Origin of the sequence: Streptomyces tendae (assembly GCF_014650435.1) — a bacterium.
GTDB lineage: Bacteria > Actinomycetota > Actinomycetes > Streptomycetales > Streptomycetaceae > Streptomyces > Streptomyces tendae.
Genome location: NZ_BMUY01000023.1, coordinates 1 through 57113, shown reverse-complemented (window position 1 = coordinate 57113; position 57113 = coordinate 1). Strand labels below are relative to the sequence as shown.

At 71.4% G+C, this 57113-nt stretch carries 48 protein-coding genes (1 of these 48 running past the window's edge); 18 read left to right on the top strand and 30 right to left on the bottom strand.

All coding sequences use genetic code 11. From position 1 onward, the window contains the following. Positions 1-829: the 3' portion of an SAM-dependent methyltransferase gene (locus IE258_RS38125; RefSeq protein ID WP_189750377.1), read on the top strand. It extends 200 nt beyond the left edge of the window; 829 of the gene's 1029 nt are visible here — the last part of the coding sequence; the start codon falls outside the window, past its left edge; its stop codon occupies positions 827-829. A 3-nt stretch (positions 830-832) separates the two neighbouring features. On the opposite strand, the gene IE258_RS38120 is transcribed toward IE258_RS38125, so the two are convergent. After that, on the bottom strand, positions 833-1294 hold the full coding sequence (locus tag IE258_RS38120; protein ID WP_189750376.1) for a hypothetical protein: 462 nt from the start codon (positions 1292-1294) through the stop codon (positions 833-835). A 215-nt stretch (positions 1295-1509) separates the two neighbouring features. Here IE258_RS38120 and IE258_RS38115 point away from each other — a divergent pair, with 215 nt between their 5' ends. Further along, positions 1510-2679 (top strand): ricin-type beta-trefoil lectin domain protein, encoded by a 1170-nt coding sequence (locus IE258_RS38115; RefSeq protein ID WP_189750375.1) that lies wholly within the window; start codon positions 1510-1512, stop codon positions 2677-2679. A 34-nt stretch (positions 2680-2713) separates the two neighbouring features. Here the strand turns inward: IE258_RS38115 and IE258_RS38110 are convergent, their stop codons facing one another. The 5 genes from IE258_RS38110 to IE258_RS38090 all read right to left on the bottom strand — a co-directional run bounded on the left by IE258_RS38110 (position 2714) and on the right by IE258_RS38090 (position 8759). Then, positions 2714-3388, bottom strand: coding sequence for a TetR/AcrR family transcriptional regulator (locus IE258_RS38110; RefSeq protein ID WP_189750374.1), 675 nt, complete (start codon positions 3386-3388; stop codon positions 2714-2716). 115 nt (positions 3389-3503) lie between these two features. After that, positions 3504-4322 carry an oxidoreductase gene (locus IE258_RS38105; protein WP_189750373.1) on the bottom strand — a complete coding sequence of 273 codons (819 nt, stop codon included), beginning with the start codon at positions 4320-4322 and terminating at the stop codon, positions 3504-3506. A gap of 69 nt (positions 4323-4391) precedes the next feature. Continuing rightward, entirely contained in the window at positions 4392-5144 is a 753-nt protein-coding gene (locus tag IE258_RS38100; protein WP_189750372.1) for an SDR family NAD(P)-dependent oxidoreductase, read from the bottom strand. 62 nt (positions 5145-5206) lie between these two features. After that, complete coding sequence (locus IE258_RS38095) at positions 5207-6280, bottom strand: aldo/keto reductase (protein ID WP_189750371.1); 1074 nt, start codon at positions 6278-6280, stop codon at positions 5207-5209. Between the two features lie 88 nt (positions 6281-6368). Further along, positions 6369-8759, bottom strand: coding sequence for an FUSC family protein (locus tag IE258_RS38090; RefSeq protein ID WP_189750370.1), 2391 nt, complete (start codon positions 8757-8759; stop codon positions 6369-6371). Positions 8760-9139: 380 nt separating this feature from the next. Here IE258_RS38090 and IE258_RS38085 point away from each other — a divergent pair, with 380 nt between their 5' ends. Both IE258_RS38085 and IE258_RS38080 read left to right on the top strand, forming a co-directional pair. Continuing rightward, positions 9140-9979 carry an oxidoreductase gene (locus IE258_RS38085; RefSeq protein ID WP_189750369.1) on the top strand — a complete coding sequence of 280 codons (840 nt, stop codon included), beginning with the start codon at positions 9140-9142 and terminating at the stop codon, positions 9977-9979. Positions 9980-10089: 110 nt separating this feature from the next. Continuing rightward, positions 10090-10947, top strand: a complete 858-nt coding sequence (locus IE258_RS38080) for an SDR family NAD(P)-dependent oxidoreductase (RefSeq protein ID WP_189750368.1) — start codon at positions 10090-10092, stop codon at positions 10945-10947. Between the two features lie 62 nt (positions 10948-11009). On the opposite strand, the gene IE258_RS38075 is transcribed toward IE258_RS38080, so the two are convergent. The 4 genes from IE258_RS38075 to IE258_RS38060 all read right to left on the bottom strand — a co-directional run bounded on the left by IE258_RS38075 (position 11010) and on the right by IE258_RS38060 (position 14417). Next, positions 11010-11738: a DUF3152 domain-containing protein gene (locus IE258_RS38075; RefSeq protein ID WP_229892693.1), complete on the bottom strand. Its 729-nt coding sequence runs from the start codon at positions 11736-11738 to the stop codon at positions 11010-11012. A 282-nt stretch (positions 11739-12020) separates the two neighbouring features. Further along, a complete protein-coding gene (gene rpmF, locus IE258_RS38070; RefSeq protein WP_373309982.1) occupies positions 12021-12191 on the bottom strand; it encodes a 50S ribosomal protein L32 in 171 nt (56 codons plus the stop codon). Positions 12192-12614: 423 nt separating this feature from the next. Beyond that, positions 12615-13751 (bottom strand): methyltransferase, encoded by a 1137-nt coding sequence (locus IE258_RS38065; RefSeq protein ID WP_189750365.1) that lies wholly within the window; start codon positions 13749-13751, stop codon positions 12615-12617. A gap of 258 nt (positions 13752-14009) precedes the next feature. Continuing rightward, positions 14010-14417, bottom strand: a complete 408-nt coding sequence (locus IE258_RS38060; protein WP_189750364.1) for an SsgA family sporulation/cell division regulator — start codon at positions 14415-14417, stop codon at positions 14010-14012. Positions 14418-14622: 205 nt separating this feature from the next. Here IE258_RS38060 and IE258_RS38055 point away from each other — a divergent pair, with 205 nt between their 5' ends. After that, positions 14623-15282, top strand: coding sequence for a response regulator transcription factor (locus IE258_RS38055; protein WP_189750363.1), 660 nt, complete (start codon positions 14623-14625; stop codon positions 15280-15282). Positions 15283-15308: 26 nt separating this feature from the next. On the opposite strand, the gene IE258_RS38050 is transcribed toward IE258_RS38055, so the two are convergent. After that, positions 15309-15674 carry a response regulator gene (locus IE258_RS38050; protein WP_189750362.1) on the bottom strand — a complete coding sequence of 122 codons (366 nt, stop codon included), beginning with the start codon at positions 15672-15674 and terminating at the stop codon, positions 15309-15311. Between the two features lie 238 nt (positions 15675-15912). Here IE258_RS38050 and IE258_RS38045 point away from each other — a divergent pair, with 238 nt between their 5' ends. Next, positions 15913-16773, top strand: a complete 861-nt coding sequence (locus IE258_RS38045; RefSeq protein WP_229892692.1) for a Bax inhibitor-1/YccA family membrane protein — start codon at positions 15913-15915, stop codon at positions 16771-16773. A gap of 231 nt (positions 16774-17004) precedes the next feature. Here IE258_RS38045 and IE258_RS38040 read toward each other — a convergent pair whose 3' ends face one another. The 4 genes from IE258_RS38040 to IE258_RS38025 form a co-directional block, all read right to left on the bottom strand. Beyond that, positions 17005-17421, bottom strand: coding sequence for a PGPGW domain-containing protein (locus IE258_RS38040; RefSeq protein WP_189750360.1), 417 nt, complete (start codon positions 17419-17421; stop codon positions 17005-17007). Positions 17422-17570: 149 nt separating this feature from the next. Beyond that, the gene (locus IE258_RS38035; protein WP_189750359.1) at positions 17571-18329 is read right to left on the bottom strand and encodes a DUF4232 domain-containing protein; all 759 of its coding nucleotides are present in this window, start codon (positions 18327-18329) and stop codon (positions 17571-17573) included. A gap of 1563 nt (positions 18330-19892) precedes the next feature. After that, positions 19893-20369 (bottom strand): SsgA family sporulation/cell division regulator, encoded by a 477-nt coding sequence (locus IE258_RS38030; RefSeq protein WP_189750358.1) that lies wholly within the window; start codon positions 20367-20369, stop codon positions 19893-19895. A 191-nt stretch (positions 20370-20560) separates the two neighbouring features. Then, entirely contained in the window at positions 20561-21049 is a 489-nt protein-coding gene (locus IE258_RS38025; RefSeq protein WP_189750357.1) for an SRPBCC family protein, read from the bottom strand. A gap of 254 nt (positions 21050-21303) precedes the next feature. On the opposite strand from IE258_RS38025, the gene IE258_RS41825 reads away from it, so the two are divergent. After that, complete coding sequence (locus tag IE258_RS41825; protein ID WP_189750356.1) at positions 21304-22854, top strand: S53 family peptidase; 1551 nt, start codon at positions 21304-21306, stop codon at positions 22852-22854. A 42-nt stretch (positions 22855-22896) separates the two neighbouring features. Here the strand turns inward: IE258_RS41825 and IE258_RS38015 are convergent, their stop codons facing one another. The 3 genes from IE258_RS38015 to IE258_RS38005 all read right to left on the bottom strand — a co-directional run bounded on the left by IE258_RS38015 (position 22897) and on the right by IE258_RS38005 (position 24725). Continuing rightward, positions 22897-23655, bottom strand: a complete 759-nt coding sequence (locus IE258_RS38015; RefSeq protein ID WP_189750355.1) for a hypothetical protein — start codon at positions 23653-23655, stop codon at positions 22897-22899. Positions 23656-23700: 45 nt separating this feature from the next. Beyond that, positions 23701-23955 (bottom strand): hypothetical protein, encoded by a 255-nt coding sequence (locus IE258_RS38010; protein WP_189750354.1) that lies wholly within the window; start codon positions 23953-23955, stop codon positions 23701-23703. Positions 23956-24152: 197 nt separating this feature from the next. Continuing rightward, positions 24153-24725: a TetR/AcrR family transcriptional regulator gene (locus IE258_RS38005; protein WP_189750353.1), complete on the bottom strand. Its 573-nt coding sequence runs from the start codon at positions 24723-24725 to the stop codon at positions 24153-24155. Between the two features lie 184 nt (positions 24726-24909). Between IE258_RS38005 and IE258_RS38000 the strand changes: the two genes are divergently transcribed. Then, positions 24910-25959 carry an LLM class flavin-dependent oxidoreductase gene (locus tag IE258_RS38000; RefSeq protein ID WP_189750352.1) on the top strand — a complete coding sequence of 350 codons (1050 nt, stop codon included), beginning with the start codon at positions 24910-24912 and terminating at the stop codon, positions 25957-25959. A gap of 56 nt (positions 25960-26015) precedes the next feature. Then, positions 26016-27488, top strand: coding sequence for an MFS transporter (locus IE258_RS37995; RefSeq protein ID WP_189750351.1), 1473 nt, complete (start codon positions 26016-26018; stop codon positions 27486-27488). A gap of 22 nt (positions 27489-27510) precedes the next feature. On the opposite strand, the gene IE258_RS37990 is transcribed toward IE258_RS37995, so the two are convergent. Together IE258_RS37990 and IE258_RS37985 are read right to left on the bottom strand one after the other, a co-directional pair. Continuing rightward, on the bottom strand, positions 27511-29205 hold the full coding sequence (locus IE258_RS37990) for a thiamine pyrophosphate-binding protein (protein ID WP_229892691.1): 1695 nt from the start codon (positions 29203-29205) through the stop codon (positions 27511-27513). Between the two features lie 159 nt (positions 29206-29364). Beyond that, positions 29365-30747, bottom strand: a complete 1383-nt coding sequence (locus tag IE258_RS37985) for an MFS transporter (protein ID WP_229892690.1) — start codon at positions 30745-30747, stop codon at positions 29365-29367. 224 nt (positions 30748-30971) lie between these two features. On the opposite strand from IE258_RS37985, the gene IE258_RS37980 reads away from it, so the two are divergent. Beyond that, entirely contained in the window at positions 30972-31772 is an 801-nt protein-coding gene (locus tag IE258_RS37980) for a GNAT family N-acetyltransferase (protein WP_189750348.1), read from the top strand. A gap of 63 nt (positions 31773-31835) precedes the next feature. On the opposite strand, the gene IE258_RS41515 is transcribed toward IE258_RS37980, so the two are convergent. Beyond that, positions 31836-32330: a hypothetical protein gene (locus IE258_RS41515; RefSeq protein ID WP_229892689.1), complete on the bottom strand. Its 495-nt coding sequence runs from the start codon at positions 32328-32330 to the stop codon at positions 31836-31838. Positions 32331-32473: 143 nt separating this feature from the next. Next, entirely contained in the window at positions 32474-33313 is an 840-nt protein-coding gene (locus IE258_RS37970) for a helix-turn-helix transcriptional regulator (RefSeq protein ID WP_189750347.1), read from the bottom strand. 186 nt (positions 33314-33499) lie between these two features. Here IE258_RS37970 and IE258_RS37965 point away from each other — a divergent pair, with 186 nt between their 5' ends. Together IE258_RS37965 and IE258_RS37960 are read left to right on the top strand one after the other, a co-directional pair. Continuing rightward, positions 33500-34966 (top strand): aldehyde dehydrogenase family protein, encoded by a 1467-nt coding sequence (locus tag IE258_RS37965; protein WP_189750346.1) that lies wholly within the window; start codon positions 33500-33502, stop codon positions 34964-34966. Positions 34967-35061: 95 nt separating this feature from the next. Continuing rightward, positions 35062-35811 (top strand): GNAT family N-acetyltransferase, encoded by a 750-nt coding sequence (locus IE258_RS37960; protein WP_189750345.1) that lies wholly within the window; start codon positions 35062-35064, stop codon positions 35809-35811. 15 nt (positions 35812-35826) lie between these two features. Here IE258_RS37960 and IE258_RS37955 read toward each other — a convergent pair whose 3' ends face one another. Both IE258_RS37955 and IE258_RS37950 read right to left on the bottom strand, forming a co-directional pair. Continuing rightward, entirely contained in the window at positions 35827-36603 is a 777-nt protein-coding gene (locus IE258_RS37955) for a TetR/AcrR family transcriptional regulator (protein ID WP_189750344.1), read from the bottom strand. Between the two features lie 60 nt (positions 36604-36663). After that, positions 36664-39402, bottom strand: a complete 2739-nt coding sequence (locus IE258_RS37950; RefSeq protein ID WP_189750395.1) for a helix-turn-helix transcriptional regulator — start codon at positions 39400-39402, stop codon at positions 36664-36666. Positions 39403-39918: 516 nt separating this feature from the next. Between IE258_RS37950 and IE258_RS37945 the strand changes: the two genes are divergently transcribed. Next, the gene (locus IE258_RS37945) at positions 39919-40755 is read left to right on the top strand and encodes a maleylpyruvate isomerase N-terminal domain-containing protein (protein ID WP_189750343.1); all 837 of its coding nucleotides are present in this window, start codon (positions 39919-39921) and stop codon (positions 40753-40755) included. Positions 40756-40844: 89 nt separating this feature from the next. Then, the gene (locus tag IE258_RS37940; RefSeq protein WP_189750342.1) at positions 40845-42200 is read left to right on the top strand and encodes an epoxide hydrolase family protein; all 1356 of its coding nucleotides are present in this window, start codon (positions 40845-40847) and stop codon (positions 42198-42200) included. A 126-nt stretch (positions 42201-42326) separates the two neighbouring features. Here the strand turns inward: IE258_RS37940 and IE258_RS37935 are convergent, their stop codons facing one another. Next, positions 42327-45293: a S8 family serine peptidase gene (locus IE258_RS37935; RefSeq protein ID WP_229892687.1), complete on the bottom strand. Its 2967-nt coding sequence runs from the start codon at positions 45291-45293 to the stop codon at positions 42327-42329. Positions 45294-45546: 253 nt separating this feature from the next. Here IE258_RS37935 and IE258_RS37930 point away from each other — a divergent pair, with 253 nt between their 5' ends. Continuing rightward, entirely contained in the window at positions 45547-46533 is a 987-nt protein-coding gene (locus IE258_RS37930) for a helix-turn-helix domain-containing protein (protein ID WP_189750340.1), read from the top strand. Positions 46534-46570: 37 nt separating this feature from the next. On the opposite strand, the gene poxB is transcribed toward IE258_RS37930, so the two are convergent. The 5 genes from poxB to IE258_RS37905 all read right to left on the bottom strand — a co-directional run bounded on the left by poxB (position 46571) and on the right by IE258_RS37905 (position 52415). Next, entirely contained in the window at positions 46571-48304 is a 1734-nt protein-coding gene (poxB, locus tag IE258_RS37925) for a ubiquinone-dependent pyruvate dehydrogenase (RefSeq protein WP_189750339.1), read from the bottom strand. A gap of 196 nt (positions 48305-48500) precedes the next feature. Then, positions 48501-49091 (bottom strand): DUF308 domain-containing protein, encoded by a 591-nt coding sequence (locus tag IE258_RS37920; protein WP_189750338.1) that lies wholly within the window; start codon positions 49089-49091, stop codon positions 48501-48503. Positions 49092-49138: 47 nt separating this feature from the next. Beyond that, positions 49139-50722: a tannase/feruloyl esterase family alpha/beta hydrolase gene (locus tag IE258_RS37915; protein ID WP_189750337.1), complete on the bottom strand. Its 1584-nt coding sequence runs from the start codon at positions 50720-50722 to the stop codon at positions 49139-49141. A 321-nt stretch (positions 50723-51043) separates the two neighbouring features. Next, positions 51044-51706 (bottom strand): cytochrome b/b6 domain-containing protein, encoded by a 663-nt coding sequence (locus tag IE258_RS37910; RefSeq protein ID WP_373309981.1) that lies wholly within the window; start codon positions 51704-51706, stop codon positions 51044-51046. Further along, positions 51693-52415: a molybdopterin-dependent oxidoreductase gene (locus IE258_RS37905; RefSeq protein WP_189750393.1), complete on the bottom strand. Its 723-nt coding sequence runs from the start codon at positions 52413-52415 to the stop codon at positions 51693-51695. Before IE258_RS37905 ends, IE258_RS37910 begins: the two co-directional genes overlap by 14 nt. 481 nt (positions 52416-52896) lie before the next feature. Here IE258_RS37905 and abc-f point away from each other — a divergent pair, with 481 nt between their 5' ends. The 3 genes from abc-f (at position 52897) to IE258_RS37890 (ending at position 56979) form a co-directional block, all read left to right on the top strand. Next, entirely contained in the window at positions 52897-54531 is a 1635-nt protein-coding gene (gene abc-f, locus IE258_RS37900; RefSeq protein ID WP_189750336.1) for a ribosomal protection-like ABC-F family protein, read from the top strand. A 77-nt stretch (positions 54532-54608) separates the two neighbouring features. Further along, positions 54609-56321, top strand: a complete 1713-nt coding sequence (locus IE258_RS37895; protein ID WP_189750335.1) for an ABC-F family ATP-binding cassette domain-containing protein — start codon at positions 54609-54611, stop codon at positions 56319-56321. Positions 56322-56415: 94 nt separating this feature from the next. Further along, the gene (locus tag IE258_RS37890) at positions 56416-56979 is read left to right on the top strand and encodes a CGNR zinc finger domain-containing protein (RefSeq protein ID WP_189750334.1); all 564 of its coding nucleotides are present in this window, start codon (positions 56416-56418) and stop codon (positions 56977-56979) included. The last annotated feature ends 134 nt before the right edge of the window (positions 56980-57113 follow it).

The window sequence follows — 57113 nt, the reverse complement described above, 5'->3', positions numbered from 1 at the left end:
CTCGGCCAACGTGGTCCGGCCCGGCGACGGCAGCAGCAGCGGGGATTCCTTCCGGCTCAGCCCGGAGTTCGACGCTCTGGTGGCCGGGGCCGCCGGGGTCGAGATGACGGTCGTGCTCGACGCCGTGGAGCTGGCGCGGAGCCAGGTGGCGCGGGCGGTGCGGCCGACGGACCAGGAGCCGGGAGCTGGAATCGAGGGTGCTCAGGCGCTGGTGCTCGCCCGCGACTGGGGGCTGCGGCCGACGCCTGCCGCCCGGCAGTTGATCGGAATGCTGTACGAGGCGCTACCGGAGTTCCGGGCGCGGCTGGAGTCCGGCGGCCCACTGCTCGACGTGGGAACCGGCGTCGGTGGGGCCCTGATCACGGGACTCACTCTCTTCGAGGGGCTCCGGGCCGTCGGTGTCGAATCCGTCCCCGAGGTTGCCGCGGAGTGCCGTCGTCGCACCGAGGCCGCCGGTGTCGCCGACCGCGTGGACATCCGGACCACGGATGCCCGCGCGCTGAGCGACGAGTCGGCCTTCTCCGCCTGTTTCTGGGCTCAGCCGTTCTTCTCCGAGGACGTCCGGGCGGACACCCTCACCGTGATCTTCCGGGCATTGCGTCCGGACGGTCTGCTGCTCGTGCAGGAGCTCTTCCCGCCGGGGAGCACGCAGGACGAGCCCACCCTCCGGGCCGGGCTCGACCGGCTCTTCTTCACGCAGCGGCACATCCCCTTCGGCCTGTCCGCCGAAGAGCTCGCCGCCGAGGGGCACGCCGCGGGATTCCGGGACGCCCGGGTCACCGACAGCGCTCTGGGCAAGCTCGTCCTCATGCGCAAGCCCGACTGCTGAGCGTCACCCGACCCGGACCACCTCCAGGCGGCTGGGCCCGCCGTCCGTGCCACTCAGGGCGATGTCGAAGAGGAAACGTCCGCGCCCGGGGCTCAGGGTCGCCTCGCCTCCCGGCTCCAGCGCCCGACGTGGGTCCTCCTCGCGCACACCCTGGCGCGGGCCCGCCGTGCAGCCCACGTAAACCGTGGAGCGGCCGGTGTTGCGGACGGTCACCCATGAGGTACGGGCACACCGGTCCTCGTCGTCGACCCCGGCGGGGCAGAGGTACCTCAGATCACCGAAGCCGTAGATGCCGCAGGACAGTTCAATGCCGCGCGGCAGTTGCGACCGGCACTCGCGGCCTGCGCTGACGCGGTCGGGACCGGTCGCCGTCCCACTGTCCCGGGCGGCCCACCAGCATCCCGCGAAGGCGGCCAGGGCGGCCACCCCGCACCACAGGACTGTCGTACGGCGCGAAGACCTCATCGGCAGTGCCCTCCCTGTTCGTGCGGCTGAGAAACCTGCGTCGGGCCGCACACCCCTGTGTGCCTGCACATGTTCTCGGTAGGTACACATGCCGATGGTAAACTGCGCGCCGGCCGCACTTGTATGCCGCTGGCGTCTCCGCACACATACTTTACGAGTCATCGGCCTCTTGTCGTTCGTCCGCCCATGCCCGGCGCCCTGTTCGGAAGGAACGCATGTCCTCCCCACACACCCCCCGGCCGGACGGAGAGCTCCCCAAACGTGTGCGGGGCAGCGGAAAGCAGGTCGGTGCGAAGAAGGCCACCTCGGCCCTGGTGCCCGACCGGGACGAGACCACGGCGGACGAGACCCGCATATCTGCTCCGGCAGGCAGGGTACGGCCGACCGAGGAGGCCGGCCGGGACGCCTCGCTGCCCCGGCTCACTCAGTTCTCGTCACTCAGCCCACGTGCGGCCGCCGGGGAGTCCCGCGGGACGTCGACCCCGGCGGCCGGCAGGCAGAGGTCCGGCGCGCCGGGCGAGGTCAGGGGCGACGGTGCGGGCGAGGGCGGCCCGGCGGGCGGCTCCGCGAAGGGCGGGATCACGAGCTTCTTCAGGCGCCGCCGCGACAAGTCCGGGCGCGAGGGGCTTCGCGGGGCGCTGGGCGTGGTGGGTGTCGTGGGGCTGCTGGCCGCGGGTGCCGTGGTGCTGACCCTCGCCCTGAGCGGCCAGGACGACGCCGGCAAGCACGACGGAGGAGGGTCGGTGGTCGTTGGCTCCGGCGGCTACGGCCCCGGCGACGTCGAGGGACTCAGCCGGTCGGTGGAGCCGTCGGCGAGCGCTTCCGCCGGCATGCGGGACCAGGACGCCAAGAAAGCCAAGGGCTCGGCGAAGCCCTCCCCGCCCGCCTCGTCCAGCACCGGGGCGTCGGACCGGGCGTCCGCGGCACCCGGCGGGCAGGCCACCACCCCGGTCGCCGACGGGGAGGAGGCGCCGGCCGAGCCGGCCGAGCCGAAGTCGGTGCCAGGTGTGGGTGTGTTCAGCCACGCGTCACAGCGCTGCATCGACATCGTCGGCAGCAGTGCGACGCCGGGTGCGGCGCTGATGATCCAGGACTGCTCGGGCGCCGCCTCGCAGCACTGGACGTTCCCGTCGGACGGGACGATGCGCGCGCTGGGCCTGTGCGTGCAACTTGCGGGCGGCTCGACCGATGACGGGACGGACCTCCGTATGGGCACGTGCGACGGCAGCGCGGCGCAGCGGATCTCGCTCAACTTCCGTCATGACGTGGTCAGCAGCCTGGCCAACAAGTGCGCGGACGTGAGGGACGAGGGGACGTCCAACGGCACGAGAATCCAGCTGTGGTCCTGCAACGGCCATGACAACCAGAAGTGGTCGACGTCCTGACCCGACGGCGGGTCCGCCGGGTCAGGAGGGCCGGTCAGGGGAGCGGGTCGAGGTTCAGCAGTCCCGTGACGGCGACCCGCAGGGCGCGGCCGAGCCGTTCGGCGAAGTCGACCCGGGTGTGGGCGAGCCGCGGGTCCTCCAGGGCCTCGACCACCTGCGGGGAGGGGTTGGCGAAGGGCCAGAGCCCGGCCGCGACGATGATCGTCAAGCTGACGAGTTCCCGGGCCGCGGGCTCCGTGAGCGCGCTCGCGTACTGCCTCAGCAGGTCCGCGAGCCTGCTCTGAAGGCCGCTGTGGTCGAGCTTGAAGGCGCGCGCCGACTCGGCGGAGATGTTGCGTTCGAGTTCGGTGCCCAGGGAGCTGAGCAGCTCGCACAGCAGCGGCCGGCGGGCCAGGGAGCGGGCCAGTACGTCGGCCACCGCGTCGGGCGAGGCTGGTGCGGCGGCCGCCAGTTCGCCGGACAGTTCTTCGAGCCACTGCTCGAAGGTGCGGTTGAGCAGTTCGAAGAAGACCGCTTCCCTGGTCTCGAAGTAGCGCACGACGTTGGTCTTCGACAGCCCGACCCGCCGGCTCAGCTCCCGGAGGCTGATGTCACTCACCGGCATCTCGGTCAGGAGCCCCGCCGCGGCCTTGAGGATGGCGTCCTTGCGAGCCTGGCGCTGTTCGGCGCTGCGTGCCCGCTGGAACTCGATCGGCCGGTCTTCTGTCATCGCTGCTGTTCCAGTCGCTTTCCCGGGGCGCTCGTCCCGCCGCCCGTACCCGGGTCGGGTCCGGCCACAGTACCGGCCACCTCGCGGCGGACCGCGAGGTGGCCGGGCTGGAGGGTCACACGGACTCGCTGACGTGGCGCCACTTGGCGTCCGAGGCGGCGAGGGTCTCGGCGACGTACTGGCCGACGGCCACCGCGTCCTTGCCGAGCAGGAGGCGCAGCGGCGGCTCCTCGACCTCCGTGATGTCCAGGAGGATCTGCGACACCCGGGCCGGGTCGCCGCTCTGCTTGCCGTCGTTCTCACGCTGACGGGCGATGGCGGGCTCGATGACCTGCTTGTACGGCTCGCTGACCGGCGGCGTGCTCATGGAGGAGCCGGCCCAGTTGGTGCGCATCGCACCGGGCTCGGCCACGGTCACCTTGATCCCGAGGTGGGCCACTTCTTTGGCGAGGACCTCGGAGAAGCCGCCGACCGCCCACTTCGCGGTCTGGTAGGCGCCGAGGCCGGGGCCGCCCACGCGTCCGCCGACGGAGGACACCTGGATGATGTGCCCGGCGCCCTGCTCGCGCAGGACCGGCAGCGCGGCCCGGGTGACGTTGACGACACCGAAGAGGTTCGCCTCGACCTGGGCGCGGAAGTCGGCCTCGGTGGCATCCTCGATCGCGGCCATGTCGGCGTATCCGGCGTTGTTCACCAGGACGTCCAGGCTTCCGAACGTCTCGACGGCGGCGTCGACGGCCCGTCGTGCGGCGGCGGGGTCGGTGACGTCCAGGGAGACGAGACGGACGCGGTCGCCGTACTTGTCGGCGAGGTCGGTGAGGGACTCGGTGCGCCGGGCGGTGGCGACCAGGTTGTGGCCCGCTTCCAGAACGTGCTCGGCGAGGGTGCGGCCCAGACCGCGGGAGCTGCCGGTGATCAGCCAGGTCTTGCTCATGGTGGTGCCTCTGCTTCTATTCGGGGGTGGGGTGTTGCGTAGGGATAGGGGTGTGGAGAACGGGGCGGGTCAGATGAGGAATCCGCCGTCGACCGCGAGGTGGGCGCCGGTCACGTAGGAAGCCTCGTCGGAGAGCAGGAAGGCGACGGCCTTGGCGACCTCTGTGCCGGTGCCGAGGCGGCGGGCCGGGATGCGCTCGGCGATCTTCGCGACCTCCTCGGGGTTGCCCTGCTGGCGGGGGACCGGGATGACGCCGGGCTGGAGTTCGTTGATCCGGACGCCGTGCCGGGCCCACTCGGCGGCGGCCGAGCGGGTCAGTCCGCGCAGGCCGTGCTTGCTGGCGCTGTAGGCGGCGCGGGTGGGCATACCCCGGTCGGCGAAGACGCTGGAGACGTTGACGACGGCGCCGCCACCGGCCTCCAGGATCGCCGGAACCTGGTACTTCATGCCGTAGAAGACGCCGGAGAGGTTGATCCCGAGGGTCTTGTCCCACTCGTCCTCGGGGAGGCCGGGCACGTCGTGCACGACGCCGGAGGTACCGGCGTTGTTCACGGCCAGGTGCAGGGCGCCGAAGTGGCGGACGGTCTCGGTGACGGCGTACTCGACGGCGCGGGGGTCGCTGACGTCGGTGGGCAGGACGAGGGTCTTGCCGCCCGTTTCGCTTATCTCGGCGGCGAGTTGCCGCAGGGGTTCCTCCTGTCGGCTCACGAGCGCGACGTTCGCCCCGCGGGCAGCGAGCAGCCGGGCAATGTCGGAGCCGATGCCGCTGCCCGCGCCGGTGACGAAGGCGGTCTTGCCGGCGAACTGGTCGTCGTAGTTCATCTGTGGTGCTCCTTGTGGTGGGTGGTTTCGGGTGCCGGGGCGCCCGGTGGTGTCCGGCGTCGTCACTCCTCGGTGTCGCGCGGCAGGACGTTGAGGGCCCCGTACCGGCCGCCCTTGATGTGTGCGGTGTCGAACAGGGCGTCCAGGTGGGCCACGTCGTCGGCGCTGAGGCGGACCGAGGTGGCCGCGAGGTTGGCGCGGACGTAGGCCGGGCGGCGGGAGCCGGGGATCGGCACGATGTCGTGGTGCCGGGCCAGCAGCCAGGCGAGGGCGATCTGGCCGGCGGTGTGGCCGGCGGCTGCGGCGAACTCCTCGAGCGTGTCGACCAGGCGCCGGTTGTGCGCGAAGTTCTCGCCCTGGAACTTGGGCAGCGTGGACCGGAAGTCGTCGGGCCCGAACTCGCCGGTGCCGCGGAAAGCGCCGGTGAGCATGCCGCGACCCAGGGGGCTGTAGGGCACCAGGGTGACGCCCAGGCGGCGGCACGCCGGCAGCACCTCGGCCTCGACGCCCCGCTCCCAGAGTGAGTACTCGCTCTGGAGGGCGGCGATGGGGTGGACCGCGTGGGCGCGGCGCAGGATCTCCGGGGTGACCTCGCTCAGGCCGAGGGCCCTGACCTTGCCTTCGGCGACGAGTTCCGCCATGGCGCCGACGGTGTCCTCGACCGGGACGTCCGGGTCCAGCCGGTGGTAGTAGTACAGGTCGATCCGGTCGGTGCCCAGGCGCCGGAGGCTGGCCTCACAGGCCTCCTTCACGTACTCGGGGCGTCCGTCGAAGTAGCTGCGGCCCTCCGGGGTCGGGCGGGCGGAGAACTTGGTCGCCACCACAGCCCGGTCCCTGCGGCCCCGCAGGGCCCAGCCCAGCAGCTCCTCGTTGTGCCCGAAGCCCGCGACCGGGCGGCCCGGGGTGGCGCTGCTGGCCCCGTAGTAGTCCGAGGTGTCGAAGAGCTCCACGCCGAGGTCGATCGCGTCGCGGATCGTGGCGACCGAGGCGTCGGGGTCGGCCTCTCCGTAGAACTGCGACATCCCCATGAGGCCGAGACCGACCGGCCGCACCGACAGACCGGAGTCGCCCAGCGGCGTGCGGGCCGCTCGCGTCGGCTCCGTGCCTTCGTCCGTGCGCGTGGTGCCGTCGTTCATTTCTGCACACCTCTCGTCTCGTCGGTCTCGCGGCCGAATCGGCCGACCCACCGCCTCCCTTTAAGAGGCCAGTGGAATCTTATAAACTTCACCATAAAGGTCCACTGGCCTCTTGTCCAGACGGGCGGACCGGCGGACGTTTGGGCGCGAGTGCCGGGACCGGCGGTCCGAGACTCGCGAGCCGCCCCAGCAGGTACGCCGTACCGAGCAGCGCCCGGTGCACGGCATCGGGCGGTCCGTCGGACGGGCCGCCGTCCACCGGACCGCCCGGGGGCGTGGACCGCAACACGGCCTCCGCCTCGGTGAGCAGCCGGGCGACGCCGTCCGCAGGCCGGGCGGGGAGCGGTGGCGTCCCGCTCAGTGCCTCGGCCGCGTCGGCGAGGGCCGCGATCGCTCGTACGAGTCCGGACTCGGCGTCGGGCCCGGGGCCTGGGTCCTGGGCGCCGCCGAGGTCATGGACGGGGTACGGGTCGGATTCACGGCCAGGGCCGCCGTCCGGGGCGGACGGATGTGTGTCGCGTGTCAGGGCGGCGGCCGCGGTGCGGATCCGCAGAGTCAGGCTCGTGTGCAGTGCCATGCGGTGGCGGCCGCGCCGCGCGTCGTTGCCCATGACGACCGGGTGACCGAGGAGGCTCGTCAACGGAGCTGCGACCAAAGCCAGTTGGTGGGTGCGCAGGTCGAGGGTGCGGAGCAGCGCGTCGAGTACGGGGAGTTCGGGGGGCGCGGTCTCGGGCGGCGCGGTTTCGGGTGGGCCGGGAGGGGCCGGTTCCGGCTGCACGCCGTCCGGGCCGGGGACCGGCAGAGCCCGCAGTACGCCGGCCACCGCGTCGAAGTACCGGCCGCGGGCGGCCTCCACGATGTCGCGGGTGTCGGTCCGCAGGAGCAGCAGGGCCACGAGGACGCCGACCGCCGCGCCAAGGGCCGTCTCCTCCAGGCGCAGCAGCAGCAGGTCCCGGGACAGTTCGTGCAGCAGGGAGTAGAGCTGGACCACCGCCGTGGTGGTGAAGAAGGCCGTGAAGGCGTAGGAGAACACGGCCAGGTAGAGGCTGAGCACAAGGCTCCCGACGATGACGACGAGAACCACGGCCGTGTGTCCCGCAGCGGCTTCGGCCACCCCGACCCCGGCGCCCAGGCCGAGGAGGGTGCCGACGACGGCGCTGCCCGCCTTCGTGACGGACTCGGCGCTCGTGGCGGTCCCGGCGAAGGCGAGCAGCGAGGCGGCCACCGCCCAGTAGTAGTGGTCCGGGGACAGCAGGCGCCCGAAGACGACGGCCAGCCCTCCGGCCACGGCGACCTGGAGGGCCTGTCGGCTCGGCTGGGACAGTCCGCGCAGCCGGTTCCAGCGGCCCCGGGCCGCGACACCCCGCGCCACGGCGGACGAACCGGGCAGCGCTCCGAGCACCAGGGGCGCGGCGGGAGTGAAGTCCGGGCCGGACCCGACGTGCGGCGGGGTGCGGTCCCAGGCCGCGAAGGTGGTGAAGGCGAGGGCGGCCCGGATGAAGCGCGGCGGCAGGGGGGAGGTGGGCCCGTCCGCCGGTGCCGGGGCCTCGTCGCCCACCTGGGCGGCGCGTCGCCGGGCCGCCGCGTACTCGTTCTCGGCCAGGTGCCGCGCGATGTCCGCGGCCCGTCCCGCCCCGCCGTCGGCCGCCCTGCTCAGCGCCACCGCGGCGGCGGCGAGATCGTCGACGACGAGGTGAGCCTCCAGTGTTCTCCGGCGCAGGGCGGCGGCGCTCCAGCCGGCGGGCAGCGCACCGGCCGTCGCGGACCATCCGTCGATCACCAGAGCGGTCTCGGCCAGCCGCAGCTGCCGCGAACGCAGCCGGACCAGGGCGCTGTCCGCACCGGCCGGGGACGACTCCAGAAGCTCGGCGCAGGCTCGTGCCACTGCCCGTGCGCGCGCCCCGAACGCCTGCTGCACCCGCCTGAGCGTGCGCGCGGGCCTGACCCGCAACACCGTCAACGACAGCAGCAGCACCCAGGCGGAGCTGATCGTGACGCTGAGAAGGAGGGCGGGTGTCTGGGACACCGTGCGGTGCAGAAACGCGGCGAACACGAAGCCGATCCAGGCCATGGTGCCGTAGGAGGAGAAGGCCGGCCCGAAACGGCGGATGTGGACTGTCAGGAACAGCAGGACCACCAGGAGACCGAGCGTGGCTCCGCTGTGCCCGGTGACGGCGGCGCTCGGCAGCATCCCGGCCAGGGTCGCGGCCGGGAAGAAGACGGCGGTACGCACCTTCGGCCACGGACGGGGCTCCCCGAGAGCCGCCCACCCGGTGAGGGCGACGACGGCACCCAGCAGCATGGCGACGAGCGTGTCCCGGGCGCCGGAACCGAGGGCGCGCCCGAAGCCGTACTGGACACCGATGGTCGTAGAGATCGCCACGCCCGCCGACAGGGCTTGGTGCAGGCGGAGCAGTCCGGGGTCGGACGCCGCCAGGCGGTCCCACGCCCCGGCTCCGAGTCCGCGTGTCGACGCCATGCCTGCTCCTCCCGGGTATGGGTCGGTGTCGGTGCGGGGCGCCCGGCGGCACCAACCAGGACGGGAAGGCGCCGACCACCGCGGGCCGTACCGGCGTGTCCACCCTGTATCGGGCACAGACAAGGCACATCAGTCACATGACGGTGAGTATCGGCGTATTCCAGGCATATGACGACCATGTCGGCCGTGCCGACACCCCAGTCATGTGACAGATGCGGCGCCGAGGCGGCTGTAGCACTGTGGCATGGCAGGCGGCGCGCCGGACACATATGTGTCGCGAGACAGACGGCCCGGTCTTCACATGTGCGTGGACCCGGGTGACCCACGGGACACACCATCCGCCCTTCCTGGAACGCGAACAGAACGACGAAAGGCGCATCATGGCCAAGGTTTGGTTGATTACCGGAGCCTCGCGCGGCTTCGGACGCGGGCTGGCCGAGGCGGTGCTGGAATCGGGGGATCTGCTGGTGGCCACCGCACGGCGCCCGGAACAGCTCGGCGATCTCGTCTCCCGGTACGGGGACCAGGTCCGGGCGGTCGCCCTGGACGTCACCGACGCTGCCGCGGCCCGCAACTCGGTGAGCGCCTCCGTCGACGCATTCGGACGCCTGGACGTCGTCGTGAACAACGCCGGGTACGCCAACAGCGCGCCGATCGAGGAGATGGCGGAGGACGACTTCCGCGCCCAGTTCGAGGCCAACTTCTTCGGGGTTGTCAACGTCACCCGGGCCGCGCTGCCGGTCCTGCGCGCCCAGCGCTCGGGGACGTTCGTGCAGTTCTCCTCACTCGGTGGCCGGGTGGGCGGCACCCCGGGCATGGGTGCCTACCAGAGCGCGAAGTTCGCCGTCGAGGGCTTCTCCGAGGTCCTGGCCGGCGAGGTCGCACCCTTCGGTCTCAAGGTCGTCATCGTCGAACCCGGGGCCTTCCGCACGGACTGGCAGGGCTCCTCGATGCGGCTGCATCCCGTGGGAGCCGACTACGAGGAGACCGTGGGCGCGATCAACCGCTACCGCGAGGAGAACAACGGCGTCCAGCCCGGGGACCCGGTCCGCGCCGCGCAGGTCATCCTCGACGTCGTCGCCCACGACGACCCGCCGCGCCGGCTCCTGCTCGGCGCCCAGGCCGTGGAGATGGCCCTCGAAGCGGGCCGGGTGCGCGCCGCCGAGACGGAGAAGTGGGCCGCCGTGAGCAGTTCGGCGGACTTCCCTGCCGAGCCGTAGGCCTGACGTCCCGCGGCACACCCTGCCGCACCCCGGTCTCACCCCCGCAAGTCCCCGTCACCCGCTGTCGCACCCCCGCGACCTCTTCCCGTCACACGTAGGAGTACTTCATGAACCGCAAGACCTGGCTCATCACCGGCGCTTCCAGCGGCCTGGGCAAGGCCCTCGCCGAGTACGTGCTGGCACAGGGCGACCAGGTGGTCGCGACCGCCAGCTCGATCCGGGCCACATCCGAACTGGCCGCGCGGTACCCGGAGACGGCCCTGGCGGTCCCCCTCGACGTCACCGACCCCCAGCAGCGCAAGGAGGGCGTCCGCGCGGCGGAGGAACGCTTCGGCGGCATCGACGTCCTCGTCAACAACGCCGCCATCGACTTCATCGGGGCACTGGAGGAGCAGGAGGAGGCGGACTACCGCAGGCTGTTCGAGGTCAACTTCTTCGGCGCGGTCGCCCTCACCCGGGCGGTGCTTCCCGGCATGCGCCGGCGGGGCAGCGGCGTCGTCGTCAACGTGTCCTCGATGGACGGCCTGGCCAGTCTCCCCGCCAACGGCTACTACTCGTCCAGCAAGTTCGCGCTGGAGGGCTTCACCGAGGCGCTGTGGCAGGAGATCGAGCCCCTCGGTCTCCGCGCCATGATCATCCAGCCCGGTTCCTTCCGCACCGGCATCGAGAACCGGACCCGGGCCTCCGGACCTGCGATCGACGACTACGCGGCCACCGCGGGCGCGTTCCGCGGCATGATGGGCAGCCTCACCCCCGAGATGTTCCCCGGCGACCCGGACAAGGCCGCCCGGGCCATCCACGACGCCGTCACCTCGTCCCAGCCCCGCCACTGGGTCGTGCTGGGCAGCGACGCCCAGCGTCGTATCGGCGTCAAGCTCGACCAGCTGCGCGCCGAGTTCGACGCCGGCGAGGAGGTCGCCTACAGCACCGACTTCCCGGGCAGCGCGGAGAACGCCGTCCTCTGAGGCGCGCGGGACCGTGACCGCGTTGCCCTCACGCCGCGCGGTCACGGGCGACGGGGCCCGGATCACGGCACCTTGGGGCCGCCGAGATACGTCCCGTGCTCGTCGTACGGCCACGCGTTGGCCTCGCAGCCGTGCAGTCCGTCGATCTGCTGCATCATGGCCGGCGCCGGCCTGCCGGGTCCCGGGCATCCCTCGTGTCCGTGCCCGATGCGGTGTCCGACCTCGTGGTTGATGATCAACGCGCGGTAGTCCGCGAGCTTGCCGGGGAACTGGGGAGAACCGGAGTTCCAGCGCTTCAGGTTGACGATGACCCGGGAACCGACGTCGCAGTTCACCTCGCCCTTGGTGTGCAACCCCGCGGCCCCGCAGATCCTGTCCACGGTCGCGGGGGAGGCAATGACGACCACGAAGTCCCGGTCTCCCTCGGACACGAGCTGGAAGCCGTCGTGGCCGTTCGCCGTCCAGGATCTGCGGTCGGCGAGTATCTCGTACACCTGTCGTGCCGCGTCGTCCGCCGACAGCCCGATGCCGTCCTCCACCCGGACCTTGAAGCGCCGTATGTTGCCGTTGCCGACCGGCGGTGCGGACAGCTTTCCGGTAACGAACCCGTCGGTGTCCTCCGCCACGGGTGAGGGCGTGCTGTCCGGCGGCCCCTGCTTCGATGCGGGGGAGGATGCCGCCGTGCTCTCCTGCGCGCGGGGCGCGGCGTCGGCGCTGCCGGGCGTGGTGCCGAGGGAGCGCAGCAGGTGCGGGACGCTCAGCACCCCGACCCCCAGCAGGATGCCGACCACCGCCAGCCTCTTCGGCCACCTGCGGCCGCGCCGGGGACGGCTCCGGGACGCGGGAGCCGCGCCGGTCGTGGGCTTTCGCGTGCTCGCCGACGAAACTGCGTGACGTGCCATGTGTCCATAACCGATCCACGATGCGGGTAAACGGGAGGAAACAACACCTCCCCACCTCGGACGAGAACGATGGGGGGTTTTGTTCACCCCGCCGATTCGCGGGTCGTCGTCGGCGTGCCCCGGTCGGCCGGTCTTCCGGAGGGCCGGGAGACCGGCCCTCCGTGAGCATCATCAGGACGGCGGCAGCACCTGGCGTCCACGGTACGTTCCGCAGTTGCGGCAGGCGGCGTGTGCCGGGGTCGGCAGGCCGCACGTCGGGTTCGCGCACGTCACGAGCGGTGGCGGGGTCGCCTTCCAGTGGGCCCGGCGGTGCCGGGTACGGGCGCGGGACTTCCTGTTCATCATGGGAGCTGGATCCGATTCCGTGTGTTTCCTCTCTCCGGCCGACGCGTGGGGTGGATCCGGTGGATCACGTGTGCGCACACCTGACGGCAGGTACGGGCGACCGTCCATGGCTGGACGGTCGTCTGTCGTGCGGAGGCGACTGATCGGCGGAGCACCGGTGGGCGGTGGCCGGAGCTGCTGGCTGTGAGCGGGCGAGCGCGCCTCTCGTCCCGCCGGACTCCGTGGCGGGACTGCGGGAGCCCGAACCGGCGCCGGTGGGCGGCTCGCTCGGGCTAGGCTCTGTCGACTTCGATCAGCACGTCCGGGAGATTAACAATCGCCGGGCTGCGTCGCAACGCACCAGTGTGCCGTCGTCCCGTCCCGGCCCGCGCGTGGTCCGCTGTGCGCCACCTGTCCGCCGTGTGGCGCACAGCGTGCCGGTCAGATGGTGTGGGTCAGTCGCCACAGGGACGTGGTCTCGGCGCTGCGTGCGGCGTGCAGCGGATCGGTGGTGTCGCGGGAACGGGGATGCCTGGGACTGGTGTCGACCCGGTCCACGATCCGCAGACGCGCCGCGTCGACGGCGTCGAGCAGGTGGCGGCGGCTTCTCAGCCCGAGGAGTTCGGCGAGGTCCGACAGGACGAGCCAGCCTTCGCCGCCCGGCCGGAGGTGTGCGGCCAGTTCGGTGAGGAAGCCGCTCAGCATGGCGCCGTCCGGGTCGTAGACGCCCTGCTCGACAGGGCCGGTGGGGCGGGCGGGGAGCCACGGCGGGTTGCACACGACGAGGTCGGCTCGGCCCTCGGGGAACAGGCAGGGCCCCACGATGTCGATCCGGCCACTCAGCCCGAGCCGGTGGACGTTCTCCTCGGCGCAGTCCAGGGCGCGGGGGCTGCTGTCGGTGGCCACGACGCGACCGATGCCGCGATGGGCTAGCACGGCCGCCAGGACGCCGGTTCCGGTGCCGAGGTCGAACGCGGTAGCGGTGGTGGGGCGGTCCCGGATCGTGACCGGCAGTGGCGTGTGGGCGACCAGGTCGACGTACTCGCCCCTGACGGGTGCGAACACGCCGTAGTGGGGATGGACGCGGGCGCCGAGTGCGGGTACGTCGACGCCTCGCCGTCGCCACTGGTGGGCGCCCAGCACGCCCAGCAGTTCGCGCAGCGAGACCACTGTGCGCCCCTGCGGTGGGCCGTAGGCCTCCAGACACGCCTGGCGGACGTCGGGCGCCCTGCGCAGGGCCAGGCCGTGGTCATCCTCCAGCAGCACCAGGAGCCTGCCGAGGATGCCGGCGCGGCGGGCCTTGGCACGGCGCTGGAGTCCGAAAGACTCGCTCGGCGTTCGGCCCGGGGGTGTCGGCCTGCGGTCGACTCGGCGGCCCATCGCCCGCAGGAGTTGCCGTGCGTTGTGGAAATCGCCCCGCCACAGCAGGGCGGTTCCCTGCGTGGCGTGCCGGAAGGCCTGGTCGGCCCGGGTCCGGTCGTCGGCGAGGGCAACCTTCCGGGGAGGCGGGCTGTGATTCTCGGAATGCCAGCGGGCGGACCGCCGGTTGTGGTCTTCCGTCCAGTGGATGGTGGACACCACGTACTCCTCGTGGTCGAACGTGCGGGGATACGGAGTGCACTTCGACAAGAGGCAGGCGGGACCGCCGCCGGTCCTGGGACGGGCGGGTACGTGGAGTCAGCCGGTGGCTACCGCTCCCGCGTCGAAGCGCGGGTGCGGAGGTCCCACACGACCATGCCCAGCATCACGGACAGCCCTCCCTGGAGTGGGGCATCAGAGTCGCACAGGCGCCGTTCCGCCGCCAAGTGAACCGCCCAAAGGCCCCGGTGGTGTCGCTCAGTCCGCGAGCTGCGACAGCTCGTCCCAGTCCACACCGTCCATCTCGGACCCACGGGGCACCAGGGTGTAGGTGTGGGCGAGCCACTGCGCGACCGGTTCGGTAGGTATCTCGAAGACCGCCGCGACGGTGTTCACCAGCCGCAGACAGAAGGAGGGCGCCCCGCCGTCGGGCAGGTCGTACATCGGCCAGACCATCACGTCGCCCTCCCCCGTGCGGGCGCTAAGCCCGTCGGCCAGCAGGTCCCTGGACAGGACCCAGCGCACCGGCCGCTTGCCGTCGGCGTCCAGGACCACGGTGACGGCGAACGGATCCTGCTCGGCGTACGAGAACTCGCAGGACAGCGTCAGGGCGAGTTCGGGGGACAGCCAGCGAGCGACGTCCAGGGTGAGGTTGCACTTGTTCATCGTGGTCTCCTAGGTGCTCTGCCGGGCAGTCGGCCGCGGCCCGCACACCCAGTCTCCGAGCGGGTGGCGGCACAGTCTGTCGTGCGTTCCCTCGACGCCCCTCGGGCCGTCCTCACGGCTCTGTAGGGTGTGCCCCACGGTCGGGGGGTGTCTCTCACACGTATCTTCCGTCTGTGTCCGGCCAGGACCGGGCTAGGATGCGGCCATGAGCCAACCACTACGGGCGGTGCTCGGCGAGGACCAGGCGATCGTGCGCGAGGGCATCACAGCCATACTTCGCAGGGCCGGCATCGAGGTGGCCGCCGCCGTCGACAACGCGACGGACCTCCTCGGCGCAGCCCGGGAGCACCGGCCCGACGTGGTGATCACCGACATCCGGATGCCGCCGGGCCTGGAGACCGACGGGCTGCGTGCCGCACAGGAGATCCGCGCCACGCGGCCGGAGACGGCCGTCATCGTCCTCTCCCAGTTCCTGGACGCCTCCTACGCGCTGGACCTGGTGGGGGACGACCCGAGCGGGGTGGGCTATCTCCTCAAGGAGAAGGTGGCCAGTCCGCAGGTACTCACCGACGCCGTCGAGCGGGTCGTCGCGCGCGGCTCGGCCCTCGACCCGGACGTGATCTCGGCCTTGCTGGGGCGCAAGCGTCCCGAGGATCCGCTGGCCGCGCTCACCCCGAAGGAGCGAGAGGTGCTGGCGCTGATGGCCGAGGGACACTCCAACACGGGAATCTCAGAGCGGCTGTTCGTGAGCGTCGCCGCCGTGGAACGGCATGTGACCGGCATCTTCCTGAAACTGGGGCTCAGCCAGTCGTCGTCGGGGCAGCACCGGCGGGTGATGGCGGTGCTGCGCTACCTCGAGCAGTAGCCGCGCCCTGCCCCCGGGCGGGGCCGTCAGGAGCCAGCCGGGGCGAAGATGTGCCGCAGGTCGGCCTCGGACAGCCGGTCCTTGGCGATGAAGGACTCGATGCCGGCCTGTTCCAGCTCCTCCTGCGACCAGTACGACTGCTCGGTGGAGGTCAGCACGGTCCTCGGCGGGTGCTCCTCCTTCTTGAGCAGCCGTGCGACGGCCAGTCCGTCCAGGTCGGGCAGGTGCAGATCGAGCAGCAGCCCGTGAGGACGGTGCGCCCGCACCGCGGCCAGCGCCGAGGCGCCGTCCCCGGACTCCGCCACCACCCGCAGTCCACGTGCCGTCAGCAGCACAGTGGCGATACGGCGGAATCCGGGATCGTCGTCGACGACCACGATGTTGATGCACATGGTCCCAGCATGCCCATGCGCCGCGCGTCGGGACCATAGGGGGAGCCCTACGCTTTGCGCATGCCCGGGAGGGGTGGGGCAGGCGATTCCTTGGCGGCCTGCGGGACCCGGTCGCCTGTGGCCCCCGCTTCCCCGAATTTGATATGTATGTACGTATCTGATGACACGTATGGGGTGGGGGGCCCTCGTGGCTCGACTGCTGGAGGGGATTGGCGTGATACCGGTCGAGACACGTTCGTTGAAGAGCAGTAATCCGGTGCTGTCGCGGCGGGTGCTGGGGCGTCACGGCGGGTGGAAGACGACGGCCGGGGACCCGGACGAGGTACGACAACTGGTCCCGCCCGGCGTGGACGAACCGTCGGTGCAGTCGGCGCAATCGGGTCGGTCCGTGCTGCCCCATCAGGTCGGTGATCTGCTGTTGATGGGCCCGGTACTGGCCCGCGCGGCGCTCGCGTTCGTACTCACCGCGTTCACGGCCGTCCTGTCCTGGCTGGTGCCGCCGGTTGCCCCCACCGACACCGCCGCCTCTTACACGGTCGCCGCCGCGGCCGGCCTGACCGCCGCCGTCCCGGTCCTCATCCAGTGCCGCACCGGCCGGCCCTCTCCCCTGCTCACCCTGGCCTTCGCCCCCGCCCAGGGAGCCTTCCTCGGCGTCCTGTCCAACACCGTCTCCACCCACCTCTCCCCAGGCATCCTGGTCCAGTTCGTCCTGGGTACCCTGACCGCCCACGCCGGCGTCCTGACCGCCTACGCCCTGCACTGGGTCCGCGTCGGCAGCCGCACCCACGGCCTCGCCACCGCCGCCGCCCTCGGCGTCAACCTTCTCATCGCCGCCGACTTCACCCTGACCACCGCCACCACCCCGGCCGTCCTCGGCCTCCAGCACCTCCTGCCCGGCGCCGCCACCGGCCTCACCGGACTCCTCACCGCCATCTGCTTCCTCTCCCTCCACCTGCGCCGTGTCGAACACGAGATCACCCATGGCACCCCCCGCACCCAGGCCTGGCCGGCTGCCCTAGGGCTCACCCTCACCCTCACCTGGCTCTACGTCGAAACCCTCCGCCTCCTCACCCTCACCACACCCCACGACCTCCCCTGACTCGGCTCCCGTTCCCGCCGACACATTTCTCCCCCGCCGGTGAACCCCCACGGGGGTCCGTCTCGTGTATCAGATAACCGAAGGCGGGCGGCCTCCCACGCCGCTGAGTGTTCGAACCGGTACGCCGGTCTCGCGAGCGGGAAGCTGGACCTTCGGGACGAAAAGGAGGGGCGGTCGGGCTGTGGAGGGCCCGACCGCCCCTCCGTCGTACCCGTCGGAGTCCGGGGCCTCTCACGGACCTCGGAACTCGCCGCCGTCCGATCGGGCTTGATGGTGGCTCCACACCAGCAGCGCGAAGAGGACGAGGCCGGACACAATCAGGCCGGCTCCCGTGGCCCAGCCGCCGAACGGCAGCCGGGGCTCCAGCCCCCACACGAGCCCGGACGCGATCAGAGCCGCCCCGGTCAGCACGGAGGCGGCGATCCGCAGCGGCGACGAGACACTGTCCGCGGCCGCGCGCAGAGCTCGCTCCTGCACGGGATCGACGTAGCGGGTCAGGGAGGGGAACCGGCGCGAGAGGACCAGAAGACCGGCGAGCACCAGGAGCAGGCCGGGTCCGGGCAGCACGAGCAGTGCGACACCGGTCAGCAACAGGGCCCCGCCCGCCACGAGCGCGGCTCCCCGGCTCACCACACTGCCTCTGCTCATGACACTCTCCGTCCGATCGAGGAGAAACAGGAGATAAGAAACCTGTCGAACCAATGCGGGCAACTTTACTCAAAACGCGTCACCAGTCAAGCCGGTGACGCACGATGCGGCGTTCGGGATGAGTCGCCACCGGACAAGGGCGAACCCGCTCAGCCGCCTGCCGACGGCGCCGCGTCCGTCACCGGGCCCACCGTGAAGACCCCACCGCACACGCGCAGCCCGTCCGGGCCTCGTACCGCCACGGACTCCTTCGACCCCGGCGGGTAGACGATCACGGAGGCGGATGTCGCCCAGCAGGCGCCCCCGCTGATCTCCTCGCCCGCGGTCTTCACCACGGCGTGCGCGATCCGTCCCGGCCCGAGCGTCACCGCGCGGGCGCCACTGCCCCCGTCCGTGCCACGGATCGCCGGTTCCCCGATCCGTCGGCCATCCGTGTCCGCAAGCGAGACTCCGGGGTAGCCCTGCAGGACACAGGACGCGGAGCCCGTGTTTCGGAGCCGCAGGTCGAAGTACTCGCTGTTCATCTCCTGGCCGTTGGACACGAGCGCCGGTGCCAGGTCCGCCGCCACGCACCGCCGCTTACCGCCGTCGGTGCCGGGCGCCTCCCGACCGGCACCGTCGTCATGGTCGGCCGGTCCCGCCACGGCCCCCGAGGACGGTCGCGCCGACGCCGTGCCGGTGCCGTCCGAGCCGTCGGTACCGTCCGCATCGCCGGACCCCGCTGGAGCCTGGGCGGACGCCAAGAAAGAGCCCGCCGGGGCGCTCGCGGCGCTGTCGCCGTCGCCACCTCCGCCGGCACAGGCCGTCAGTCCCACCGCACAGGCACCCAGCACCGCGGCGCCCACCGCCAGCCGCCGCACACCTGGAACCCCGCTCCGTCGGTTCGCACCGTTCCGTGCTGTCGCCATGCGCTGCTGCTCCCTCTCCTGATCCTGAGGTCTCGGCCCGAAGTAACCCGCACACCCTCGGGTGCGGAGACAGGTATGCAACGGGATGGGACAAGTGTGCACCAAGCAGGACGAGAAGAGTCGCTGTCGAATGCCCGCCGACCGAGGCCCGGCAAGGCGCACGGTGGCACGGGCTACGCTCGTCGTCTGTGTTCCGCGGGTCATACGTGTCTCACGTCCGCCGATGCCAGGCGTGGAGGTCTGACTACAGTGAACGATTCCCCCGTTGGTCCGGGCGCTGACCAGACGTGTTTCCCTGTGGAACAGGATGTCGCGGCACGGTTCGGCGCGGGTCTGAGCCCGTCGGAGCTGCAGGAGGCCATCGAGCGGGCGCAATGCCTGCTCTCCGAGGCCTACGGGCAGATCCTCACTCGGGTGACGGAGGAACGCGAGGCGCGCCCGTCCGCGGCACTCGGACCCGACGGGGCGGCGCGGCCTGCTGCTTCCGCCGACGTCGTCTCACCCGGGATTCTCAGGAGGGTCCTTGACGCGCCGAAGGGGTCGGACCCGGGCGCCGGGAGCGGGGCGGAGGCCGGTCGCGGTTCCGACGTCACCCTCGTCACCAGGCCCCACCCCCACCGGTCCGGCCGCGTCGGCTACGAGTTCGGCCATGACTCGAACCGCCTTGCGGGCGGCCGGACCGTGCGCGCGCAGATGGCAGGCCTACGACCGGGACTTCGTCCACCTCGCCGCCGAGGCCTACTTCCACACGGACATCGAGTGGATCGAACCCATCGCCGACCTCGAGGAGATCCCGCACTCGACTCGCCCGGAACACCGGCGCCGCCGAGTACTACACCCTCTCCGCACACGGCGACACGCTCCGTTTCACCTCGGTCAGGTCCCGTCCCGAGACTGCTGCGGACGCGCATGAAGAGCGGCCTTCCACTCCTGCGGGCACGCAGCACAAGGGTCTCCCCGACAAGTTCCTGATCGAAGCACACACGATCATGTGGCACCGCAACGTCGAGCGGGTCCCCCTGCCGGGTGGCACGTCCCAGGCCGATCCCGACGTGCTGCGCAGTGTGGCATGGGACCCAGGCACGGTTGTTCTCCACGGGCGAAGTCACCCGGCATACCGAGAGGGAGCGTGCCCTCGCCGTCGCCGGGCTGCGGAACCTGGACGGGGCACTGACGGATCTCGCCGACCGGTTGCACCGCAGCGAATCCGGCAGGCACAGCTGGGAAACCGTCGGTGCGCAGTGGTCCCAAGCCATGCGTGCTGCCGCCACACTCCGCACCGAGCTGTTCGGAGAGGAGGCCGACTGGCCACCGCGGGAGGCGATCCGGGGTTGGCAGGAGCTTTCGACGCTTCCCGTCGCAGGGCGGTGTGCTCGGCGCCGTCGCGGCCATGATGCGTGTCAACTGGAACAACTACTCGGACGCCGAGGCCGCGAACCGGAAGACCTGGACCCAGTCCTGACGCGGCGCCCGGCCGGCGATCGACGCCGGGCACTCCGCCTTCCGTCCTCCGGGGGCCGCGGCCGGAGAGGCCGGCGCGGCCCCGCCCCCCTCGCGCGGCTCTCAATGGTGCAAGTCGGTCGGCCCGGGGGCGTCCAGCACCTCCGTGAGAAAGGCGTCCCAGTCCAGTGCGTCCATCTCCGCCTCGGGCGGCGTGACCCGGTAGGTCTCCTCCAGCCACGCATCGATCGGCGGGACCGGCAGCTCGAACAGGGCACTCATGTCACGGGCGTCGAGCAGCAGCCACGCCGTGACCCGGTCGCCGGAGCGGGCGGGCCACACCCGTACGTCGCCACTGCCGCTCACCGAGTGCAGGCCCTTGTGAAGGAGCTCGCGACTGATGCGCCAGGTCACGCTTCCCCCTTCCTCGGCCATGAGCTTCAGGGTCACGATCAAGGGGAAGCCCGGATCGAACCGGAATTCTGCGCTCATGGGGTGCCGGACGAACCCGTCCAGCACCCGGTGAATGCCCAGGGACAGCGTGGGCGGGTCCGAGGGCGTGTCCTGCCGGGACCGGGCATCGCTTCGGGGACCGTCCATGACGAGTACTTCCTTCCGTGGTGCGGACTCGACGCCTCTCACTCTTCTCCGTGAAACGACCGCAGGCATACGTCACTTGACGGGGGAGGAAAGAACCACGTCGCCGACGTGGGGCGGGCCGCAGCCCGGGAGGAGGCCGAAAAGCCCGGGCCCCGCAGGGCATCGGCCACGGCTGCCGCAGTGGTCGGGCATCAGGTCGTGGTGGCTTCCGGCGCGGTCTCGGCGAGCCTCTTGAGCTGCGCGAGCCACCGGGCGTTCAGGCGCTCCGCCCAGGCGGGGGACAGGGCGTCGATGCTCCTGGCGGCGGGGCCACGCACGACGGCCTCGGTCACGACGTGTGTCCGGTCCCCGGCCTCCGTGAGCAGCCACGCCTGATAGAGCTGCACTCCGGCGCCGATCCCCGACCAGCCGAGCCGACGGGGCGGCTCGTGCTCGCCGATGATGACCTCGAACCGGTGCCGGTGCAGCTCCACCTCGAACGCGCTCGCATGGGCACCGAGCCGGACCCCGGTGATGCCCGGAACCCATTCCGGCCAGCGGGCCATGTCCGTGAGCAACGCGAAGACCAGGTCCGGCGAGGAGTTGATCACGGCCCGCGCCTGACAGAAGCTGTGAGCGCTCTTGGGCGTGAACCCGGACGGCCAGTGCATGTCCGGGTGGCCGTGTGAGGCGTCGTGCATCCGGTGTCCCTCTCGAGCTGCTGGTCGGCGAGGGTACGGCCGCCGTGAGAAGGAAGCCCCGCAGGGCCATGCCCGCCTTCCTCCACTGTGCACGCCGGGCCGCGAGAGGGGATACGTCAAATGACTGAGCAGCGGGTGGCACGCGTGGGATGCGGACGGGGGGGCGAGCGAACCTTCTGCCGCCGCGGCACGTGGTCAGAGCAGCGGCGCCGCGCGTCTCCCAGCCGCCGGCCCACCCGACGAAAGGCACGAACATGACCCATTCGGTCCCCGCACCCGCGCAGGGAGAACTGGACACCTCGGCCCCCGTGGAGCTGACGTTGCTGGTGCGCCGGAGCCGACCACTGCCGGCCGGCCTGGTGGAAGGGCCGGACACGATCTCGCAGCGGGAACTCGTCATCGGCTACGGCGCCTCGCCCGAGGATCTCGCACACGTGTGTGACACGGTGCGGGAGTACGGGTTCGAGGTGGCCGACATCGACGCCGCGGCGCGGCGCGTGGCCGTGTCCGCGCCCGCGTCCCAGGTCGCGCGGGTCTTCGGCGGCCGGGCCGCCCACGCCTCGGTCGTCGATGCGTTCACCGAGCAGCCCGGCACGTACCGGGCGTGGGAGGGCGGGACGGTTCTCCCCCCGGAGCTGGAGGGCGTCGTGGTCTCGGTCATCGGCCTCGACACGCGTCCGCGGCTGCGCCCGGAGTTCCGGACCTTCCCGGGGCAGCAGCGGCTCCTGTACACGCCACCGGAGCTGGGCGCGCTGTACCGCTTCCCGGCCGGCACCGACGGATCCGGACAGACGCTGGCGATCGTCGTTACGGGCGGCGGATTCCGGGCGGAGGACATGGATGCCTACTTCACCGGTCTCGGCCTGCCCGTCCCGGCCATCCGCACGGTGAGCGTGGGAGGGGCGCAGAACGAGCCGGGAGGCCCCGGTGACCTGGAGGTGGTCCTGGACGTGCAGGTGGCCGGGGCGCTGGCTCCGGGCGCCGACCTGGTCGTGTACTTCGCGCCCAACTCCGACCAGGGCGCGATCGACGCGCTCCGCGCCGCGATCCACGCCACGCCGACGCCGACCGCGATCAGCCTGAGCTGGGGCGCTCCGGAGGCGCACTCCAGCGACCAGGTGCTCCGGGCGATGGACGACCTGTTCGCCGAGGCGGCGGCCCTGGGTGTCACCGTGTGCGCGGCCATCGGCAACGAGGGCAGCAGCGACGGCGTGTACGACGGCGGATCCCACGTGAACTTCCCGGCGTCAAGCCCGCACGTGCTCGCCTGTGGCGGCACCACCCTGGTCGGCTCCCCGGACACCGGCACGATCGAGTCCGAGACGGTGTGGAACACGGGGGCGGACGGGGCGACCGGCGGCGGGGTGAGCCGGTTCTTCGGTCTGCCGGAATGGCAGGCCTCGGTGGGGGTGCCCGCCCGGGTGGGCTCGGACACCCCGGGGCGGGGCGTGCCGGACGTCGCGGCCAACGCCGACCCGGCGACGGGCTACCAGATCCTCTTCAACGGGCAAACCGGCTTCATCGGCGGCACGAGCGCGGCCACGCCCCTGTGGGCCGCGCTCGTATGCAGGCTCGCACAGGGCCTCGGCCGCCCGCTCGGTCTGTTGGCTCCGCTGCTCTACGAGGGTCCGACCGGCCCCGACAGGGTGACCGAGGGGTTCCGCGACGTCGTCGCGGGCAACAACGGGGCGTACGCCTCGTCCCCCGGCTGGGACCCGAACACCGGTCTGGGCGCTCCGGACGGCACCGCGCTGCTGGAGAGTCTCCGCCGGCGCCTGGGCTCCTCTCCCGCCGGGCCCGCGTGAGCGCACCGCCTGCCGCACACACCCACCGGCGGCGTCGGCCGGTCACCGCGATCTGATCAGGACCGAGGCCACGATTCCGCCGGTGTAGGCGACGGCGTAGTAACGCAGCATCGGCTGGTGCGGCGCACGGGCCAGCAGGACCACGTCGAGTGCGGCTGTCGCCGCGACCACGAACGGATCGAACTGCGCTTTCTCGAAAGCCAGGTTGGCCGTGATGGCCGCGGCGACGAAGAGGGCGTTGACGACGATCAGGATGTTGTCCCACGGCCGCAGGGCACGGGTGGACGGGTGGCGGACCTGCGTCAGTATGACCGTGACGTTGAGGACGGTGAAGCCGGCCAGGAAGAGCAGGTCGGAGAAGACGTCGTCGTTGAAGGCGACGACCCGGCACAGCGAGGACGAGATGGCGGAACAGAAGCGCCCGTGGCGATAGTTGGTGATCTCGTGGTCGCCGAGACTCAGTGCGTACAGGTACGCGCCGGTCACCAGGAGGATGCCGGGCGCGGCACCGGCCCCACACCCCCGGTGGGGAGCGGCGTTCGTCAGGTGGGTGACGACCAGGTGGTAGAGGACCACGGTGCACAGCCCGAGCGCCATGTTTCCGGCCTCCACCCAGCGCAGGAACCCGTTGTCCGCGACGGGGGCGAGGGTGGCGCTGTGCTTCCTGTTGACCGAGACGAGCACGACGACCAGGGAGATGAGGGAGAGCAGCAGGTGGAGCCGGTCGTGGGTGGGACGGCCCGTAGAGGGCGACTGCGGTGGGGTGTCCCGCGCCGCGGCGGGAGAGCGTCGACTGAGCACACCCGGCAGACGAGCTGAGGCCCGAAAGAGTTCACACCTCGGCCGTCAGATCCGGCTCGGGGCGGACAGGTGCCGCACGCCCAGGAGGTCGGAGACCAGTTGGCGGGTGTCGGCATGGTCGCCGTCCACTCGCAGTCCGCCGCGGGCGGCGCGCTCGCCCGGTGCGTCGGCCCTCTCCAGCGCCATGTCGCGGGCGAGTTCGGGGTCGAAGGTTCCGGAGACGACGTAGAAGTGGTGCACGACCCGGCCGCTTGCCGTGCGGAAGTCGAACCCTACGAGCCAGGAGCTTTCGGTGACCATGAGAGTGCCTTTCCAGGTGGGTTGACGGCCTTGGTGGTCCTTCTTCTGTGGAGGCGGCCGTCGGCCGGTGGATACCAACTGTGCTTGTACGTCCAGTGTGCGTACGGCCCGGCGCCGCGGCATACGTCACATGACGACCGGATTGTCGGTGCGCTCGCCCTCCCGCTCGCTCTCCCCGCGGGCGGCGGGACCGCGGCTCAGGGGCGCAGTGCCTGAAGGGTCAGCCGGGCGTAGCGGCGCCACAGGGCGGAGTCCCGCTCGGCGAATGTCGCCAGCTGCAGGACCACGCCGCACAGCACCACGCGCAGATCCAGCACGGTGACGTCGGGACGGACGAGCGCGGCGGCCTTTGCCTCCTCCAGCAGCTCCGTGAGCCACTGCAGCAGCCCGACCGCGTCCGAGGACTCGGCCCCGGCCAGCGCCTCGGACAGCAACCGGTCCCGGGCGAGGCTCTCGAAGAGGCGCAGGGCGTACGTACCGAAGGCCTCCCGGGGTTCGACGCCGGTCACGGCGGACGCGAGGCGGCGGCGCAGTTCGGCCAGGCGATGCTGCACGGCTGCCTCCACGAGGTCCTCCTTGGAGGGGTAGCTGCGGTAGACCGTCGCCTTGCCGACTCCGGCCCGCGCGGCGATCTGGGGCACGGTGCCCTGCAGCCCGTGCTCCTGGAAGACCTCCAGCGCCGCCTCGAAGACCCTCTCGTGGTTGCGGCGTGCGTCCGCCCGGCGGGACGGTACCTCGGACCGGGCGGGCGGTGAGGGACGGACTGACACGAGAGGCGCCCCTTTCCTTGCTCGCTACCCAGGGCCGATTTAATCGGACTATACGGTCCGTTTACTTTCTCCGGCAAACGCCGGCCATGTCCCCGCATTTGACCGGACCCTGGGGTCCATTTATCCTTTCAGTTAAGTGGACCCTTAAGTCCGATTAATCTCCCGCAGTACCGAGGAGTGGAACATGTACCGCACGACACCGTCCGGCAGCAGCCCAGCCCCCCTGTCGGTGCTCGACCTGACCGTGGTCGGCGAGGGAACCGAGCCGGCGGTCGCGCTGCGCCAGACCACCGCACTGGCCCAAGCTGCGGAGCACTGGGGGTACCGGCGCTTCTGGGTCGCGGAACACCACAGCTTCCCCGCCTCGGGCAGCCCCGCCCCCGCCGTGCTCCTCGCCCACCTCGCCGGTGCCACCAGCACGATCCGGCTCGGTTCTGGCGGAGTGATGCTGACCAACCACGCACCGCTGGTCGTGGCCGAGCAGTTCGGCGTGCTGAACGCCCTCAATCCCGGGCGCATCGACCTCGGCGTCGGCCGCAACCCCGGTGGCCTGCCCGCCGTCGCCCAGGCGCTGCGCCGCGCCAGCGACGACACGCAGAGCGAGGACTTCCTGGCCCTGGTGGAGGAACTGCTGGGCTTCTGCCGCATGGGGTTCCCCGAGGACCACCCCTACCACCGCGACAACGTCCACGTGGTGCCGCAGGCCCCCGGGCTTCCCGTGTGGACGCTCGGATCCGGCACGACCGGTGCCGAGACGGCCGCGCGCCTGGGCCTGCCCTTCGCCGCCGCCTTCCACATCAACTCCTCCCAGGCCCTGCGGGCGATCGACCTGTACCGCAGCGCGTTCCGGCCCTCCGAGAACCTGTCGGAACCCCACGTCATGGTGTCCGTCAACGTCACCTGCGCCGCCACCGAGGCGGAGGCCCTGCGCCTGGCCCGGCCGGGCGCCCTGATGATGATGCACGCGCGGCAGGGCAGGCAGTCCGCCGTGCCGACCGCCGGCACCGCGGAGACGTACCCGTACACGACGGATCAGCGGCAGTTCGTCGACGGCTGGCTGGACGCCGTCGTCCACGGAACGCCGGACGCGGTCCGCACCGGCCTGACGGATCTGCAGAAGCGCACTGAAGCCGACGAGTTGATGCTGACCACGATGATCCACGACTTCGAGGCACGGGAGCGTTCGTACGCCCTCGTGGCCGAGGAGTTCGGTCTCGTCCCGCGCCGCGCCTGACACCTCCCGCACCACCAGCGACCCCGGGCCCGAGGCCCTCCGAAAGGAACATCACCATGACGAACGCCGCTCCCCGCGCGGCCGACGGCTCCGGCGACCGGGGGGACGCTCCCGCCACGGCTGTGGCAGCGGCACCGGCCGGGACGGGTTCCAGATGGCTGCTCGCCCTGATCCTGACCGGCCAGTTCATGGCCACCCTCGATGTCTCCATCGTGAACGTCGCCGCACGCACCATCCAGAGCGACCTGCATGCCTCGGGACCGGCCCTCCAGGTGATCGTCGCGGGCTACACCGTCGTCTACGCCGTGCTGCTGATCACCAGCGCCCGCCTGGGCAGCCGGTACGGCTACAGCCGACTCTTCATGCTCGGCACGGCCCTGTTCACCGTGGCCTCGCTCGCCTGCGGACTGGCCCCCGGCGCGGGATGGCTGACCGGTTTCCGGCTGCTCCAGGGGGCGGGAGCGGCGCTGTTGGTGCCGCAGGTCATGTCCCTCATCCAGCACTCGCTCACCGGCCCGTCCCGGGTCAGGGCGCTCGGGGTCTACACCGCGGTGCTCGCCGCGGGCGCCGTGGTGGGCCAGATCCTCGGCGGTGTGCTGGTGGGCGCCGATCTCTTCGGCAGCGGCTGGCGCGCGGTCTTCCTCGTCAACGTGCCGGTCGGCGCGGTCCTGCTGATCGCGGGCCGGAGCCTGCTGCCCACCGTCGAAGGGGTACGCGGCCGGAGGCCGGACATCCCCGGTCTGCTGCTGCTCGCCGCGGCGCTCGGCCTGTTCGTCATGCCGCTGGTGCTGGGCCACGAGACCGGCTGGCCCGCCTGGACCTGGGTCATGCTGGCCGCGTCGGTGGCCTCGTTCGCCGCGTTCGTGGTGTGCGAACGGCGGGTGACCGCCTCGGGCGGCGACCCGCTGATCGAGACACGTGTGCTGCGCTCCCCCGCGCTGGCACCGGCCGCCGTCTCCATCTGTCTTGTCCTGGTCGCCTTCTCGGGCAGCCTGTTCACCGCCGCGCTCCACCTCCAGGGCGCCCTGGGCTACAGCCCCGAGCACGCCGGAGTTCTCTTCCTGCCCCTGGTCGTCGGCTTCGGCCTGGGCGGCCTGTATTGGCGGCGGCTGCCGGCGCGCATACACGCCCTCCTGCCGGCGGCCGGGCTGCTGGTCTCCGCGGCAGGCTACGTCGCCCTCGGGCTGACGCAGAGCGACGGCGCGCAGGTCGGTTCGGCGGCGGAGACGGCCCTGGGCGTCGTCGGGCTCAGCTCCGGCGTCGCGTACGGGCCGCTGTTCGGCCTGGCCCTCAGCCGGGTCGCCCCCGCCGACGCCGCCGACGCCAGCGGCGTGATGAACACCGTCATCCAGCTCGGCCAGGTCCTGGGTGTCTCCGTAATCGGCACGCTCTTCCTCGGCCAGGTGCACCTCCCCGCCCCGGCGGCGGACTCCGGCCACGCGCTGAGCGTCACCGCCTACACCGTCGCCGCGGTGTCGGCTGCCGCGGCCCTCTTCGGGCACCTCGGCCGCAGGTCGGCGGCCCGGTAGGCCCGCGCCCCGCGCCGCCGCGCTATGGAGTCGACGGTTTCCGGCCGCTGATGACCGAGGTCAGACCGGCGAGGCAGTCGGCCACGACCTCGGGGACGACCTTGCAGTCGAGGACGAGGACCCCCTCGGCGCCCTCCGCCCGCCAGTCGCGGACCGCCGTGAGGTCGGCGACGGAGCGCACGGTGGCTGTGCGGGCGCCAAGAGCCCGGGCTGTGGCCGCGAAGTCGGTGTCGCCGAAGACCATGGTGTCGCGGTCGGCGCCCAGTTCGCCGTAGAGAACGACCTCCATGCCGTAGCCGCCGTCGTCGTAGATCACCACCAGCGCCGAGCGGCCGGCGCGCACGAGGGTCTCGAGCTCGGGCAGACCCATCAGCGCCCCGCCGTCGCCGAGCGCCACGACCGTGATGCGATCGCCCCGGCCCACGGCCGCGCCGACGGCGCCCGCGAAGCCGAGGCCGATGCTCTGGAAGGCGGCGCCGGTGAACACGTAGGCCGCCGGATCGGGGACCGTCCAGTACATGGCGGGCCAGCCGACGAAGTGGCCGCCGTCGGTGACCAGGGTGCGTTCCCGAGGCAGCAGTTCAGCCAGAGCGAGAGTGAGGGTACGGGGGTCGATCCGGTCGCCGGTGCCGACATCCTCGTAGGGCTCCCGGTCCCAGCCCAGGCAGGCGAGCCGGTCAGTGGCCTCGGTGCGCCAGCCGGAGCGGGGGAGGCCGCGTGCCTCGGCGCCGTCGAGGAGCGCCGCGGCCACCTCGGCGGCGTCGCCGCCGACCAGCAGGTCCACCCGGTCGGCGGTCGGAGTGGTCCTGGTGTCCACCTGCACCAGCGTGGCCTCGGGCCCGAGGAGTCGGCCGTCGGCCAGCGTCCACCGGTCCAGACTCGCTCCGAAGGCGAGGACCAGGTCGGCCCGCCCGATCAGTTCGGCGGCGCGCGGGGAGGCGAAACCGCCGCACACACCCAGCGACCAAGGGGAGCCGTTGAAGAGGCCAGCGGCCATGGCACTGGTCGTGTGGAGGGCCCCGAGCCGCTCGCCCAGGTCGGTGAGGGCCTTCGCCGCCCCCGCCCGCCAGGCGCCCAGCCCTCCGAGGATCAACGGCCTGCGGGCTGCGGCCAGGCGGTCCAGGACGGTCTCCACGACGGGCGGCGCCTGCCGTTCGGGCGGCCACCCGGAAAGCGGCGCGGTTGCCGGGCCGAGTGCCGCCCCGCCAACCGGTTCGGTGACGTGTGCGCTGATGAGGTCGGGCGGCAGGCACAGTGCCACCGGCCGCTGTTCGGTGCGCGCCCGCCGCAGGGCATCGAGGGTGTCGCTGCGCACGGTCGCGGGGTCGGTCAGCCGGATCGCGGGCACGCCGAGGGCGGACAGGAACGCGGCCTGGTCGATGTCGATCCGGCGCGGACCGGCCACGGGGGTGTCCCCGCACAGCAGCAGTATGCCGCTGCGGTGCTTGACGGCGTCGGTCAGGCCGGTGGCCGTGTTGGTCAGGCCAGGACCGCTGCCGGTGGTGCAGACCGCGACCTCGCCGGTGGTCCGGAAGTAGGCATCGGCCATGGTGACCGCTCCGCCCTCGTGGCGGGCGGACAGGTAGCGCACTCCGTGCGAGGTGAGCTGGGTGACGGCCAGGACGTTGCCGTTGGCCACCACCCCGAAGGCGTGCCCGACTCCATTGTCGGCGAGTGTCCGGCCGATGGCCTCCGCGAAGGTGGTCACCGGTGTCATCGGTGCCGCCCGGGCTGGGTATACGGCATGGGGTCGCAGGGGCGTTTCATGGGCACCTTCCCGTTGGCTGTGCCACGCGCACCGACGCGGTCGGGTGAGCGGACCGGTGAACCCCGACGGGTTACCTGCACAGGACACGTATCGGTGCGCGGGGAAGGTTCACGACGGAGAGGCAGCGACGCTCGTCTCGCGGGCGCGGACCTGCATGGCGAGGGCGGTGGCGGCGGCGACCACGGAGGCGATCGCGGCCGCGGTCCAGGCGTGATGAAAGGCCGTCAGCGCGCTGTCCCCGGTGTCGGGCGTGCCGAGCAGTGTCGCGGTGATGGCCACGCCGAGCACGGAACCGGTCTGGCGCGCCATCGTGGTGACGGCCGAGCCGGTGGCGAACCGAGCTGCCGGAAGGGCGGCCGCGGCGGCGCCGATCAGCGTGGGCAGGGCGAAGCCGACGCCCACACCAGTGATCAGCATGCCGGGGAAGAACCGGGCGAGGTAGTGCGGGTCGATGCCGAGCGCGGCGGTCCACCACCCGACGCCGACGGCGATCAGCAGGCAGCCGGTCATGGACGTCACGCCCGCGCCGAACCTGCGGATGACCGGCCCCGAGAGGACCGTGACGACCGGCACGACCAGCGGGCCGGGCGCGATCGCCAGGCCGGTGCGGATCGCCGAGTAGCCCCAGACCTGCTGGCACCACAGCACGGAGGTGAGGAGCACCGCGGCGAAGGCGACCGTGAAGAGCAGTGCGGACAGCGTGGCGACGCCGAAGGCACGTATGCGCAGCATGGGTATTTCGACGACCGGCACCGGATGGCGGGCCGAGCGCCACCAGAAGACGGCGCCCAGCAGGGCTGCCGCGGCCAGTGAACCGACGACGCCGGGTGAGGCCCAGCCCCAGTCGTCGGCCCGGACCAGGCCAAGCGCCAGCGTGCCGATCGTCAGAGTGAGCAGGGCGGCACCGGCCAGGTCCGGCAACGCGCCGTCGCGGTCCGGACTGTCGGCGGGCAGGAAGCGCGCCCCGGCGAGCAGCCCGATCGCGCCCACGGGAACGTTGACGAGGAAGGTCCAGCGCCAGTCGGCCTCCACCAGCACGCCGCCGACGACCGGGCCGAGGCCGGCCGCAATGCCGCCAACGGCCGCCCACCCGCGGATGGCGCGCGGGCGGCTTTGCGCCGGGGTGACGATCAGAAGCAGGGCGAGCGAGGTGGGCATGAGGGCCGCCGCTCCGGCGGCCTGGACGGCGCGGGCCGCGATCAGCCATCCAACCGAGGGCGAGGCGGCGCAGAGCACGGAGGCCGCGGTGAACAGGGCGAGCCCCAGCAGGAACGTGGGGCGGTGTCCGTAACGGTCGGCGAGGCGGCCGGCCACGACGAGCAGGGCGGCGAAGACGATCGCGTACGCGTTCAGCACCCAGGACAGCGAGGTGAGCGGGGCGTCGCCGAAGTCGGTGCCGATGGCGGGGACCGCCACATTGACGATAAACAGGTCCAGGTTCACGACGAAGACACCGGCCGCGACGATCCAGACGGTCGCACGGCCATTCATCGGTGAGTTTGATTTTCCAACTTCCATGTCGGGCGACGCTAGAGGTAACTCGTCCGGCCCCGCAACCAGCCCCCGGTGCCCCGTTGGTGAGGGTTCCCGCTGTCGCACCACGCACCAGCGGGAACCCTCATCAGCACAACGGGGGGCCCTATCCGAAAGGTTCACTGCCCGGTGCCCGGTGGTGGTAACTATGGTTCGCCCACTCACACGTTTCGGGAGCCCCGATGACAGTTCTCACGGATTCGGTCGAATCGATGCAGCAGCTCGCCGCGGTCTGGCGGGCCATGGTGCTGGACCGGGACGCCGACGCGGACGTGCGGGACCTGCCGGGCGTCGCCGTTCGCTGGGCGGACTGCCGGTTCGCCTTCTGGAACTGCGTCACCCTTACCGACGTCAGTGCGGGCGCGGAACTCGTCGGGCAACGTGTCCGCCGGGCGGCGGACATCATGCGCTCGAAGAAGCAGCCCGGTTTCCTCTGGGTTTTCGAGGGCCTCCTGGACGACGCGGCGCTCGCCGCGCTGACCGACGCGACGGAGCGGGCCGGCCTGGAACACGCCTTTCCCGGCACCGGCATGGCCGGCGACCTGCTCCCCGTCCCCGATCCGGCTCATCCCGACCTGACGTTCGTACGCGTGAGCACCGACGCACACCTGCGGGCGTACGCGGACCTCAACTCGCGTGCCTACGGCTTCGCCCTGGAGGACGGCCGCGACGGTCTCCTCGGCTCCTCGCTGTGGAAGGACCAGGTGCACGCCTACCTCGGCCTGCGGGACGGCGTCCCGGTGACGTGTGCGGCGACCGTGGAAGCAGAGGGCCGGCTGTTCGTGGTGCTCGTCGCCACCGATCCGCGGTGGGAGCGCCGCGGGTACGGCGAGGCGGTGACACGCAAGGCGCTGTACGAGGGGGCCCGCGCCACCGGCCTGACCCGTGCCACGCTGCACGCGACCGCCGCTGGGGCGCCCCTGTACCCCCGTATCGGTTTCAAGCCGAACTCACCGATGCGCTTCTACAGCCTGAAGGGCTGATCCCGGGCACTGATCCCCAGCGCCGATCTGATCCCCGGCGCCGATGCGCGGCGAGTGCGGCGTTCAGTCGGTGAGACGGTTGAGCACCACGGTGGCCAGTCTGAGGGCGGAGTGCAGTTCCATCACCTCGGCGACGGTGGGGCGCACGATGTCCGGCCAGTCTCCGCGCAGCCCCGGCCAGCGGGCCAGCAGGACCTCGGCGCCCGGCAGGCCCAAACGGGCCTCGACGTCCATAAGGCCCTCGCTGGCCGGTGCCCAGGAGAGCCGGATGCGGCCCGGCGGGATGCGGGCGGGCGCGGCGAAGGACGACCAGGCGACCTGGAACGTGCGCCCGGGGCCCTTGTCCACCGACGTCACGATGGCACCGCGCACACCTGCCGGCATGGGCGAGCGGGCGAAGCCGCTCAGGGCAACCGGGGTACGGGAGGGGGCGCGGCCCTGGACCAGGGTGAGCGCTGGCGTGCCGACCCGCGCTGTGCGGGGCCGGTGTCCGGGCAGGGACCGCACGGCCTGGAGCGGACGGTCGGCGTTCCCTCGCCCGTTGTTGTGAAGGGTCATCGTGCTCAACTCCGAACGGCACGGTACGGGCGGACGGCGTCACGTGACGCGGATACATCCTCCAGTGCGCGCGAAGTCCGACACATCCGTCATCTGACGGTACGGGACACCTCAGTGCGCCCTTGCGGGCGGGTGCGCCACCCTCACGCGGTGCCGCTGGTCCGCCACTCGGCCAGGAGCCGGGTGACCGCCTTCTCGGTGGGGGAGCCGCTACCCGCCGTGAAGACGAAGAGGGTCTGGTCCGGCTCGGACGGCAGCGACACCCCCACCACGTCGAACGTCAGCGCCCCCGCCGTGGGATGCCGGATCACCTTGCGCGCCGGCACGTCGACCGAGACCCGCTGCTTGCTCCAGAACTCCGCGAAGAGCGGACTTCGCACGGTCAGGTCCTCAACCAGCGCGCGCAGCCGCGCGTCGTCCGGATACCGGCCCACGTCGAGCCGAAGCATACCGATGACGTCACCGGCGACGGCCTCCCAGTCCTCGAACCGGTGCGAACTGCGGTCGAGGAAGAACCAGCGGACGACGTTGCGGTCCCCGGCCGGTTTCGCGTAGAAGTCCGTGATCACTGCGCGTGCGGCCTCGTTGAGGGCCAGGACGTCCGTGCCCCGACCATGCAGCACAGCGGGACTGTCGCCGACCGCCTCCATCAGCCTCAGCAGGCCGGGCCGCGCGGACCGGGCCGGCGCGGTGCCGCCGCTCCCCGGCGTGCGGTGGGCGAGGTTGAACAGATGGAGCCGCTCGGCCGCGTCCAGGTGGAGTGCCGTCGCGAGGGCTCTCAGGACGGCATCCGAGGGGGTAGCCTGACGGCCCTGCTCCAGACGGGCGTAGTAGTCAGCACTGACACCGGCGAGTTGGGCGATCTCCTCCCGCCGCAGGCCCGGTACTCTGCGCGCTCCCTTGGTCGGCAGGGGCGCCAGGCCCGGATCGCTGGCCAGTCGCCGGGATCGCAGGAACTCACCCAAGGGGGCATTCGATGCCATCCGGCCATTCCTCACTCATGCCTACATGCCATCGCAAGGGTAGCACTGACACACCTAGGAACAGCGGGGCGCGAGAAAGACACATGTGTGAGCATGTCAGGTGTTTCATGGGGTGGACGATCCCCAGGAAACGGCAGGCACCGGGACACCGGTGGTTCTCACTGCCCCGACGACTTGATGGGCACCATGGCTGCGTTCACTGTTGACCTCCCGGACGAACTCCTCCACTGCTTCTATACCGGTGGCCGCTGGATCCCCGGCACCTCCACCCGTCGCGTCACCCTCGTCTCCCCCGCCACGGAGGAGGAGATGTTGAGTCTGCCGCTGGCCAACGGCGTGGAAGTGGCCCGTGCCGTGGCAGCGGCCCGGGCCGCCTTCGACTCGGGGCCGTGGCCGCGTATGTCCGCCGCGGAGCGTGCCGGGTACCTGCAGCGCTTCGCCGACGAGATACGTGCGCGGCTCGGGCTGCTCGCCCGGCTGTGGACGGCTCAGGTGGGAGCTCCGCTCCGTTTTGCCGAGGGGCTCATCCACGCCGGTGAGAGCCGTTTCGACCACTTCGCGCAGCTCCTCGACGACTACGCGTTCAGTGAGCGGCGGTCCACCGCGCGCGGCCACGCCCGCATCGTGCGGGAGCCCGTGGGAGTGGCCGCCCTCATCGCGCCCTGGAACGCCACGTTCAACATCTTCGCTCACAAGATCCCCGCGGCGCTGGCAGCCGGCTGCACCGTGGTGCTCAAGTCGCCGGTGGAGAGCCCGCTGGATGCGCTGGTGATCGCGCAGGCCGCCGATGCGGCCGGTCTGCCGCCAGGCGTACTCAACGTGATCACGGCCGACACGCGGGAGTCCGCCCAGCTAGTGGAGTCGCAGGCGGTGGATAAGATCAGTTTCACCGGGAGTGTGCCCACGGGCCGGCGGATCGCCGAGGCCGCCGCCCGGCGGATGGCCCGTACGACGCTCGAACTTGGCGGCAAGTCGGCCGCGATCCTCCTGGACGACGTCGACCTGTCGACAGCACTGCCCGCGCTCACGCCGTTCACCATGCCGTTCTCCGGTCAGATCTGCTTCTCCCAGACGCGCATCCTCGCTCCCCTCGGCCGCCTGACGGAGGTGGCGGAGGCCTACACCTCCTCCGTACGGGCTCTCAGGGTGGGCGACCCCTGGGACCCGGCGACCGACCTGGGACCGGTGCTCAACGCCCGCCAGTACCAACGGGTGCTCGGGTACGTCGAGGCGGGCCGCCGGGAGGGGGCCCGGCTGCTCACCGGCGGAGGACGCAGCGCCGGATTCGACCGGGGGCACTACCTCGACCCCACCGTGTTCACCGACGTCACACCGGAGATGACTATCGCCCGCGAGGAGATCTTCGGCCCGGTGGTGACGGTGCAGGGCTACCAGGACGTCGACGAGGCGGTCCGACTCGCCAACGACACGGACTTCGGGCTCAGCGGCAGTGTCTTCGGCGCGGACGCCGAGCGCGCCTTCGAGGTGGCGCTGCGGGTGAACACCGGCCACCTCGCCGTCAACGGCTTCGAGATCTCGCCCAACGTCCCGTTCGGCGGGCGGAAGTTGTCGGGCCTCGGCCGCGAGGGAGGACCCGAGGGCCTGGAGAGCTTCCTCGAGACCAAGGCGGTCTTCATGCCGACGGCCCCCTAGCCGACGCGGTCGGCCCGCACGCCGTCCGTCTTCTGTTCACCGAAGCCGTCGACCCCGCCGAAAGCGGGAGCCACACGTACCGATGGATGCAGCTGATGCCTCACCCGCTCGACCTTCCCGTACGGGCCTCCCTCACCGCGGGACACGTCCGCTTCGCGCGTCAACGGGGCCGCGTCCTGCGTTACGCACCCGGTCTCGCCCCCTTCGCCGCGCTGCCGGACCGGCCGGAACCGGAGGACTGGGCGGACGCCGCGATGCTGGCCGGGCCGGGGGGTCTGCTGCACCTGGTGGGCCAGGATCCGGAGCTGCCGGCGGGCTGGCTGACGGTGTCCCACGTGCGCGGCGTCCAGCTCGTGCTGCGGCGCCCGGTCACGGCGTACGACAAGGAGGTCCGTGAACTGTCGCCCGTGGACATCCCGGAAATGGCCGCTCTGGTCCGGGCAACCCGTCCGGGCCCCTTCCAGCCCGGCAGCCACCGCTGCACCGCGTACTTCGGGATGCGCAGGTACGGGACGCTGATCGCCATGGGCGGTCTGCGGATGCGTCCGGCGGGTCACACCGAGATCAGCACCGTCTGTACACTGCCCGAGTACCGGCGGCGGGGCCTGGCCCGGCGTCTGGTCGGACACCTCTCCTCCGTGGCAGCGGACCAGGGGACCACACCCTTCCTGCACGCCGAAGCCGGCCGGGAGGTGGTCCCCCGGCTGTACGGGTCGTTGGGCTACGAACCGCGCCGCGACCTCTCCCTGCGGGAGATAGCGGCCCCGGTGGGCGGAGCACGGCTCCCCGCCGCCGGGAACGGGTACGTCCCGCCGGTGCCCAGGCAGCGCGGGCCGTCCGACTGAGCGGCGCCCGGGCCCTCAGCCCCCGTCCGGTGCGCTGGGCCGGGTGTCCGCCATGCGGTTGAGCCAGTCCAGCAGCAGGAGCCGCTCGGCGGGCCTGAGGGCGGGGGTCTCCTCCCGGCTCATGACCGCGCGCAACGCCATCGCCGCACCGGCCGTGTCCCGGCCCGCGCCGGGCGCCGGTCCGTCGGGCGGGGGTGTGGTGACGGCAGCGACGACCAGGTCGCGGGTCACGTCCGCGGCGGCGGGGTCCCGCAGCTCCGCCGGGGTGCTGATCAAGGTGAGGATGGTACCCATGCCCGCCGCGTGCACGACGGCCGCGGCCCGCTCGACACTCATGCGCAGTCGGCCGGCCGCGGCGACCCGGGTGATCATGCCCTGCAACTCGGTGACGGCCTCCCGACCGGCCCGGGAGAGGTGGCCGGGGCGGGGCAGACCGTACACCAGGGTGTAGTACGCCGGCTGTTCGAGACCGAACCGGACGTGCAGGTCCCAGGCGTCGCGCAGGTCCCGCACCGGATCCTCGCTGCGAGGCAGACGGCTCTTGGCCCGCAGATAGGTCTCGAAGCCGTACTCCCCCACCGCTTCGAGGAGACCGTCCTTGTCGCCGAAGACGCGGAAGATCGTCGGCGGCGGCACACCGGCCCGCGCCGCGACGGCGCGCGTCGACATCGCGTCGAGGCCGTTCTCCTCCAGTAGTCCGGCGGCGGCGACGACGATTCTGTGCCGCAGCGTCGTCGGGCCCTCCTCCGGTTCCGCGTCGGTGTCCGCGTCCGTGTCCGTACGAGCAGCCATGTTCCGACGGTACCAAAGAGAGCGGACCACTGGTTCACAGGACGGCGGTGGTACGTCGCCTCAGCGATCCTGGTCCTCGGATGTCTTGCCCAGGGCATCGCGCAGCGCGGCGCGCGTGGTGATGCCAAGCTTCGGGAACACGCGGTACAGATGTGAGCTGACCGTGCGCGGTGACAGGTGCATCCGTTCGCCGATCTCCTTGTTGGTCAGACCGCCGGCGGCGAGATCGGCGATCCGGCGTTCCTGCCAGGTCAGCGACGCCAGGTGTGCCGACGTGGCACGCGCGGAGACACCCGAGGCCCGCAGTTCCGCCTGGGCCCGTTCGGTCCAGCCGGCGGCACCGAGCCGTTCGAAGCAGTCGACGGCACGGCTCAGCAGCTGCCGTGCCGCCTTGGGACCGTGGGTGTGCCTCAGCCGGATGCCGTGGGCGAGGCGGATGCGGGCCAGCTCGAAGGGGAAGGTCGCGCCGCCGGGATGGGTCTCGGCCCGCGCGAACATCTCGGCGGCCTCCTTCTCGTCGGTCGCCGTCATCGACAGCGCACCGTAGGTGATCAGGGCCAGCCGGGGCGAGATGTCGGGCAGCCCCGCCTCCCGCGCGGCCAGAGCGTGCCGTCTGGCCTGCTCGGAGCGCCCGGTGTGGACTGCCGCCTCGACGAGGTCGAGCAGGGTGCGCGAGGCCTGGTGGGTGCTGGGAGTGAACGCCCCGGGGGGAGTGATGCCGATCGCGTAAAGATAGGCGGCCTCGTAGTCGCCTTCGCTCAGCGCCGCCGCCGTGCCCACCGCGTCCGCGATCTGGGTCAGGAACCCCACTCCGCGCGGGCGGGCCCACGCGTCGACAGCGGCCTGTAGCTCCCGGGCCCGGTCCAACTGGCCGCGCATCGCCGCGAGCAGGGCCAGGTAGGCGCGGCTGTGGTGGGCGAACAGGACGTGGCCGTGTGAGGAGGTCAGCTCCAGCACGCGCCGGCCCGTGCGTTCCGCCTCGTCCCATTCCCCGACCGCCATCTGATCGAGCATGATCAGGTGCAGCATCGTCATGCCGTTGGCCACGGCCCCCGTCGCCACCTCGCGGTCGACGGTGCGCTGCAGGAAATGACGGTAGTGGCTGAGCGTGTCGACGTGGTAGGCGGCGACGGCCAGGCGGGTCACGTCCCACGGTTCCAGGGCCGGGAGTTCGGCGAAGGCGTCCTCCACCCGGCGGTGCAGTCCGGTCCCGCGGCGCACGACGTCGCTCCACGCGTCCTGGTAGATCAGCGACCTCGGCGTGATCAGGTCGCCCATCGAACCGAGCAGTTCGTGCGTCCGCTTCCACCCCGCGTCGTCGCTCGCGTACTGGTTGATGGCGAGCAGGAGGTTCACCAGCCGGCCGAGGCCCTCCGACGCCTCCCCGGCCTCGTCGCGCAGCGTCTCGATGGCCGCCAGGACCTGCCGCGGCGCAGAGCGCACGTCGCCGTCCTCGTACAGCGCGACGTAGGCCGAGGTGAGCACCGAGGCCGGTGAGTCGCCCCGGCCCGGTGCAACGTCGGCGTGGACGAGCTGGCGGGCCTGGTCCAGCAGGGCGGCGTGCCCGGCAACGAACGCCGCGTCGCCCAGCCGTCGGGAGCGGTCCTCGTGGCCCTCGCTCAGTTCCGCGGCCCGGGTCAGCCAGCCCACGGCCGCCGTCGCGCCCCCGCGCCGGGTCGCGGAGTCCGCCGCCCGCTCCAGGGCGACGGCGACCTGTTCGTCGGGGTCGATCGTCGAGGCGGCCAGATGGGTGGCGTGCCGCTCCACGTCCTCGCGGTGCACACGTGCCAGGGCCGCGTGCGCCGCGCGCCGCTGGTTGGGGGTCGCCATCTGGACGACGGTGGAACGGATCAGGGGGTGCCGGAAGACGAAGTCGCCGCTGACCGGGTCAATGTCCAGCAGCCCGGCCGCCACGGCCTCGTCGGCGTCCCGCATGCGATAGCGCGAACCGCCGGTGCCGGCGGTTCCCGGCCCCGCGCCGACGCCGTCCAGGGCGCCCCGCAGGAGTTCCCCGCGCACCGCGTCGCCGAGGAGCTCGATGCGGGTGCCGTACACGCGCTGGAGCCGGAGGGGCAGCGGCACGCCGTGGTGGCCGGACAACCCCTCGGCGCTGTGTCCGAGATGACCGACGCTCAGGTAGGGCGGCAGCTCCAGAAGCGCGAGGGGATTGCCCTGGGCCTCGTCCAGCACCATCTGGCGGATCTGCCCGTCCAGTTGGGGATAGTGCAGGTCCAGCACATGTGCCGCAGCCTCCTCCGGTAGCGCCGTCACCGGCAGCTCGGGCAGCCCGGCCGTGTCGAACCGCGAAGGAACCTCGGAGCGCAGCCCAACCACGAGCTTCATGGAGCTGCCGGTGAGCCGGCGCCCCACAAACCCGCACACCTCGGCGCTGGCCGCGTCCAGCCACTGGCCGTCGTCGAGGACGAGCAGGAGCGGCTTGTGCGATGCCACCAAGGACAGCAGGTCCAGCACGGCGATGCCGAGGGCCATGACCGACGGAGGCCGTCCCTCGTGGTGTCCGAACACGGCGTCGAAGGCGGCACGGTGACCGGCGTCCAGACCCTCGATGTAGGGGAACAGGGGATACAGGAACTGGTGCAGACCGGCGAGCGGAAGATCGGACTCCGCCTCGACGCCGACGGCCTTGATCACCCAGTGCTCCTCCTGCGCCAGGTCCGAGACATGGTCCAGCAACGCGCTCTTGCCCACCCCCGTCTCGCCCCGCAGGACCAGCGCACGTCCCCCGGCTGCCGCCACGAACGCGGACAGCACCCTTTGCTCCCCGTCCCGGCCGACCATTGTCCTGACGAGCGACTCCACGGTCCCCCACTCCTTTCACCGCTGGCCCGGCCGGCCCTCAGCTTCACACCTGCGCATGCGGACCTTGCCCGGTCCCGAGGCGTTGGTACATGCCGGATTGCGGCTCGGTTCGCTGGATGTGCCTGATGGCACGGACCGCCGCCCACACCTCACGGACGGCACATGTGTCCGGCAGGGGTGCCTTTTCTCCCATTACAGCCGAAAGGCTCCATGTGCGGTCAGCGTAAGCGGACCGGTATGTCCGGTCAACCGTGTAGCCGCCCGGTTTGTGCCTGCGTCGGGTTCTCCGCCGGACACGTTCACGGCAGCGATACTGCCCCATCGCCGCCATGGAGGGAAACGCGGTGTGTCGACGGCCGGCGGTTCACACGTATCTTGTAGATATGTGTGCGTGGAGCCCGCGTATGCACCATCATGGCCGTCGTGTACGAAAGCGCCTGAAACACCGGGTTTCAGTCACGAGGCGGCCTCTCGACGGCCTGGAGGTACCCCCACATGACGTCCAGTACGGCATCCGGCAGGATTCTCGACGAATTGGGCGGATACAGCGACGGGCCGTTTGCCGTCGTCGACGTGCTCGTCACCCAGCGCGCGCGGTTCCTGCGCTACGTCTCCTGTCTCGACGACGCCGCCTGGCACGCGCCCACCCGCTGCTCGCAGTGGGACGTCCACGACGTGGTCCGTCATGTCCGCGACGTCGCCGCCCTGCACATCTTCCAGCTCGGCGGCCCGTTCCGAGGCTTCCGCCTCACGCCGGACTTCCACCCGACGGTGACGCCGGACCAGTGGCTCGAACTGTCGGCCGGGCAGAGCCCGGCGGAAACGGTGCGGGACCTGACCCGGCTGGTGGAGGAGGAGGAGCGTCTCCTGCGGGCCAAGGCGGAGGCCGACCCCGACGAGACGCTCGTGGGCGCACTGGGACGCACCATCGCCTGGTCGGTGCAGTCAGTCCACGCGTTCTGGGACGCCTGGATGCACGAGCGGGACATCACCCTGCCCCGCGACGAGGGCCCGGCGTACTCCGAGGACGAGTTGCGGCTGGCCACGATGCACTCGTTGCTGTGCGCGGCCGCCCCACCGAGCTGGAACGGCGACCACGTTCACGCCGGTCTCCTGCTGGAGGGCGCCGCCGACGCCTCGTACGTCGTGACGTCCGTCGACGGTGTCAACCGCGTGCTGGCGGCCCCCTTCGACGGGGCGGACCTCCTGACCGGCGAGGCGGGCCCGACCGTGGACAGCCTCGCCGGCCGGAGCCCGAGACTGGAGGCCGTCCTGCACGGGTCCTCCCGGGCACTGGGGCAGCTCGGCCTGCTGAGCAGGATCGCAGCCTAGCCGCAGCACGACTCCCGCGCGCGATCGCGACCTCACTCGATCTCACTCGGTCTCTCTCGACCTCACTCAGAGGACATAAGGAGTCTTCGATGACGAACCCCGCACGCTCACCCCGGCCCGGCACGGGCCGTCGCCGTTTCCTGGGCATCGCGGCGGCCGGTGTCGCCGCCGGTCAGGTCGGCCTGCCCGGCCAGGCGCTGGCGGCCGGCACCGACCAGGCGGCGCCGACGGCTACCGGCACGGCGGCCGGGTGGGCGCCGCGGCCCGGCTCGGGCATCCGTCCCTTCCGTATCAAGGTCCCGCAGAGGGAGCTGACCGAGCTGCGGCGGCGCATCCAGGCGACCCGCTGGCCCGACCGGGAGACGGTCAAGGACCGGTCCCAGGGCGCCCAACTGGCCCGGATGCGGCCGCTGATGGACCACTGGGGCACAACGTACGACTGGCGCAAGCTAGAGCGGCGCCTCAACGCGCTGCCGCAGTACATCACCGAGATCGACGGCCTGGACATCCAGTTCGCGTACATCCGCTCCTCGCACCCCGACGCCCTGCCGATGCTGATGACGCACGGCTGGCCCGGGTCGATCGTCGAGCTGCTGAAGGTCATCGACCCGCTGGTCAACCCCACGGCGCACGGCGGGCGTGCCTCGGACGCCTTCCACCTGGTGCTGCCGACCCTGCCCGGCTACGGCTTCTCGGGCAACCCGGCCAGGAGCGGGTGGAACCCCGACCGCACGGCGCGCGCGTTCCACGCGCTAATGCTGCGGCTCGGCCACCCGGAGTACGTCTCCCAGGGCGGTGACTGGGGCTCGATCATCTCCGAGGTGCTGGCGGTCCAGCAGCCGAAGGGGCTGCTGGGCATCCACGTCAACATGCCCGGCACGGTGCCGGACGACATCCTGCGGCGCCTGCGCAACTTCGACCCCGCCCCGGCGAACCTGTCGGCGGACGAGCACAGGGCCTACGACCGGCTGCTCCACTTCTACCGTGACGGCTTCGGGTACGCGGCGATGATGAACCAGAGCCCGCAGACGATCGGCTACGCCCTGGCGGACTCCCCGGTGGCGATGGCGGCCTACTTCTACGACAAGATCGCGGAGTGGTCGGACTCCGACGGCGAGCCCGAGAAGCTCTTCACCTACGACGAGCTGCTGGACGCCATCTCGCTGTACTGGCTGACCAACACCGGGGCATCGTCCTCGCGCCTGTACTGGGAGGGCTCGCAGGCCGGCGGCGGACCGTTCAACGCCGTCTCCATTCCCCGGGTCCCGGTCGCGGTGACGGTCTTCCCCGCCGAGATCTACCCCGCGCCGCGCAGCTGGGGCGAGCGGGCCTTCGGCAACATCATCCACTGGAACGAGGTGGACAGGGGCGGTCACTTCGCCGCCTGGGAGCAGCCGAAGATCCTCGCCGAGGAACTCCGCACCGCGTTCCGGGTACTGCGGTAGAGGCCGCCACGCCCCGGCCCAGGGGGTGTAGTTCGGATTCTGCCCAGAGCCACTGTCACTCAAGGCCGACCTGATCCGAACGCCACCCCCTGGTCCTGCCGGCGATCCCAGCGCAGACGGGTGGGGTCAGCCGCCGATGCCGACCAGGGTGCCGGTACCGTCCTGGTAGCCGATGTAGGCGGTGGCTGGGGCGGAGGTGTCCACGCCGGACCAGGTGCCGCTGACCTGGAACGGGACACCCGGCCTTGTCTCCGGGTGCCGCGGAGACACGGTGAATGTGCCGGTCGTGGGTGTGTCCGCACCCACCAGGTTCGCCCGCAGGGTGTACGTGAAGTCGGACGGCCTGCCCGACCCTTCGTACCAGCCCGACATGACGGTGACGAGGTACTTGCCCGGCTTCAGCCTCGTGAAGCCGACGTGCGCCTGATGGGCGTACTCGCTCAGCTGCTCGCCCCCCGCGGGCGAGCCGTCCGCCCGCAGAGGCGTGACCATCAGGTAGATCCCGGCGTCGGGGTGGTCCGCCGTGGCGTAGAACTCGCCGGCCTTGCTTCCCTCGGGCACCGTGAGCACGAACTCGTCGGTGCCGCCCTTCGCCTTGGTCACCTCGCCGCTCACCGGTGCTCCCACGACCGGCGCGTACGGGGTGAGCGTCAGCTTCTCGGTGCCCGGGGTCGCGCTGTAGGAGACGCTTCCCGCGCTGCCGCTGCCGGTGAGTCGGCTCGGAGCCGCCAGGCTCTGTGGTGTCACCACGATCGGGCTGCGTACCGTCACCCGCCCGCTGCCGGTCCATGTCAGGGATCCGGTGACGGGAACGTCGGAGGCCGCGGTGGTGCGGGTCAGCCTGATGGCGACCTTCGCCGTCTGCCCGGCACGGGTGAAGCGCAGGGCCGAGGGCGTCACCCGTACGTCGAAGCCGGGCAGCTTCACGGCGGCGCGGTACACACCGGGCCGGACCGCGGTCAGCGTACGGGTGAGGGTGCGCGAGCCGAGCAGCCGGTCCACAGAGAGGGACGGGTAGTTCAGGTCACTGGGCTCGATGGGGGCCGTGCCGGTCCGGGTGTCCACCCCGAGCCCCTCCTCGTAGGCGAGCCAGTCGCGGGCGGAGGAGTCGTACACCAGGCCCGGGTCGAGCATCGCGGCGGGTTCGACCTCGCCGGAGCCCTGCGCGTACGGGTCGGTGTTCGCCCCGCCCGACGCTGTCTTCGTGTCCACCGCGGTCGTCATCAGGGCGGACTTGACCGCCATGGGCGACCACTTGGGGTGCACGCCGAGGTAGAGGGCCGCCAGTCCGGCGACCTGGGGCGCGGCCATCGACGTGCCCGCCATGAAGTCGAACGCGTGGCCCTGGTTGCTGGGCGGTGCGACGGCGGCGAGCACGGCCACGCCCGGTGCGGCGAGGTCCGGCTTGATCAGCGCGCCCTTGTTCACCGTGGAGGGGCCCCTGGAGGAGAACGAGGCGATCTGCGGATACGGGGTTCCGGTGGAGCCACCGGGCTCCAGCGTCACGGTGGCGCCCGGCGTGGCCGCATAGTCGCCGACCGCGCGCGCCCCCGGCCCGTTCAGGTGCACAGTCGGCACCATGTGGATGTCGCCGTCCGTGTCCTGGTCACCGGTGTTGACCAGGACCATGCCGACGCCGCCGGCCCGCCGTACCTCGGCGGACTTGCTCACCCGGGTGTTGCTGCCCCGATCGCACACCACGATCTTCCCGGCGGTCTTCTCCGGGTCGAGCGTGCCGTCCTTGCACAGCGCGGCCTCACCCTGCGCCGCCGCGGCGTTCTTCACGTCGACGGACCGCACCAGCGCTTTCGGACCGAGCGCCGCGCGCACAGTGACGCTGGCCCCGACGAAGGTCCGGCCGTCGCCCAGCTTCACCGTGGCCTCCACGGGTGCGAGGGTGCTGGCCGCGACCGTGGTGGTCCACGGGGCGGTGTTGTCGATCCAGGACGTCGTCGGCCCCCAGTTGCCCGCGGCCGCCGACACGAAGATCCCGGCCCGCGCCGCCGCCAGGAAGGCCTGCTGTATGGGCTCGTCGAGCGACGACTCCTCCTGCGCCCCCGCCGAGTAGTTGATGACGTCGACGCCGTCCGCCACCGCCTGGTCGATCGCCGCGACGATGTCGGAGTCGGTACCGCCGGAGCCGGTGGCGCCCTTGCCCTTCCAGAGCGCCTTGTACATGGCGACCACAGCACTCGGCGCCACTCCGGAGATCTTCCCGAAGTCGGTCCCGTCCACGGTCACCGGAACATCCGTGTTGCCCGCCGCGGTGGACGCCGTGTGGGTACCGTGCCCTTCGCCGTCGCGCGGCGACACGTAGTCGTCCCGTTCCTCCGGCGGTATCGCGCCCAGCCAGCCGTCGCCGAAGTAGCGCGCCCCGACGAGCTTGGTGTTGCAGGCGGCGGCGGTGAACTGCTCACCGGTCTGGCAGACGCCGGTGAAGGTGGTCCCGTCCGCCTTCTTCATCCGGATCGTGTCGCCCTGGCGGTACGGGCGGTAGGGGTTCATGGCCGTGGGGGGCCTGCTGCCGAGCGGAGAGCCGGCGAACGAGGCGCTCTCGGGCCAGATACCGGAGTCGATGACGCCCACCACCACGCCCTTGCCGGCCTTCGCGGTCCCCCCGAGCGACGACCACACGCCGCGCGGCCCGGACAGCCCCATCGCGTCGGTCGACCGGGAGTCGTCCGTGGCCTTGTTCCATCCGTCCAGGCTGACCTTGAGGACGCCGGGCCGGGTGCTCAGCCGCGCGGCCTGCGTAGCCGTCAGATCCGCGGTGAAGCCGTTGGTCACCACCGTGTAGCGGTCCCGGACCTTGGCTCCGACGGCCGCGGCAGCCTCTTTCTGTCGACCCGTCAGGAAGTCACGGTATCGCTGGGCGGCTGTGGTGGAGGTGTCGACCCTGCCGCCCGGGGACGGCGCCGTCGGAGCGAGTCCGTCGGTGCCGCCCCGATAGAGGGCGAGGGGCGCCTCGGTGAGGGTGACGATGTAGCGGCCGGCCTTGAGATGCCCCGTCAGGGGTACGGGGGTCGTCGGATCGCCGGCGGCCTGGACCGGTGTGCCGGCAAGGATCGCGGTCAGGGACGCGGCGACGGCCACCGCTCCCCGAGCAAGAGCCCTTCTTCGAGGCCTGAATCTCACGTGTGCTCCCAGGGTGTGAGGCGAGCCGGAGGGTTTCTCCGGCACCTTCGGACGCCGCGGAGGACTGACGAGGATCGGACAATGAGCACCTCGCGGCGGGAAAAGTGAACGCTGTACCTCTGACAGGCGTCCAGATACTCTGATGGCGGGTTTGGACGGATGACCAACTACGCCACGGATGTCACACGTCGAGCGGGCGGAGGACGCATACATGCTCAAGGCCCTGGGCATAGCCGATGCCGACGAACAGGTGTACCGGTGCCTCCTGGAGCAGGGCGAGATGACCGTCGCCGATGTCGTCGCCGCCGAGGTAGCGCCGGAGCAAGACGTGCTGCGATCCGTCGGCCGGCTCCGGGAGTTGGGGCTCCTCCACTCCACCGCCCACGGCCTCTATCAGGCGACGGATCCCCAGGCCGCATTGCTGCCCCTGTTGTCGAGGCGGCAGTCCGAGATGGAGACGGCGCTGTCCACCGCGCGCCTGGAGATCGATCGGATCGCCGAGCGCTACCGCGAGGGGCGCCGGCGCCCCGACCCGAGCAGCCTCGTGGAGGTTCTGTCGGACCGGGCGGCGATCGTGGAGCGCTTCGAGCGGCTCACCGCCTCGGTGAGCAGCCACCTCTGGGCCCTGGACCGGCCGCCCTACATGGGCCGGTCCGACGGCGGGCAGCACAGCAACGAGGACGAGATGTCCATCACGGTGTCCTGGCTGGAACGGGGCATCGCCGTCCGTTCGATCTACTGCCCGCAGTCGATGGAGCGCCCGGGCCGGTTCGCGACCCTGCTCCGGCTCGCCGAACTGGGGGAGGACTCCAGGCTGTTGCCCTCTCTGCCGTTCAAGCTGCACATCATCGACAAGCGGATCGCGCTGGTCCCGCTGTCCGGTCCGGTCTACGACGGTCTCGTCGTCATCCACCCCTCGGGCATGCTCGACGCGCTGAGGGAACTCTACGAGGCCTACTGGGCCTGCGCCGAGCCGTTGTCCGCGTCGGCGGCGCCACCCGGGAACGACACCTTCGACGCGGGCGACGTCCTGTTGCTCGGCATGCTCAAGTCCGGTCTGAAGGACCAGGCCATCGCGCGCCAACTGGGGTGCAGTACCCGTACCGCCACCCGCCGGGTCGCGGCCGTCCTGGCGAAGCTAGGTGCCCAGACCCGCTTCCAGGCGGGGGCCCGGGCCGCCACCCGCGGACTGATCTGACCGGCGCCCGTCCGGCGTCGGCTCGCCCCTCCCCCGCTCAGTGCAGGATCCGCCGGGCGACGTTGGTGGTGACCAGGTCGAGGAGTTCCTCGCCGCGGCCGGAGAGTACGGTGCGGATCGCGTACAGGGTGAATCCCTTGGCCTGTTCCACCGTGATCGCGGGCGGCACCGACAGCTCCTGCCTGGCCGTCATGACCTCGACCACCGCGGGCCCGTCGTGGGCGAAGGCGTCCTTGAGCGCGCCTTCCAGGTCACCAGGCCGCTGCACCCGCCGGGCCCACAGGCCGACCGCGGCGGCCACGTCCGCGAGCCGGGGGTTGTCCAGTTCCGTGGCGAAGTTGACGACGCCGGCCGCCTTCATCTCCAGCTCGACGAAATTCAGCGAGCCGTTGTTGAACAGAACGATCTTGGCGGGCAGCCGGTTCTGGCGCAGGGTGAACAGCTCCCCCAGGAGCATAGTGAGACCGCCGTCGCCCGAGAAAGACACCACCTGGCGTCCTGGGTAGGCGGCCTGGGCGCCCACCGCATGCGGCAGGGCGCAGGCCATCGTGCCGTGGTTGAAGGAGCCGAGCAGCCGCCGGCGTCCGTTGAACGTCAGGTAGCGGGCCGCCCACACCACCGGGGAGCCGACGTCCGTGGTGAAGACGGCGTTGTCGTCCGCGAGGCGGTCCACGGTACTCGCCACGAACTGCGGGTGGATCGGCGTGCGTTCGTGGTCGTTGACGGCGAGCGCGTCCAGCGACTTGCGGGTGCGGGCGTAGTGCGCGAGGGCCCGGTCGAGGTGGCCGCGGTCGGTCTTCGGCGTCAGCAGGGGCAGCAGCGCGGGCAGCGTGTCCCGCACGCTGCCGGTCAGCGGCAGGTCAACGCGGGTGCGTCGGCCGAGCTGCTCGCCGCGCAGGTCCAGCTGGATCACCTTGGCGTCCCGCGGGTAGAACTGGCGGTAGGGGAAGTCGGTGCCGAGCATGAGCAGGGTGTCGGCCTCCTCGATCGCCTTGTAGCCGGAGGCGTAGCCGAGCAGACCGGTCATGCCGACGTCGTAGGGGTTGTCGTACTCGACGTACTCCTTGCCGCGCAGGGCGTGGACGACGGGTGCCTTGAGGCGTTCGGCCAGCCTGACCAGGTCGTCGTGGGCGCCCGCCGCGCCGGCTCCGGCGAGGACGGTCACCCGCTTCCCGGCGTCCAGCAGGGCCGCGGCCTCGCGCAGGGCGGCGTCGTCGGGCCGGGAGACGGTGCGGGTGGGGCGGACCACAGCGGGGGCCAGCTCGCGGGCGGCCTTGGCGAGGAAGACCTCGCCGGGCACCACCACGACGGCGACGCCCTTGCGTTCGACGGCGGCCCGCATGGCCAGCTCGATGATGCGCGGCGCGGTCTCGGCGCTGTCCGCCACCTCCGCGTAGACGCTGCACTCGCGGAACAGCTCCTGCGGGCGGGTCTCCTGGAAGTAGCCGGAGCCGATCTCGGCGCCGGGGATCTGGGCGGCCACGGCGAGGACGGGCACCCGGCTGCGCTGGGCGTCGAACAGTCCGTTGATCAGGTGCAGGTTGCCGGGTCCGCAGCTGCCGACGCAGACCGCGAGTTCACCGGTCAGTCCGGCATCTGCGGCGGCCGCGAGCGCGGCGCTCTCCTCGTGCCGCACATGCACCCAGTCGACCTCGCCGTCCCGGCGCAGCGCGTCGGTCAGCCCGTTGAGGGAGTCGCCGGGCAGGCCGTAGAGGCGCTGTACGCCGCTGGCCTTGAGCGAGGCGATGAGGTGGGCGGCGATCGTGGGCATGCGGGTGCTTCCCTTCGCTGGAGGTCGACGGCACGCGACGAGTCTTCAACGGGAGGGCCGGCCCGTGGATCCGTCGGATGACTGTCGGTGCCTGTGTCGGATGACAGTCGCTCGCCCCCCGGCGTACGGGGACCCGGAAAACGCCTCGACCCGCGTCCTCGGGGGGCGCGGGCCGAGACGGGTCCTGCGGGGTGGGTCAGGCGGTGCGGTTCCGCTGCTGCCGGGCCTTCCAGGCCAACAGGAGCGACTGGATGATGAAGAAGACGCCGCCGCCCGTGGCGTAGGTCGACAGGACGTCCAGCGAGGGGTCGTCGCCCGCGGCCTGGACGATGTAGAAGATGCCGACCAGGACGGACAGGCTGCCCGCGATCAGCACCGGCCACTGCTTGCCGAACTCGGGGCCGCGCCGGCGCAGACCGACCACCGCCTGGGCCGCTCCGGACAGGACGGCCCAGGCGCCGAACACGCTGAGCACGGTGGCGAAGGAGCCGGCACCCGCGATGCCGACCGCTATGGCGGCGAGCGTGCTCAGCACCGCGTTGAACGCCGTGACCCGGCGCTCGGAACCGTCCGTGAGGGCCCGGTAGTCGATGACCGACGACACCGCGTCGATCAGCGGGTAGACGACCAGCAGGGTGATCGCCGCGGCGTCCAGGGTGTCGTGGGCTCCGGCGAAGACCACGGCCCAGACCACCGCCAGGATGCCCCGGATCAGGTACAGCCTAGTAAGGGAGGAGCGTTCGCCGTTCGCCGCGGGTGCCCCGGTCGTCAGGGTGTTGGTGGTCATCGGGAGCCGGCCTTTCCGGTGGTCGGGTTGGGTGGGTGCGGGGCCGTTCAGTGCCGGTGCGGCTTGACGCAGCGGAAGCTGTCGGCGTCGGCTATGTCACCGTGACCCTTGTACTGGGACACGAGCGGGTAGCGGCACAGGTCGCGCTCGACCTGCTGGCCGGAGGCGTTGGTGAGGGTGGCGCTCAGCGTGTTGGGGGCCTTGCCCTGCTCGACCCACTTGGTCAGGGCCGCCAGGTCGGTCCCCTGGCCGCCGAGTCCGCAGTGGACGGTGCCCTGGGGGAGGAAGAGACGGTAGAAGTCGTCGACCCGGTGCGTTCCGCCGAGCTTGCGCTCGACGCGCTCACGGTAGTCCACGGTGCCCGCGGTGGGTATGTACTGGTCGGCCTGACCGTGGTAGGTGAGCAGCTTGCCGCCCGACTTGCGGAAGCCCGACAGGTCCGGGTCGTCGGAGCCGATGATCTTGTCGTACTCGTCCTGGGACTGCTTGAACAGCTTCGTGAACTGGCTGTACGTCAGCTTCGAGGTGTCCAGGCCGGGCTGCTTGGCCACCCACTTCTTGGTCCAGTCGTCGGGAACCGTGAACGGCATGTCGCCGGCGAGGCCCTTGAAGTCGGCGCCGATCGGCAGGCCGTACCAGAGCTTCTTGCCGGACGTGGTGCGCGGGCCGTCCCAGATCTTGCGGACCACCTTCGCGTCGGCCGCCGTGATGGTCTCCTGCTTGCCGTCGCAGTCGATCTTGGTGCCGATCAGGCGGCGCGGGTCGAAGTCGCAGCGCGAGGCGTCGGCGATCAGGCCGTCCCTGGCGCCGTCGTTCGTGTCACAGGCCTTGAGCGCGGCCGCGTTGAAGGCCTTGAACTCGCAGTCGGTGGGGCGGGTCTTCTCCTCGTTCATCACAACCTGCGGCCACAGCGTGGCGGGCACGTAGTCGTCCCAGTTGATGGCGGGCGAGTTGGCGAGGATGCCGTCGTAGTCGTCGGGGTAGCGCTGGGCCTCCACGTAACCTTCGCGTCCACCCGTCGAGCAGCCGTTGAAGTAGGAGTACGAGGGGGCCTTGCCGTAGATCGCGTCGGTGACCGCCTTGCCGACGACCGCTGCCTCGTGCTGGGAGCGCTCGGCGAAGTTCTTCAGGAGCGAGGTGTTGACCTTGCCGTTGCTGTCCAGCGCCCAGGAGCTGTCGATGGCGTCGCCAACGCCGCCGTCGGTGGTCGCGGCGGCATAGCCCTGCTTGACCGCGTTGGCCAGACCGGGGTTGTTGTCCCCGACCGCCCAGGCGGAGCCGCCGAAGGCCTGGAAGCGTCCGCTCCAGCCCGCCCGCTCGGGCAGCCAGGTCCGCACCTTGGCGTGGTCACCCTCGCCCGGGTGGGTGAGGGTGACCGTCACCTCGCAGTAGGACGGGACGTCGTAGACGGTGCCTTTGAGGTACCCGGTGCCCGTCACGGTGCCGCCCGGCTGACGGACGGCCGTCACGGACTCCACCCTGGTGCCCGCGGGGGCCTTCACGGGGACGGACCGGCACTGCGTGGGCGCGGAGGTGGAGGCGGGGCTCCCGGTGTCCGCTGAGGCAGTCGGCAGGTACACCGCCGCCGCGAGCGGCACACCGGCCGCGAGGACGGTCAGAAGTCGTCTCATGACTTTCCTATCCGAGAAGTGTGTGTCTGGCATGAGACACATGTGCTGGATGGCGAACATGACGGTTGGCTCCGCCGACCGGTTCGCCGCAGGTGAATGCCCGGGCGATGCGCCGTTCTCACCGAATCGCTCCGCTGCCCGCTGGGGACGAGGAGAGACTGGCACGAATGTCGTCACCGGTCAAGCAGGTGACGAATTGTCGGGGCGATCGACCGACATCGGTCACTCTGCCGTCGTGGCGGGCCCGGCACATCAGTCAGTTGACGGTCAGTCCCGGCACGGAGGCCACCGCTCGGGGGCTCGCCGGGCGCCGGCGGGCCGTCAGCTCCTGTCCGCCTCGGGCGCCTCGTCCTTCGTGCGGTCGTCCCGCGCGTCCCGCAGCCAGTGGGCGTGGTAGCGGTCCGCCCACGACCGGCTGACGTACCCGGTGCGCATCCCCAGCCGCGCTTCCGGGTCCGCGTATGCCTTGCGCATGTGTCCGATCAGGACGACGGCGATCGCCCAGGCGAGGCAGTCGTGCACGAAGATCGCACTGGTGCGTGAGACGGCGGGCAGCAGCCCCATGAACCACATGAGCAGGCCGGTGCCCATCATCACCAGCACGGCGCCGGCGATCCAGCCCGCGTAGAGTTTCTGGCCGGCATTGAATTTCCCGGCCGGACGCGACTGCGGCGAGGTCAGGCGTCTGCGGGCGGACCGCAGCCACCGCCTGTCGTAGACGGCGAAACGGTTCAGCCTGCGCAGGTCCGCGCGGAACGCCGGGGACAGGAGGCCCAGCAGGAAGGGCAGCGGCAGCAGAATGCCCGACCACTCGTGAACCGTCGCCATCAGGTGACGCCGCCCGACGAGTTGGGCGAGCGGCCCCAGATAGAGACAGGCCGCGGTGACCAGGCAGAGCAGCATCAGCCACCCGGTGGCGCGGTGGACCATGCGTTCGGCGGTGCTGAACCGGCGCACCCGGCCGGAGCGCTCAGGCGGCGTCACTGTGTCGGTCTTCCCCGTCGAGCCAGCCGTCGAGCGGGTACCCGCGCTCCTCCCAGTAGCCGGGTACGACTTTGGGGGTGACTGAGATGCCGGACAGCCATTTCGCCGACTTGTAGAAGTACATCGGAGCGACGTAGAGACGGACCGGTCCGCCGTGCTCGTGGGTGATCGGCTTGTCCTGCATGTTCAGCGCCACCAGCACGTCCGAGCGGCGCGCCTGCTCCAGCGTGAGACTCTCACTGTAGGCGCCGTCGAAGCAGGTGAAGCGGATCGCCGTCCCCCTGGAGCGCACACCCGCGTCGTCCAGGAGGTCCGCGAGCCGCACGCCCTCGAACGGCGTCTTGTCCACCCGCCAGCCGTCGGTGCACAGGACGTCGTGGACGACCCGGGTCTGCGGCAGCGCGCGCAGGTCGGCCAGCGTGTAGGTCCTGGGATGGTCGACCAGGCCGTCGAGCCGCAACTCGTAGTTGGTCTCGTCCTTGCGCGGCACCGAGCCGACGATGCTGTAGTAGCGGAAGCCGCCGGGGTTGGGCAGCAGACCGCTCAGGCCGGTCGGATCGAGCTGCGAGGCGGAGCCGAGCACGCCTTCCCAGCCGCGCTGGAGATAGGGCGCGGCGACGAGCCCTGCGGCTCCCAGGCCGAGCATGCCCAGCAGCGCGCGCCGTCCGACCGGGGCGCCGTCGGCGTCTCGCTTCGGCTCTTGTGCCATTGCCATGTTCAGTGCTCCTTCGGTGCGGCGACGGATCCGCCGGTCTCCGGGCGCACACCGCCCGACACATGTGCACTGTATGTGTCTCGGCACCCGGCCGGGTCCCGCACACTTCCGAAACAGGAGGTCGTTACTGTTCTAAGTGGTGACGATAATGGCATCCTTGTGTCGCGGCTGTCAACAAACTGTTCACATGTGTGCCGCGAGGGGCCCGTGCTCCGGCGGAACCCGTCGACGGAACCCACCGACAAAACCCGCCGGGGGCGATTGCTCACCTGTTAGACTCGATCGACCTGACCCGCACGCACAGGGAGTGGCAGACATGGTGGGTGACGACGACATCTCGGGGTGAGACCCGGACCCGATAGCCACCGGCCGGCACTCAGACCGCTGCCGCAGTGGCTTCACTGTCGTCCCCTTTTTCCCTTGCCTGTCCAGGGCGGACACCGCTCTGCCCGCACGCCCCTCGAGGTCACCCTCCATGTCCGACGCCTCCATCGTCTGCTCGAATCTCTCCTTCGCCTGGCCGGACGACACCCCGGTCTTCCACGAGTTGTCCTTCACCGTGAACAGCGGCCGCACTGGCCTGGTCGCACCCAACGGCTCCGGCAAGAGCACGCTGCTCAAGCTGATCGCCGGTGAACTCGCACCCGCCACCGGCTCGGTGTCGGTGGGCGGCACCCTGGGCTATCTGCCGCAGAGCCTGCCGCTGACCCGCGATCTCACGGTCGCCGAGGTCCTGGGGATCGCCGAGGTGATCCGTGCCCTGGACGCCGTCGAGTCCGGGGACGTGGACGAGAAGCACTTCACCACCATCGGCGACGACTGGGACATCGAGGAACGCACCCGCGCCCAGCTCGACCGCCTCGGTCTCACCGACCTCACCCTGGACCGCAGCCTCAACACGCTCAGCGGCGGTCAGGTCGTCTCGCTCGGTCTGGCGGCCCAGTTGCTGAAGCGGCCGGACGTGCTGCTGCTCGACGAGCCCACCAACAACCTCGACCTCGAAGCCCGTCACAAGCTCTACGACGTGCTGGAGGACTTCAACGGCTGCCTGCTGCTGGTCAGCCACGACCGGGCCCTGCTCGACCGCATGGACCGCATCGCCGAGCTCGGCAGCAGCGAACTCAAGCTGTACGGCGGCAACTTCACCGAGTACGAGGACGCCGTGCAGGCAGAGCAGGAGGTCGCCGAGAAGAACGTCCGCAACGCCGAGCAGGAGCTGAAGCGGGAGAAGCGCGAGCTGCAGCAGGCCCGCGAGCGCGCCGACCGCCGCGCGAGCAACGCCGCCAAGAACCTCAAGAACGCCGGTCTGCCCCGCATCTTCGCCGGTAACATGAAGCGCGGCGCCCAGGAGTCCGCGGGCCGGGCCGGCCAGATGCACGCCTCCCGGGTCAGCGAGGCGAAGGCCCGGCTCGACGAGGCCGGGCGGGCGCTGCGCGACGAGCAGCGCATCTCCCTGGACCTGCCCGACACCAACGTGCCCGCCGGGCGCAACCTGTTCCTCGGCGAGGAGATGCAGGTCCGGCACGGCGGCCGGGCCGTCTTCGCCGACCAGGGCGTAGAGCTGTCCGTCCGCGGCCCCGAGCGCATCGCGCTGACCGGACCCAACGGTGCCGGGAAGACCACGCTGCTGCGCCTGGTCACCGGCGACCTCGAGCCGGAGAACGGGCAGATCAAGCGGGCCGAGGGGCGTATCGCCTACCTCTCGCAGCGGCTTGACCTGCTGGACGTGGACCGGACCGTCCTTGAGAACTTCACCGCGTTCGCCCCCGAGCGGCCCGAGGCCGAGCGGATGAACCTGCTCGCGCGCTTCCTGTTCCGCGGTGCGCGGGTCCATCTCCCCGTGCGGGTGCTCTCCGGCGGTGAGCGGCTGCGCGCCACCCTGGCCTGCATCCTGTGCGCCGAACCGGCGCCGCAGCTGCTGCTCCTCGACGAGCCGACGAACAACCTCGACCTGGTCAGCGCCGGCCAGCTAGAGAGCGCGCTGAACTCCTACCAGGGCGCGTTCGTCGTGGTCAGCCACGACGAACGGTTCCTCACCGAGATCGGTGTCAACCGGTGGCTGCGCCTGGCCGACGGCACGCTCAAGGAGACAGGAGCCCCTGCAGTGTGAGCCGCCGCATGTCGACGTGACCCGAGCCCGAGGCCCCGCACCCGGCGGGTCCAGCCCGCACATGTTGGACGGTTCCCATGCCCCAGCCCGCCCTGATCGCCCACGACCTCGTCCGCAACCTGGGGGGCCGACGGGTACTCGACGGCGTCGGCCTGACCGCCTCGCCCGGCCACCGCATCGGCCTGATCGGTGAGAACGGCGTCGGCAAATCCACCCTGCTGCGCCTGCTGGCCGGGGTGGACGAACCCGACGCTGGCAGCGTCACGCGCCCACCCGACTCGGGCTTCCTGCAACAGGAGATGGCCTTCGACGCCGAGGCGACGATCGCCGCGGTGCTGGACGAGTCGCTGCGCGAGTCCCGCGAGGTCCTCGCCGAGCTGGAACAGCTGACCGAGGACCTCGCCTGTACCGCGGACGATGCTCCCGGCCACGCCGAGCTGCTCGACGCCTACGGCAGACGGCTGGAGGAGGCCCAGGACCGCGAGGCCTGGGACGCGGACCGGCGTGCGGCCGTCGTACTGGAGGGGCTCGGCCTCGGCGCGTTCGGGCACGACCGGACGCTCGGCTCCCTGTCCGGCGGGCAGCGCGGGCGCCTCGCACTGGCCGCGCTCCTGGTGCGGCGGCCGTCGGCACTGCTGCTCGACGAGCCGACCAACCACCTCGACGACGCTGCCGCCGCTTTCGTCGAGGAGCAGGTGCGGAACCTGCCCGGGGCCGTGGTGGTGGCCAGCCACGACCGGGCCTTCCTCGACGCCGTCTGCACCGACCTGATCGACCTCGACCCGGCCGTGGACGGCCCGGTGCGCTACGGCGGCAACTACAGCGCCTATCTCACCGAGAAACGTGCCGAGCGGGAGCGCTGGGAACGGCGCTGGGCCGAGGAGCAGGAAGAACTGGACTCGCTGCGGCACTCAGCCGGTGTGACGGCGCGCGCCGTCGCGCCGGACCGGGGCCCGCGCGACAGCGAGAAGATGGGCTACGGCCACCGGGCAGGCCGGGTGCAGAGCCAGATCTCCCGCCGGGTGCGCAGCGCCACCCGCAGGCTGGAGGAGCTGGAGCGCACCCAAATCGATGAGCCCCCGCGGCCCCTGCGGTTCACCGGCGCGGCGCTCGCCGTTGAGGCGACGGCGGCGCAGGGCGCGACGAGTGCTGCGGACCAGGACGATCCCCTGGTGTCCCTGCGCGGGGTGCGGGTGCCGGGCCGGCTCACGCTGGACGGGGCGGAGGTGTCGGCGACCGACCGGCTGCTGGTCACAGGAGGCAACGGGGCCGGGAAGTCGACCCTGCTGGCCGTGCTCGCCGGACACCTCACGGCCGAGGGAGAGATCCGCAGGCGCACCGGGTTGACGGTGGGGCTGCTCGCCCAGGACAGCGTGTTCGACCGGCCGGACCGAACGGTCCGGGACACCTACGGGCTGGCGCTCGGCCCCGAGCGCGCCGCAGCGGTCCCGCTGGGCTCCCTGGGCCTGATGCACGAGGCGGACCTGGACAAACCGGTCGGGCATCTCTCGGTCGGCCAGCGCCGGCGGCTGGCGCTGGCCCTTCTTGTGGCCCGTCCCCCACAGCTCCTGCTCCTCGACGAGCCCACGAACCATCTGTCCCCGCGCCTGTGCGACGAACTGGAGGACGCCATGGGCACCGGCCCCGGCGCGATCGTCGTCGCGAGCCACGACCGCTGGCTGCGCAAGCGCTGGCAGGGTCGGGAACTGAGGCTGGACCCGGCGGCGACGCAGCGTTCCGTCACCGGCGCGACGGTCGGCCGGGGCCTCCGGCACGGAGGACGGAGGTGAGACGTGACGGGACGCCCGTCACCCGAGATATAAACACCGTTTTGACCGGTGACGGTTATTGCGGTCCCGTACAGTCACCTGTCAGAATGGTGATGTGAATCTTAACCATGTCTTCGTATGCGGAAACCCCGCCCTCGACTTCGCTGCCACACTGCGCGCCCGGCGCTCGACACGCTTCGAGATGTTCGCGACCCCGGACCGGCTAGACGCCTGGTATCTGGAGTCCGGCATCGTCGACACGGTCCTCCCCGGTGGCGAGACCGACGTCGAGCAGGCGACGATCGTGCGAGAAGCCATCTACGAGCTGGTCACAGCCCGGCGTCTCGGGGAGGAGTTCGACGAGGACGCGCTCAACGTCCTGAACGAGGCCGCGCGCAAGGTCCCGGCGACGCCGCAGCTCACCCCGTCCGGCCGTCGCACCGAGGCGACACCGGAGCAGGCTCTGTCCACCGTCGCCCGGCACGCCGTCGAGCTCCTCAGCGGGCCGGACGTGCCCCTGATGAAGGAGTGCGGCAACCCCGAGTGCACCCGCGTCTACATCGACCGGTCCCGCGGCACGCGGCGGCAGTGGTGCGGCATGGACTCGTGCGGCAACAAGATCAAGGCGGCCGCCTACCGGGCCCGCAAGAGGACCGCGCCCACCGCGGCCGCTCACTGAACCGCCGCACCGCCCACCGCCCCCGGCCGGGCGCCGGCCCCCCCGTTATCTTCTTCGCGGTCCTGCAAGAGGGCCGCTGGCCTCCGGGCCCGGCATGACTGTTCCCCCCTGTCGAACGGATGACCTGGGGGGTG

What these genes read in the sequence shown, in the direction of transcription:
- IE258_RS38040 (WP_189750360.1), bottom strand. Translation starts at nt 17,421, where the DNA reads ATGAGCAGAGGCAGTGTGGTGAGCCGGGGAGCCGCGCTCGTGGCGGGC.
- IE258_RS38055 (WP_189750363.1), top strand. Translation starts at nt 14,623, where the DNA reads ATGAGCCAACCACTACGGGCGGTGCTCGGCGAGGACCAGGCGATCGTG.
- IE258_RS37940 (WP_189750342.1), top strand. Translation starts at nt 40,845, where the DNA reads ATGACGAACCCCGCACGCTCACCCCGGCCCGGCACGGGCCGTCGCCGT.
- IE258_RS38090 (WP_189750370.1), bottom strand. Translation starts at nt 8,759, where the DNA reads ATGGCGTCGACACGCGGACTCGGAGCCGGGGCGTGGGACCGCCTGGCG.
- IE258_RS38030 (WP_189750358.1), bottom strand. Translation starts at nt 20,369, where the DNA reads ATGGACGGTCCCCGAAGCGATGCCCGGTCCCGGCAGGACACGCCCTCG.
- IE258_RS38035 (WP_189750359.1), bottom strand. Translation starts at nt 18,329, where the DNA reads ATGGCGACAGCACGGAACGGTGCGAACCGACGGAGCGGGGTTCCAGGT.
- IE258_RS41515 (WP_229892689.1), bottom strand. Translation starts at nt 32,330, where the DNA reads ATGACCCTTCACAACAACGGGCGAGGGAACGCCGACCGTCCGCTCCAG.
- IE258_RS38115 (WP_189750375.1), top strand. Translation starts at nt 1,510, where the DNA reads ATGTCCTCCCCACACACCCCCCGGCCGGACGGAGAGCTCCCCAAACGT.
- IE258_RS38060 (WP_189750364.1), bottom strand. Translation starts at nt 14,417, where the DNA reads ATGAACAAGTGCAACCTCACCCTGGACGTCGCTCGCTGGCTGTCCCCC.
- IE258_RS38100 (WP_189750372.1), bottom strand. Translation starts at nt 5,144, where the DNA reads ATGAACTACGACGACCAGTTCGCCGGCAAGACCGCCTTCGTCACCGGC.
- IE258_RS38025 (WP_189750357.1), bottom strand. Translation starts at nt 21,049, where the DNA reads ATGCACGACGCCTCACACGGCCACCCGGACATGCACTGGCCGTCCGGG.
- IE258_RS41825 (WP_189750356.1), top strand. Translation starts at nt 21,304, where the DNA reads ATGACCCATTCGGTCCCCGCACCCGCGCAGGGAGAACTGGACACCTCG.
- IE258_RS37970 (WP_189750347.1), bottom strand. Translation starts at nt 33,313, where the DNA reads ATGGCATCGAATGCCCCCTTGGGTGAGTTCCTGCGATCCCGGCGACTG.
- IE258_RS37965 (WP_189750346.1), top strand. Translation starts at nt 33,500, where the DNA reads ATGGCTGCGTTCACTGTTGACCTCCCGGACGAACTCCTCCACTGCTTC.
- rpmF (WP_373309982.1), bottom strand. Translation starts at nt 12,191, where the DNA reads ATGAACAGGAAGTCCCGCGCCCGTACCCGGCACCGCCGGGCCCACTGG.
- IE258_RS37930 (WP_189750340.1), top strand. Translation starts at nt 45,547, where the DNA reads ATGCTCAAGGCCCTGGGCATAGCCGATGCCGACGAACAGGTGTACCGG.
- IE258_RS37895 (WP_189750335.1), top strand. Translation starts at nt 54,609, where the DNA reads ATGCCCCAGCCCGCCCTGATCGCCCACGACCTCGTCCGCAACCTGGGG.
- IE258_RS38010 (WP_189750354.1), bottom strand. Translation starts at nt 23,955, where the DNA reads ATGGTCACCGAAAGCTCCTGGCTCGTAGGGTTCGACTTCCGCACGGCA.
- IE258_RS38110 (WP_189750374.1), bottom strand. Translation starts at nt 3,388, where the DNA reads ATGACAGAAGACCGGCCGATCGAGTTCCAGCGGGCACGCAGCGCCGAA.
- IE258_RS38120 (WP_189750376.1), bottom strand. Translation starts at nt 1,294, where the DNA reads ATGAGGTCTTCGCGCCGTACGACAGTCCTGTGGTGCGGGGTGGCCGCC.
- IE258_RS37980 (WP_189750348.1), top strand. Translation starts at nt 30,972, where the DNA reads ATGACAGTTCTCACGGATTCGGTCGAATCGATGCAGCAGCTCGCCGCG.
- IE258_RS37915 (WP_189750337.1), bottom strand. Translation starts at nt 50,722, where the DNA reads ATGAGACGACTTCTGACCGTCCTCGCGGCCGGTGTGCCGCTCGCGGCG.
- IE258_RS38080 (WP_189750368.1), top strand. Translation starts at nt 10,090, where the DNA reads ATGAACCGCAAGACCTGGCTCATCACCGGCGCTTCCAGCGGCCTGGGC.
- IE258_RS37945 (WP_189750343.1), top strand. Translation starts at nt 39,919, where the DNA reads ATGACGTCCAGTACGGCATCCGGCAGGATTCTCGACGAATTGGGCGGA.
- IE258_RS37985 (WP_229892690.1), bottom strand. Translation starts at nt 30,747, where the DNA reads ATGAATGGCCGTGCGACCGTCTGGATCGTCGCGGCCGGTGTCTTCGTC.
- IE258_RS37955 (WP_189750344.1), bottom strand. Translation starts at nt 36,603, where the DNA reads ATGGCTGCTCGTACGGACACGGACGCGGACACCGACGCGGAACCGGAG.
- IE258_RS37995 (WP_189750351.1), top strand. Translation starts at nt 26,016, where the DNA reads ATGACGAACGCCGCTCCCCGCGCGGCCGACGGCTCCGGCGACCGGGGG.
- poxB (WP_189750339.1), bottom strand. Translation starts at nt 48,304, where the DNA reads ATGCCCACGATCGCCGCCCACCTCATCGCCTCGCTCAAGGCCAGCGGC.
- IE258_RS37905 (WP_189750393.1), bottom strand. Translation starts at nt 52,415, where the DNA reads ATGGCACAAGAGCCGAAGCGAGACGCCGACGGCGCCCCGGTCGGACGG.
- IE258_RS38105 (WP_189750373.1), bottom strand. Translation starts at nt 4,322, where the DNA reads ATGAGCAAGACCTGGCTGATCACCGGCAGCTCCCGCGGTCTGGGCCGC.
- IE258_RS37950 (WP_189750395.1), bottom strand. Translation starts at nt 39,402, where the DNA reads ATGGTCGGCCGGGACGGGGAGCAAAGGGTGCTGTCCGCGTTCGTGGCG.
- IE258_RS38050 (WP_189750362.1), bottom strand. Translation starts at nt 15,674, where the DNA reads ATGTGCATCAACATCGTGGTCGTCGACGACGATCCCGGATTCCGCCGT.
- IE258_RS37990 (WP_229892691.1), bottom strand. Translation starts at nt 29,205, where the DNA reads ATGACACCGGTGACCACCTTCGCGGAGGCCATCGGCCGGACACTCGCC.
- IE258_RS37960 (WP_189750345.1), top strand. Translation starts at nt 35,062, where the DNA reads ATGCCTCACCCGCTCGACCTTCCCGTACGGGCCTCCCTCACCGCGGGA.
- IE258_RS38085 (WP_189750369.1), top strand. Translation starts at nt 9,140, where the DNA reads ATGGCCAAGGTTTGGTTGATTACCGGAGCCTCGCGCGGCTTCGGACGC.
- IE258_RS38000 (WP_189750352.1), top strand. Translation starts at nt 24,910, where the DNA reads ATGTACCGCACGACACCGTCCGGCAGCAGCCCAGCCCCCCTGTCGGTG.
- IE258_RS37920 (WP_189750338.1), bottom strand. Translation starts at nt 49,091, where the DNA reads ATGACCACCAACACCCTGACGACCGGGGCACCCGCGGCGAACGGCGAA.
- IE258_RS38095 (WP_189750371.1), bottom strand. Translation starts at nt 6,280, where the DNA reads ATGAACGACGGCACCACGCGCACGGACGAAGGCACGGAGCCGACGCGA.
- abc-f (WP_189750336.1), top strand. Translation starts at nt 52,897, where the DNA reads ATGTCCGACGCCTCCATCGTCTGCTCGAATCTCTCCTTCGCCTGGCCG.